The organism is Halomonas sp. A29 (assembly GCF_046723295.1).
In the GTDB taxonomy this organism is placed as follows: domain Bacteria; phylum Pseudomonadota; class Gammaproteobacteria; order Pseudomonadales; family Halomonadaceae; genus Halomonas.
Map to the genome: position 1 here is coordinate 57,247 of NZ_JAXQPR010000008.1, position 54,629 is coordinate 111,875.

54 protein-coding genes and 2 pseudogenes (1 of these 56 running past the window's edge) are annotated in these 54,629 nt (G+C 62.7%); 40 read left to right on the forward strand and 16 right to left on the reverse strand.

Annotation, left to right across the window (positions count from 1 at the left end; all coding sequences use genetic code 11):
* Positions 1–5,000, forward strand: the 3' portion of a protein-coding gene (locus SPH52_RS16350; protein ID WP_411796111.1) for a GH36-type glycosyl hydrolase domain-containing protein. The gene continues 3,511 nt to the left of window position 1, outside the view; only the last 5,000 of its 8,511 coding nucleotides appear in the window; the start codon falls outside the window, past its left edge; the stop codon is at positions 4,998–5,000.
* A 417-nt stretch (positions 5,001–5,417) separates the two neighbouring features.
* A pseudogene (locus SPH52_RS16355) lies at positions 5,418–5,812 on the forward strand (putative zinc-binding metallopeptidase); the annotation flags it as partial.
* A gap of 126 nt (positions 5,813–5,938) precedes the next feature.
* Here the strand turns inward: SPH52_RS16355 and SPH52_RS16360 are convergent.
* Positions 5,939–6,430: a ferritin-like domain-containing protein gene (locus tag SPH52_RS16360; protein WP_411796112.1), complete on the reverse strand. Its 492-nt coding sequence runs from the start codon at positions 6,428–6,430 to the stop codon at positions 5,939–5,941.
* 262 nt (positions 6,431–6,692) lie between these two features.
* Here SPH52_RS16360 and SPH52_RS16365 point away from each other — a divergent pair, with 262 nt between their 5' ends.
* A complete protein-coding gene (locus SPH52_RS16365) occupies positions 6,693–8,183 on the forward strand; it encodes an FAD-dependent oxidoreductase (RefSeq protein ID WP_411796113.1) in 1,491 nt (496 codons plus the stop codon).
* A 15-nt stretch (positions 8,184–8,198) separates the two neighbouring features.
* On the opposite strand, the gene SPH52_RS16370 is transcribed toward SPH52_RS16365, so the two are convergent.
* Positions 8,199–10,124 carry an alkaline phosphatase family protein gene (locus SPH52_RS16370; protein WP_411796114.1) on the reverse strand — a complete coding sequence of 642 codons (1,926 nt, stop codon included), beginning with the start codon at positions 10,122–10,124 and terminating at the stop codon, positions 8,199–8,201.
* A 117-nt stretch (positions 10,125–10,241) separates the two neighbouring features.
* On the opposite strand from SPH52_RS16370, the gene SPH52_RS16375 reads away from it, so the two are divergent.
* Positions 10,242–10,799: an NnrU family protein gene (locus SPH52_RS16375; protein ID WP_411796328.1), complete on the forward strand. Its 558-nt coding sequence runs from the start codon at positions 10,242–10,244 to the stop codon at positions 10,797–10,799.
* 25 nt (positions 10,800–10,824) lie between these two features.
* Here the strand turns inward: SPH52_RS16375 and SPH52_RS16380 are convergent, their stop codons facing one another.
* Positions 10,825–11,268 carry a YybH family protein gene (locus SPH52_RS16380; RefSeq protein WP_411796115.1) on the reverse strand — a complete coding sequence of 148 codons (444 nt, stop codon included), beginning with the start codon at positions 11,266–11,268 and terminating at the stop codon, positions 10,825–10,827.
* 252 nt (positions 11,269–11,520) lie between these two features.
* Here SPH52_RS16380 and SPH52_RS16385 point away from each other — a divergent pair, with 252 nt between their 5' ends.
* The 5 genes from SPH52_RS16385 (at position 11,521) to SPH52_RS16405 (ending at position 16,831) form a co-directional block, all read left to right on the forward strand.
* The gene (locus tag SPH52_RS16385; RefSeq protein ID WP_411796116.1) at positions 11,521–12,600 is read left to right on the forward strand and encodes an NAD(P)-dependent alcohol dehydrogenase; all 1,080 of its coding nucleotides are present in this window, start codon (positions 11,521–11,523) and stop codon (positions 12,598–12,600) included.
* Positions 12,601–12,816: 216 nt separating this feature from the next.
* Positions 12,817–13,932, forward strand: a complete 1,116-nt coding sequence (locus tag SPH52_RS16390) for an extracellular solute-binding protein (RefSeq protein ID WP_411796117.1) — start codon at positions 12,817–12,819, stop codon at positions 13,930–13,932.
* A gap of 67 nt (positions 13,933–13,999) precedes the next feature.
* Positions 14,000–15,148: an ABC transporter ATP-binding protein gene (locus SPH52_RS16395; RefSeq protein WP_411796118.1), complete on the forward strand. Its 1,149-nt coding sequence runs from the start codon at positions 14,000–14,002 to the stop codon at positions 15,146–15,148.
* Complete coding sequence (locus SPH52_RS16400) at positions 15,141–16,028, forward strand: ABC transporter permease (protein ID WP_411796119.1); 888 nt, start codon at positions 15,141–15,143, stop codon at positions 16,026–16,028. Before SPH52_RS16395 ends, SPH52_RS16400 begins: the two co-directional genes overlap by 8 nt.
* Positions 16,025–16,831 (forward strand): ABC transporter permease, encoded by an 807-nt coding sequence (locus SPH52_RS16405; protein WP_411796120.1) that lies wholly within the window; start codon positions 16,025–16,027, stop codon positions 16,829–16,831. The genes SPH52_RS16400 and SPH52_RS16405 overlap by 4 nt, the downstream gene beginning before the upstream one ends.
* Here the strand turns inward: SPH52_RS16405 and SPH52_RS16410 are convergent.
* From SPH52_RS16410 to SPH52_RS16420, 3 genes are read right to left on the reverse strand one after another with little or no spacing between them, the layout of a single operon-like run.
* The gene (locus SPH52_RS16410; RefSeq protein ID WP_411796121.1) at positions 16,828–18,192 is read right to left on the reverse strand and encodes a sensor histidine kinase; all 1,365 of its coding nucleotides are present in this window, start codon (positions 18,190–18,192) and stop codon (positions 16,828–16,830) included. The genes SPH52_RS16405 and SPH52_RS16410 overlap by 4 nt on opposite strands.
* Positions 18,189–18,860, reverse strand: a complete 672-nt coding sequence (locus SPH52_RS16415; protein WP_411796122.1) for a response regulator transcription factor — start codon at positions 18,858–18,860, stop codon at positions 18,189–18,191. Before SPH52_RS16415 ends, SPH52_RS16410 begins: the two co-directional genes overlap by 4 nt.
* Complete coding sequence (locus tag SPH52_RS16420) at positions 18,857–19,246, reverse strand: PepSY domain-containing protein (protein WP_411796123.1); 390 nt, start codon at positions 19,244–19,246, stop codon at positions 18,857–18,859. Before SPH52_RS16420 ends, SPH52_RS16415 begins: the two co-directional genes overlap by 4 nt.
* A gap of 137 nt (positions 19,247–19,383) precedes the next feature.
* Between SPH52_RS16420 and SPH52_RS16425 the strand changes: the two genes are divergently transcribed.
* Positions 19,384–19,857 carry a PepSY domain-containing protein gene (locus tag SPH52_RS16425; protein ID WP_411796124.1) on the forward strand — a complete coding sequence of 158 codons (474 nt, stop codon included), beginning with the start codon at positions 19,384–19,386 and terminating at the stop codon, positions 19,855–19,857.
* Between the two features lie 99 nt (positions 19,858–19,956).
* On the opposite strand, the gene SPH52_RS16430 is transcribed toward SPH52_RS16425, so the two are convergent.
* Positions 19,957–20,862: a LysR family transcriptional regulator gene (locus SPH52_RS16430; protein WP_411796125.1), complete on the reverse strand. Its 906-nt coding sequence runs from the start codon at positions 20,860–20,862 to the stop codon at positions 19,957–19,959.
* 163 nt (positions 20,863–21,025) lie between these two features.
* Here SPH52_RS16430 and SPH52_RS16435 point away from each other — a divergent pair, with 163 nt between their 5' ends.
* The 10 genes from SPH52_RS16435 (at position 21,026) to SPH52_RS16480 (ending at position 32,737) form a co-directional block, all read left to right on the forward strand.
* Positions 21,026–22,678: a GMC family oxidoreductase gene (locus SPH52_RS16435; RefSeq protein ID WP_411796126.1), complete on the forward strand. Its 1,653-nt coding sequence runs from the start codon at positions 21,026–21,028 to the stop codon at positions 22,676–22,678.
* A gap of 200 nt (positions 22,679–22,878) precedes the next feature.
* Positions 22,879–23,085, forward strand: a complete 207-nt coding sequence (locus tag SPH52_RS16440) for a cold-shock protein (RefSeq protein ID WP_010629501.1) — start codon at positions 22,879–22,881, stop codon at positions 23,083–23,085.
* Between the two features lie 203 nt (positions 23,086–23,288).
* Entirely contained in the window at positions 23,289–25,058 is a 1,770-nt protein-coding gene (locus tag SPH52_RS16445; protein WP_411796127.1) for an SLC13 family permease, read from the forward strand.
* A gap of 216 nt (positions 25,059–25,274) precedes the next feature.
* Positions 25,275–25,940, forward strand: coding sequence for an alpha/beta hydrolase (locus tag SPH52_RS16450; protein ID WP_411796128.1), 666 nt, complete (start codon positions 25,275–25,277; stop codon positions 25,938–25,940).
* Positions 25,941–25,945: 5 nt separating this feature from the next.
* Positions 25,946–26,878, forward strand: coding sequence for a prenyltransferase (locus SPH52_RS16455; RefSeq protein WP_411796129.1), 933 nt, complete (start codon positions 25,946–25,948; stop codon positions 26,876–26,878).
* A gap of 159 nt (positions 26,879–27,037) precedes the next feature.
* Positions 27,038–27,262: a hypothetical protein gene (locus SPH52_RS16460; protein WP_411796130.1), complete on the forward strand. Its 225-nt coding sequence runs from the start codon at positions 27,038–27,040 to the stop codon at positions 27,260–27,262.
* 9 nt (positions 27,263–27,271) lie between these two features.
* Entirely contained in the window at positions 27,272–27,952 is a 681-nt protein-coding gene (locus SPH52_RS16465) for a hypothetical protein (protein WP_411796131.1), read from the forward strand.
* Positions 27,949–29,442, forward strand: a complete 1,494-nt coding sequence (locus SPH52_RS16470) for a complex I subunit 5 family protein (RefSeq protein WP_411796132.1) — start codon at positions 27,949–27,951, stop codon at positions 29,440–29,442. Before SPH52_RS16465 ends, SPH52_RS16470 begins: the two co-directional genes overlap by 4 nt.
* Positions 29,439–30,944, forward strand: a complete 1,506-nt coding sequence (locus SPH52_RS16475) for a complex I subunit 5 family protein (RefSeq protein ID WP_411796133.1) — start codon at positions 29,439–29,441, stop codon at positions 30,942–30,944. The genes SPH52_RS16470 and SPH52_RS16475 overlap by 4 nt, the downstream gene beginning before the upstream one ends.
* Entirely contained in the window at positions 30,941–32,737 is a 1,797-nt protein-coding gene (locus SPH52_RS16480; RefSeq protein ID WP_411796134.1) for a complex I subunit 5 family protein, read from the forward strand. The genes SPH52_RS16475 and SPH52_RS16480 overlap by 4 nt, the downstream gene beginning before the upstream one ends.
* A gap of 36 nt (positions 32,738–32,773) precedes the next feature.
* On the opposite strand, the gene SPH52_RS16485 is transcribed toward SPH52_RS16480, so the two are convergent.
* The gene (locus SPH52_RS16485; protein ID WP_411796135.1) at positions 32,774–34,186 is read right to left on the reverse strand and encodes a PhoH family protein; all 1,413 of its coding nucleotides are present in this window, start codon (positions 34,184–34,186) and stop codon (positions 32,774–32,776) included.
* Positions 34,187–34,581: 395 nt separating this feature from the next.
* On the opposite strand from SPH52_RS16485, the gene SPH52_RS16490 reads away from it, so the two are divergent.
* The 6 genes from SPH52_RS16490 to SPH52_RS16515 all read left to right on the forward strand — a co-directional run bounded on the left by SPH52_RS16490 (position 34,582) and on the right by SPH52_RS16515 (position 39,734).
* Positions 34,582–35,247, forward strand: coding sequence for a cell division protein ZipA C-terminal FtsZ-binding domain-containing protein (locus SPH52_RS16490; RefSeq protein ID WP_411796136.1), 666 nt, complete (start codon positions 34,582–34,584; stop codon positions 35,245–35,247).
* Positions 35,248–35,607: 360 nt separating this feature from the next.
* Positions 35,608–37,302 (forward strand): methyl-accepting chemotaxis protein, encoded by a 1,695-nt coding sequence (locus SPH52_RS16495; RefSeq protein WP_411796138.1) that lies wholly within the window; start codon positions 35,608–35,610, stop codon positions 37,300–37,302.
* Positions 37,303–37,527: 225 nt separating this feature from the next.
* Positions 37,528–37,992 carry an AAC(3)-I family aminoglycoside N-acetyltransferase gene (locus tag SPH52_RS16500; protein WP_411796139.1) on the forward strand — a complete coding sequence of 155 codons (465 nt, stop codon included), beginning with the start codon at positions 37,528–37,530 and terminating at the stop codon, positions 37,990–37,992.
* A gap of 53 nt (positions 37,993–38,045) precedes the next feature.
* On the forward strand, positions 38,046–38,585 hold the full coding sequence (locus SPH52_RS16505; protein ID WP_411796140.1) for a GNAT family N-acetyltransferase: 540 nt from the start codon (positions 38,046–38,048) through the stop codon (positions 38,583–38,585).
* 74 nt (positions 38,586–38,659) lie between these two features.
* Positions 38,660–39,277, forward strand: coding sequence for a LysE family translocator (locus tag SPH52_RS16510; protein WP_411796141.1), 618 nt, complete (start codon positions 38,660–38,662; stop codon positions 39,275–39,277).
* A gap of 46 nt (positions 39,278–39,323) precedes the next feature.
* Positions 39,324–39,734, forward strand: coding sequence for a VOC family protein (locus SPH52_RS16515; protein WP_411796142.1), 411 nt, complete (start codon positions 39,324–39,326; stop codon positions 39,732–39,734).
* A 22-nt stretch (positions 39,735–39,756) separates the two neighbouring features.
* Here SPH52_RS16515 and SPH52_RS16520 read toward each other — a convergent pair whose 3' ends face one another.
* Positions 39,757–40,215, reverse strand: a complete 459-nt coding sequence (locus SPH52_RS16520; protein WP_411796143.1) for an Lrp/AsnC family transcriptional regulator — start codon at positions 40,213–40,215, stop codon at positions 39,757–39,759.
* A gap of 126 nt (positions 40,216–40,341) precedes the next feature.
* Here SPH52_RS16520 and SPH52_RS16525 point away from each other — a divergent pair, with 126 nt between their 5' ends.
* Positions 40,342–41,340 (forward strand): nucleoside recognition domain-containing protein, encoded by a 999-nt coding sequence (locus SPH52_RS16525; RefSeq protein ID WP_411796144.1) that lies wholly within the window; start codon positions 40,342–40,344, stop codon positions 41,338–41,340.
* A 14-nt stretch (positions 41,341–41,354) separates the two neighbouring features.
* Here SPH52_RS16525 and SPH52_RS16530 read toward each other — a convergent pair whose 3' ends face one another.
* Positions 41,355–42,311, reverse strand: coding sequence for a LysR substrate-binding domain-containing protein (locus tag SPH52_RS16530; protein ID WP_411796145.1), 957 nt, complete (start codon positions 42,309–42,311; stop codon positions 41,355–41,357).
* A gap of 101 nt (positions 42,312–42,412) precedes the next feature.
* On the opposite strand from SPH52_RS16530, the gene SPH52_RS16535 reads away from it, so the two are divergent.
* Complete coding sequence (locus SPH52_RS16535; RefSeq protein WP_411796146.1) at positions 42,413–43,228, forward strand: aminotransferase class IV family protein; 816 nt, start codon at positions 42,413–42,415, stop codon at positions 43,226–43,228.
* 145 nt (positions 43,229–43,373) lie between these two features.
* On the opposite strand, the gene SPH52_RS16540 is transcribed toward SPH52_RS16535, so the two are convergent.
* Together SPH52_RS16540 and SPH52_RS16545 are read right to left on the reverse strand one after the other, a co-directional pair.
* The gene (locus SPH52_RS16540) at positions 43,374–43,799 is read right to left on the reverse strand and encodes an organic hydroperoxide resistance protein (protein ID WP_411796147.1); all 426 of its coding nucleotides are present in this window, start codon (positions 43,797–43,799) and stop codon (positions 43,374–43,376) included.
* Between the two features lie 91 nt (positions 43,800–43,890).
* Positions 43,891–44,364 (reverse strand): MarR family winged helix-turn-helix transcriptional regulator, encoded by a 474-nt coding sequence (locus SPH52_RS16545; protein ID WP_411796148.1) that lies wholly within the window; start codon positions 44,362–44,364, stop codon positions 43,891–43,893.
* 187 nt (positions 44,365–44,551) lie between these two features.
* On the opposite strand from SPH52_RS16545, the gene SPH52_RS16550 reads away from it, so the two are divergent.
* Positions 44,552–44,929: a CidA/LrgA family protein gene (locus tag SPH52_RS16550; RefSeq protein ID WP_411796149.1), complete on the forward strand. Its 378-nt coding sequence runs from the start codon at positions 44,552–44,554 to the stop codon at positions 44,927–44,929.
* The gene (locus SPH52_RS16555; RefSeq protein ID WP_411796150.1) at positions 44,926–45,636 is read left to right on the forward strand and encodes an LrgB family protein; all 711 of its coding nucleotides are present in this window, start codon (positions 44,926–44,928) and stop codon (positions 45,634–45,636) included. The genes SPH52_RS16550 and SPH52_RS16555 overlap by 4 nt, the downstream gene beginning before the upstream one ends.
* Positions 45,637–45,708: 72 nt before the next feature.
* On the opposite strand, the gene SPH52_RS16560 is transcribed toward SPH52_RS16555, so the two are convergent.
* On the reverse strand, positions 45,709–46,335 hold the full coding sequence (locus tag SPH52_RS16560) for a LysE family translocator (RefSeq protein ID WP_411796151.1): 627 nt from the start codon (positions 46,333–46,335) through the stop codon (positions 45,709–45,711).
* Positions 46,336–46,470: 135 nt separating this feature from the next.
* Between SPH52_RS16560 and SPH52_RS16565 the strand changes: the two genes are divergently transcribed.
* The 6 genes and pseudogenes from SPH52_RS16565 (at position 46,471) to SPH52_RS16590 (ending at position 49,854) form a co-directional block, all read left to right on the forward strand.
* The gene (locus tag SPH52_RS16565) at positions 46,471–46,959 is read left to right on the forward strand and encodes an Lrp/AsnC family transcriptional regulator (protein ID WP_411796152.1); all 489 of its coding nucleotides are present in this window, start codon (positions 46,471–46,473) and stop codon (positions 46,957–46,959) included.
* Between the two features lie 24 nt (positions 46,960–46,983).
* Entirely contained in the window at positions 46,984–47,574 is a 591-nt protein-coding gene (locus SPH52_RS16570; RefSeq protein ID WP_411796153.1) for a sugar O-acetyltransferase, read from the forward strand.
* Positions 47,558–47,668 (forward strand): annotated as a pseudogene (locus SPH52_RS16575) (glutathione transferase); the annotation flags it as partial. The gene SPH52_RS16570 and the pseudogene SPH52_RS16575, both read left to right, overlap by 17 nt.
* An 86-nt stretch (positions 47,669–47,754) precedes the next feature.
* Positions 47,755–48,342 carry a YdeI/OmpD-associated family protein gene (locus SPH52_RS16580; protein WP_411796154.1) on the forward strand — a complete coding sequence of 196 codons (588 nt, stop codon included), beginning with the start codon at positions 47,755–47,757 and terminating at the stop codon, positions 48,340–48,342.
* Between the two features lie 41 nt (positions 48,343–48,383).
* Positions 48,384–48,932 carry a dihydrofolate reductase family protein gene (locus tag SPH52_RS16585; RefSeq protein ID WP_411796155.1) on the forward strand — a complete coding sequence of 183 codons (549 nt, stop codon included), beginning with the start codon at positions 48,384–48,386 and terminating at the stop codon, positions 48,930–48,932.
* 61 nt (positions 48,933–48,993) lie between these two features.
* Positions 48,994–49,854 carry an isocitrate lyase/phosphoenolpyruvate mutase family protein gene (locus tag SPH52_RS16590; protein WP_411796156.1) on the forward strand — a complete coding sequence of 287 codons (861 nt, stop codon included), beginning with the start codon at positions 48,994–48,996 and terminating at the stop codon, positions 49,852–49,854.
* A 103-nt stretch (positions 49,855–49,957) separates the two neighbouring features.
* On the opposite strand, the gene SPH52_RS16595 is transcribed toward SPH52_RS16590, so the two are convergent.
* Positions 49,958–50,164 carry a hypothetical protein gene (locus tag SPH52_RS16595; protein WP_411796157.1) on the reverse strand — a complete coding sequence of 69 codons (207 nt, stop codon included), beginning with the start codon at positions 50,162–50,164 and terminating at the stop codon, positions 49,958–49,960.
* Positions 50,165–50,481: 317 nt separating this feature from the next.
* Entirely contained in the window at positions 50,482–50,919 is a 438-nt protein-coding gene (locus SPH52_RS16600; RefSeq protein WP_411796159.1) for a nuclear transport factor 2 family protein, read from the reverse strand.
* A gap of 281 nt (positions 50,920–51,200) precedes the next feature.
* Between SPH52_RS16600 and SPH52_RS16605 the strand changes: the two genes are divergently transcribed.
* The 4 genes from SPH52_RS16605 (at position 51,201) to SPH52_RS16620 (ending at position 53,562) form a co-directional block, all read left to right on the forward strand.
* On the forward strand, positions 51,201–51,362 hold the full coding sequence (locus SPH52_RS16605; RefSeq protein WP_411796160.1) for a hypothetical protein: 162 nt from the start codon (positions 51,201–51,203) through the stop codon (positions 51,360–51,362).
* A 93-nt stretch (positions 51,363–51,455) separates the two neighbouring features.
* Complete coding sequence (locus SPH52_RS16610) at positions 51,456–51,923, forward strand: hypothetical protein (protein ID WP_411796161.1); 468 nt, start codon at positions 51,456–51,458, stop codon at positions 51,921–51,923.
* A gap of 377 nt (positions 51,924–52,300) precedes the next feature.
* The gene (locus SPH52_RS16615) at positions 52,301–52,918 is read left to right on the forward strand and encodes a class I SAM-dependent methyltransferase (RefSeq protein ID WP_411796162.1); all 618 of its coding nucleotides are present in this window, start codon (positions 52,301–52,303) and stop codon (positions 52,916–52,918) included.
* Between the two features lie 158 nt (positions 52,919–53,076).
* Positions 53,077–53,562, forward strand: a complete 486-nt coding sequence (locus tag SPH52_RS16620) for a VOC family protein (protein WP_411796163.1) — start codon at positions 53,077–53,079, stop codon at positions 53,560–53,562.
* A 156-nt stretch (positions 53,563–53,718) separates the two neighbouring features.
* On the opposite strand, the gene SPH52_RS16625 is transcribed toward SPH52_RS16620, so the two are convergent.
* The gene (locus tag SPH52_RS16625; RefSeq protein WP_411796164.1) at positions 53,719–54,621 is read right to left on the reverse strand and encodes an alpha/beta hydrolase family esterase; all 903 of its coding nucleotides are present in this window, start codon (positions 54,619–54,621) and stop codon (positions 53,719–53,721) included.
* Positions 54,622–54,629 lie beyond the last annotated feature (8 nt).

Genomic DNA, 54,629 nt, shown 5'->3' on the forward strand with positions numbered 1-54,629 from the left:
GTGACCGCACCGCGGGCATGGCCCAAGGGGCCCTGAAAAACCTCGAGGGTCCCTGGGTCGAAGAGGTGCTGTTCTGGGTGGGGGCCTTGCACACGTCGGTCGACGAGCATTGCCGCGACCGCAAGCAGCTCGCCAAGAGCGATCCTCGAGACCGGCTCCGGGCCCGCTTCAGGCAGGTCGCCGACACGGCGCGACGCATGGCACTGGAGATGGAGTTCGGCTTCCTGTTCGTTGCCGAGCGTCAGTTGCTGTCGATAGGTTATTCCATGGACGACAACACCCTCGACAGCAGTTGCTACGACCTGCTTGCCTCCGAGGCGCGGCTGGCCAGCCTGCTGGCGATTGCCAAGGGTGATGTCCCCACGCGGCACTGGTTCCGCCTCGGGCGTACGGCCACGCCGCTGGAGCATGGTTCGGCGCTGATTTCCTGGTCGGGCTCGATGTTCGAGTACCTGATGCCATCGCTGGTGATGCGCGCCCCTGAGGGGAGCCTCCTCGAGAGAAGCAATCGCTTGGTGGTCAAGCGCCAGATGGCGTATGGCGCTTCGCTGGGCGTCCCCTGGGGGCTCTCCGAATCCGCTTACAACGCCCGCGACCTGGAATTCACCTACCAGTATTCCAATTTCGGCGTGCCCGGCCTGGGCTTGAAGCGTGGCCTCTCTGCCGACCTGGTGGTGGCCCCCTATGCCACTGGCCTGGCGACGATGGTCGATCCTCTCGGGGCGCATCGCAACTTCGCGCGGCTCGCCGACATGGGGGCACTGGGCTGCCATGGCTTCTACGAGGCGCTCGACTTCACTCGCTCGCGCGTTCCGGCGGGGGAGGAAGTCGCTATCGTGCGTAGCTTCATGGCCCACCATCAGGGCATGACCATCGTGGGCATCGCCAATACGCTGCATGACGGCCGCATGCGCGAACGCTTCCATCGTGAGCCGATCATTCAGGCCAGCGAACTCTTGCTGCAGGAACGCCTCCCGCGTGACGCAGCCATCGCCCACCCTCGTGCCGAGGAAGTCAAGTCGGCGCCGAGCGAGACGCTCAACGAGAGCCATGCGGTTCGGCGAATCACGGCAACGGCTGAAGGCGCGCCAATGACCCATCTGCTATCGAACGGACGCTACTCGGTCATGTTGACGGCGAGGGGAGCGGGCTACAGCCGTTGGCGGCATATCGCCATCAGCCGCTGGCAAGAGGACGCGACCCGCGATCACTGGGGCAGCTTCATCTTCTTGCGCGACAGGCGCATGACCGAGGTCTGGTCGGCCAGCGGCCCCATGCCCGGTGAAGGCAGGGTGATCGAGAAGGGCCGCCACGACGTGCTCTTTGCTGAGGATTATGCTCGCTTCACGCATTGCCATGGCGATCTGGTCACCCACCTTGATGTCCTTGTCTCGGGCGAAGACGACAGCGAGGTGCGGCGCGTGTCGCTGACCAACAGCGGACGGCGGGTGCGGGATGTCGACGTGACCTCCTACTCGGAACTGGTGCTGACCGCGCCGGCTACCGACAATGCCCACCCCGCCTTTGCGAAGCTGTTCGTGGTCACCGAATACCTCGAGGAGTTCGGTGCGCTGATCGCCACCCGACGCCGGCGTGGGCCGGACGAGGCAGAGACCTGGGCCGCCCATTTCGCCGTCGTGGAAGGCGAGACCCAGGGCGAAGTGCAATACGAGACCGATCGCGCCCGCTTCATCGGTCGGGGGCGCACGGTGACGACAGCCGCTGCCCTGAGCGGAGAACAGCCGCTGACGAATACCACCGGCACGGTGCTCGATCCGATCTTTTCGCTACGCCATCGCCTCCAGGTCGCCCCCGGCAAAGTGGCCCGTATCGCCTTCTGGACCGTTGTGGCAGGCTCGCGCGAGGAGCTGCTGGACCTGATCGACAAGCATCACGATCGCAGCGCCTTCGAGCGGGCCAAGACACTGGCCTGGACCCAGGCACAAGTCCAGCTCCGGCACTTGGCCGTCACGCCCGATGAAGCGGCGGACTTCCAGCGCCTGGCCGCCCCCATCCTGTATGCCGACGCCCGCTTCAGGGCCTCGCGTGAGGCCATTGCGCGCGGTGCGGGCCCGCAGTCGGCACTGTGGCCGCATGCCATATCCGGCGATCTGCCGATCGTCCTGCTGCGCATCGATTCGACCGATGACCTGGCTCAGGTTCGTCAGCTGCTGCGCGCTCATGAGTACTGGCGCATGAAACGTCTCGGTGTCGACCTGGTGATCGTCAACGAGCGTGCCTCCTCCTATGTGCAGGACCTTCAACAGGCCATCGAGACGGCGGTGCACAGCAGCCAGCCGCGGCCACGCCTCCACGAGGGCCATGCCCAGGGTTCGGTCATCACCTTGCGTGCCGATCTGATGAGTCTCGATGCACGTGTTCTGCTGCAGTCCGTGGCGCGGGTAGCGCTGCTGGCACACCGCGGGCCGATTGCCGACCAACTTGCGCTGATCCCCCCCGCGCTTCACCACCCGCCACCCCCGCCGGCCTCAAGGGAGGTGGTTCCACGCGACACGGTAGATGAGGCGCCGGGCGCTGAGACTCCGCCGGCTCTCGAATTCTTCAATGGCCTGGGGGGCTTCGACAAGCAGGGGAGGGAGTATGTGACCCTACTCGAGGCCGGGCGCTCCACGCCGGCTCCCTGGCTCAACGTGATTGCCAACTCAGGGTTCGGTTTCCAGGTCTCGGCGGAAGGCTCGGGCTACCTATGGGCCGACAACAGCCGCGAAAACCCGCTCACCCCCTGGTCGAACGACGCCGTCATGGACCCCAGCGGTGAGGCGATCTACGTGCGTGACGAAGAGACCCTGGCGGTGTGGACGGCCACGGCACTACCGGTGCGTGACGAGGGGCGTTATGTCGCCCGGCACGGCTTCGGCTATAGCCGCTTCGAGCACGAGGCACAGGGTATCGCACTCGGCCTCGTGCACTTCGTGCCGCTCGACGATCCTATCCGCATTTCGCGTTTGACCCTCGAGAACCGCTCGGGGCGGCCCCGTCGTCTGTCCGTTACCGCTTACGTGGAATGGTCGCTTGGCCTGTCTCGAGGTTCGTCAGGCCCATTTCTGATAACGCACCGGGATGAGGGTAGCGGGGCAATGCTGGTACACAATCCCTGGAACATGGCGTTTCCCGGACGCGTAGCCTTCGCCGACCTGGGCGGCCTGCAAACGGCCTGGACAGCGGATCGCGCTGAATTTCTCGGCCATGGCGGCAACCTGGCGTCTCCTGCGGGTCTTGCCGGTCGCACACCTTTTTCCGGTACCACGGGGGCGGGCCTGGATCCCTGCACGGCCCTGCAATGCACCGTCGAGCTGGCGGTGGGTGAGACGATAGACGTTGTCGCGTTCATCGGGCAGGGCCGCTCCGACGACGAAGCCAGGGATCTCATCATCCGTTATCGCGAGGCCGATCTTGACGCCGAGCTCGCCAAGGTCACGGCCTACTGGCAGAAGCAGCTTGGTGCCGTACAGGTATCCACTCCCGACCGCGCCATGGACGTCATGCTCAACGGCTGGCTGCTCTACCAGACCATTGCCTGTCGCATCACGGCCCGTTCCGCCTTCTACCAGGCCAGTGGCGCCTACGGTTTCCGCGATCAACTGCAGGATGGCATGGCCCTGACCTTTGCCAGTCCCGAGACGACCCGACACCACCTGCTACGCGCTGCTTCGCGACAGTTCGTCGAAGGGGATGTGCAGCACTGGTGGCTGCCTCATTCCGGCCAGGGCGTGCGGACCCGTATTTCCGACGACCGGGTCTGGCTGGCCTATGCCAGCGCCCTCTACATCGCCACGTCGGGAGATGCCGCCGTGCTGGACGAGCCGGTGAGCTTCCTGGAAGGCGCCTTGCTCGGTGACGGCGAGCACGATGCTTTTTTCCAGCCCATGATCGCTGACGAAATCGCCTCCCTCTACGAGCATTGCGCCCGCGGCCTGGACCAGTGCCTGGCGCTGACGGGCGAGCATGGCCTGCCGCTGATCGGCGGCGGCGACTGGAACGATGGCATGAACCGGGTCGGAGAAGCGGGCAAGGGGGAGAGCGTTTGGCTGGGCTGGCTGCTGGCACGCACCCTGGACATGTTCATTCCGCTTGCCGAACAGCGCAGCGCGGAAGATGCCCGTGCCAGCCGCTGGCGGGCGCATGCAGCCTCGCTGCGTGAGTCGCTCGAACAGTACGCCTGGGACGGCCAATGGTATCGGCGGGCGACCTACGACGACGGCAGTTGGCTCGGCACCCAGGAGAGCGAGGACTGCCGTATCGACTCGATTGCGCAATCCTGGGCGGTGCTGTCCGGTGCGGCAAACCCTCAACGGGCCGCAACCGCCATGCGCTCGCTGGAGCGTGAATTGCTCCGGGCGGATCCTGGGCTTGCCCTGTTGTTCTGGCCCCCCTTCGACCAGCCCGCGCGCGATCCGGGCTATATCAGCGGCTACCCTCCGGGGCTTCGGGAAAATGGCGGCCAGTACAGTCATGCCGCGATGTGGGCCATCCTGGCATTTACCCAACTGGGAGAAGGGGATAAAGCCACCGACTTGTTCTCAATGCTCAACCCCATCAATCATGCCCGCACGCTCCAAGAGGCATCGCGCTATAAAGTCGAGCCCTATGTGGTCGCTGCCGATGTCTATTCCGTTGCCCCGCATGTCGGGAGGGGCGGTTGGACCTGGTACACGGGGGCTGCCGGCTGGATGTATCGGGCGGGGCTCGAAGGCATCCTGGGTATTCGCCGCGAAGGTGCTTTTCTGACCATTGCCCCCTGTCTACCCGCTGCCTGGCCGGGTTTCGAGGCAACCATTGAAGTGGCCTCATCCCATTACACCATTCATGTGAAGAAGGCGTCGGAACGTCACCCTGCCACCCCGCAAATTCACTTGGATGGTGAAATGTTGGCGTGCGAAGCGGGAATAGTCCGTGTACCGCTTGATGGCGCTCGGCACCACTTGGTATTGACTCTGCCAAATACCCAGCCCACGACAGTGAAGCAGGTGTATCAGTAAATATCGGTGTCTTGCTCAGAGTTTTTATCTTAAATGTGTCATGGCTTTTAAAAAAACTCTGGGTTAGGTAAATTAATTGTATTTGAGGGGTAAATTGGACTTATAAAAGTTGAATAAAGGTGTCCATATCGAAAGATATGTGCCACTATGAATAACGTAGAGCAAGGACGCTTTTCGCAAGGAAGAACGAGCAAGGAAAGCTCTAGTTCGCCAAGGATGCACGAGTAGGATGCTTGTGATAGAAAGTAGGGATACACAGCGATAGAGAGAGCCCGGTTCCAAGTGTTATTGGAGCCGGGTTCTTTTTTCTTTTCAGTGGCTTGGGGAGGAAGGTGGGGCGTTTTATGCGCGCCTTAAAATGAAGGGTGTTTATTACTATCCTTCGTCCTAGTGGCTTCTGTTACGGAGATCTTTAATATGCGCGTATTTGCCAATCCGGTGGGTTCCGGTTCGCTTTGGTTCGACAACCTTGCCACCGCCGACGGAACTCCCGTTGCCTACGATCCGCAGGCGCGAGCCTTCCTGCCCATGCCTCCCTTCTGCGCCAACCGCGAGGTCATCGGCTGCAACTGGATTGCTCCTGAACAGGGGGCTTTCTGTCGCTCCTGTGCCATGACGGAGCTGGCCCCCGATCCCTCGATTCCCGGCGCCAGGCCCTGGACGAACCCTACCGCACCATGATCGGCCACATGCGCCACGAAATCTCACATATGCTCTGGTGGCGGCTCAGTCTTCGCGACGATTTCCTCGATGCCTTCCGTGCCGAGTTCGGCGATGAACGTACGGATTATCCTGCCGCGCTCCAGCAGCATTGACTGACAACGCCGACCTGGCCACGCCCTCGCTACCAGAGCCTTCGCAGATCGGCCGGTGGGAGAGGACTGTCACGGTAGAAGAGGGCAGGCCGAGAGCCGGCCTGCCGCGGGGCACGCAGGTGTTTAGCCTGCCTGCTTGTTGACGTTCTGCTTGGCCATCTTGCTCAGCTTGTCGTCGGTGGCCTTTTCCTCCTTCAAGGTCTCTGCGAGGATCTCCTTGGCCTTGGTGTAGCCCAACTGTTCTGCCAGCTCACACAGGGTGCCGTAGGCGGCAATCTCAAAGTGCTCCACTTTCTGGGCCGCGGCGATCAGGCCGGCATCGCGCACCGGACCCTTCTCGGTGGAGTCGATCAACTCCTCGCCTTCCTGGATCAGGCTTTCCATCGCATGGCTCTTGAGACGCTTGACTCGGATGTCGGGAATGGAGTCGGCAGCCTGCTCAATGCGCTCCAACTGGCCTTGCGTCTCTTCGAGATGATGCTGGAAGGCCTCGACCAGCTTCTCGTTGTCGGCCGCGCGAGCCATCTTGGGCAGCGCACGGGTAATCTGCTTCTCGGCGCTGTTGGTTTCGGATAGCAGGCGTACGAAAAGATCTTGAGCGTTCTTTATGACCATGATGAGGGTCCTCCTCTAGTTCGATCCCAGGTCCATCTTCCTTCACGGCTTCTCTAACGTAGCAGTCCATTGCCCAAGCGTTCTTTACAGGTTGGCGACGATATGTGTAGGAGTGAAAGTGAAATTGGTCGTTTGCCATGCTCCATGGAGCGCTTAAGCCCATACCCGCGGGCCCGTTCCGCTGTAATGAGCGATAGCGCAGCCTTACCTTGGCTTCTATAACTGTGGGCAGACGGATGTCTTGTTGACGGAAGGAGTCGTTATGAAATCGATATGGATGCTGGGTAGTCGCGGTGTGGCCGTGCATGCTCCTCTCGCCGAAGACGTCGAGGTGGACGTAGCCATCGTCGGGGCGGGCATCACTGGGCTCACCGCAGCGTTGGCCCTGGCCGAGGCGGGGCTGCGGGTAATGGTGCTGGAGGCCGCCACGGTAGGAGCCGGGGTAACGGGTGGCTCTACCGGCAACCTCTACGCCACGCTGGCCTCGGGACAGGCCCCGCTGCGTCGGAAGTGGGGCGATCAAGTGTCGGCCGATGTGGTGCGCGCCAGGGTCGAGGCCATCGATCATATCGAGACGCTGATTTCGCGGTACGCCATCGATTGCCAGTTCCAGCGTCAGCCGGCCTACCGGTTGCTCAGCGAGGATCGCCAACAGGCCAGGCACGACCTGAACGACGAACTCGATGCCCTGATCAGCGCCGGGCTCGGCGCCGAGATGTCGGATGGCCCCGGGCTACCCTTCGACAGCTGGGGCATACGTATCGCCAACCAGGCCCAGTTCAACCCACTGCAATACGTCCAGGGGCTGGCCGATCGTCTGCTCGGTGAAGGCGTGGTGATCCATCAGCACTGTCCGGTGCGCGAGATCGACGCGGTCAAGGGAGTGGTCAGAACCGATGAGGCCAGCATCGCTGCGAAGCACATCGTGCAGGCCACCCATACGCCTAAGGGCATCAGTCTGGTGCAGGCGGGCATGCTGGTATCGCGGGAATATGCCGTCAGCGCCAAGCTGCGCAGCGGCGAATATCCTGAAGGCATCATCTGGATTCTCGACCCCTTTCACTCGCTGCGTAGTTATCGGCATGGCGATGAGCAATACCTGATGGTGATCGGCGAGAAGCACAAGACCGGGGAGCATCACGGCGATCACTACCAGAAGCTGCGTGAATACTTCGAGAGCCGTTTCGATATCGAGGCGTTCACGCATCAGTGGTCTGCCCAGCAGTACGGTTCGCCGGACGGGCTGCCCTATATCGGCCGAATGCACGGCCACGGCAACCTCTACATGGCCACCGGCTTCGCTGCCGATGGCCTGGTATGGGGTACGTTGGCCGGTAGGATCATCGCCGACCAGGTCCTCGAGCGCGACAATCCCTGGCAGGCACGCTTCGGCGCACGGCGTATCACTCCCGGCAAGTCGGTGCTGCAGTACGCAAAGGAGAACGCCACCGTTACCAAGCACATGGTCAAGGATTACTTTGGCACCGAGAAGCTCAAGAGCTTCGATATCATCGGGCCGGGGCAGGCTCGGGTCGCTACCGTGGATGGCGAGAAGCTCGCCATTCATCGTACCGAGGCCGGAGAACTCAAGGTGCTTTCTGCCGTGTGTCCGCACATGAAGTGCATCGTGCACTGGAACGCCAGCGAGTCGACCTGGGACTGCCCCTGCCACGGCAGCCGCTTCGATACCGAAGGCGAGGTGATCGAGGGGCCGGCCTACCATCCGTTGGCCAGGGTCGAAGGTCACGGCTAGGCTAGACAATCTGCGCTACTGCTCTGCAACCGGCGGAAAGCCTACTTCGTAGCCGCGGGCATCAAGATGGCGGATCGCCTGGGGGCGTCCCACGTCATCGAAGTCGACCAGGCCAAGGCCGCAGCCGTTCCAGAGCCGTTCACCGGCCTTGGCACGGTCGGGGTCGCGTGGACGTATCGCTAGCCGGCGGCGCTTGGTGAACCAGTTGAGCGGCGAAAGTGGAGCATAGAGCCAGCGATTGAGTCGGTCGAACCAATCGAGCAGGGTGATGGGAAAGGCGTTCTTGATGCCGCTGGAAGTGATCTGCCAGAGCTGCGGCCCTTCCTGGCGATGGCGTAGTTGTATGTCGTAGGCGAAGGAGTAATGTACGTCGCCCGAGAGAATCACGTAGTTACCCGGCGTGCGCGAATGGCGAAAGATGTTGAGCATGACATTCGCGGCACCGCGATGGGCCATCCAGTTCTCGGCGTCGACCATCAGCGGCTTGCCGGCCAGGACGAAGAGGCGCTGCACCGCCTCGATGAGCTTGACCCCGAACATGGGCGCGGGCGAGACGATGATGGCCGAGGGAGCATCGAGCATGGCCTCCTGCAGCTCGATCAGCGCCTCCCAGTCCATCAGGCCCGAAGGGCGAGTCGGGTGGCGCTCGCTGCGCCAGCGTCGCGTACGGGTATCCAGCACCAGCAGGGGAGGCGAGCCCGGAATGCGATACTCCCAACCCTGGAAGCGCAGCAGCCGCTGCAGCAGGGCATCCTGCTCCTGTGCCGGCAGTCGCCCCTCATGCTGCCGCGCCTGTTTCAGCAACTCCTCGCTTAGCGTGGTGAGTTCGGCCAGGCGGTCGGGGTCGTTGCCCCAGCCTTGGCAGAGCAGGTAGGCCAGCAGGGCATTGCCGATGATGCGCCGCGAAAAGGGATGCCCATAGGCGACCTGCTCCCAATCGGCGGTCAGGTTCCAGTCGTCGGTCACGTCGTGATCGTCGAAGATCATCAGCGTGGGCAGGTGAGCGAGCAGGCGAGCGCAGGCGGGCAAGCCTCCCACGAAGCGTTCGATGATGGCCCGCTCGGCCAGGAAGCGCTGGTGGTTCTCGCTGTCAAGCGTAGGAGGGCTCGCCTCGATCAGTCGCCACGGCACTGGCGACCACGCCAGCAGGTACATGGCCATGACTTCGGCGAAGGTAATCAGGTGATTGTGCGCGTTGGCGGTGGTGAACACCGGCTTGCGCACCCCGCCGAAGAAGCGCTCACGCAGTGCGCTGTTGCTCTCGGTGTCCGGCAGCAGCTCTTGGCGCCGGTAGTAGGTGGCCTCGTCGCGATAGAGCGCCTGGCTGTCGGGTACCGTGGCACCCTCCAGCGTTTCGTCGAACAGGCCCAGCCGTGCGATCAGGGCATGGATGGCGACCAGCATGGGGCCGGCCACGTCATCGGCATAGACCTGGTCGCCGGTCAGCAAGAGCCAGGCCGGCCACTCCTGCGGCTCTCGGCGTCGCTCGGCGAGCCATGCATCGGCGTGCGCCAGGCCATCGGGGCCGTCATGGTGCGGCTTGCGGCAGGAGCCGTGCAGCAGGCGGTGGTGGCGTTCGCCCAATACGAAACTCGGATAGCTCGCGCCCTCGTGCAGCAGGTGTGGCGCCCAGTCGGCAATGCCGCGTTCATCGGATTCGTCGAGTACCTTCAGGTCGTAGTCGATGAGCGTGCCGGTGGGTAGCGGCGTGGCCAGGGAAACGTCGATCAGGTGCAGCCAGGCATGCTGGCCAACGGGAATGCGGTGCAGTCGTTCGTCTCCCAGTCCCAGGCGGCGTGGCGGATAACCCTCGGGGTGCAGCATGAGGGAAAGCTCAAGGGCACGCGAGGCCACCAGCCACATGACCAGGCGCTCGGCCGTCAGGCGACGCAACAGCGGGCCGGCCAGTACGTCCGGCAGGGACGAGGCATCGTCTGTCATCGAGATCTCCAGATGAGTGGCTTGGTTGGTGCCATCGCTGGCGCTGAACACACCAAGTGAGTAGGCTGGGCTGCGATTCGTTCAATTCCTGCTGCTGGAGGCGGTGCCGTGCTCGTGATGATTGTAGGTCTCGTGGTATTTCTTGGCGTCCACTCCATACGCATCGTTGCCGATGACTGGCGCAGCGAGCAAATCCGCAAGATGGGCGAGATGCGCTGGAAGGCGCTGTTCTCTGTCGTTTCCATCGTCGGGCTGGTGCTGGCGATCTGGGGCTATGGGCTAATGCGGCTCGATCCCACCTGGGTATGGTTCCCGCCGGTAGGACTGCGTCATGGTGTGGCGCTGCTGATGATCCCGGCCTTCATTCTGCTCGTGGCGGCGTATGTGCCCAGCAACCATATCAAAGCCAAGCTCGGCCACCCCATGGTGCTGGCGGTCAAGGTGTGGGCCTTTGCCCACCTGCTAGCCAACGGTCGCCTCGGCGACATCGTCTTCTTCGGCGCCTTCCTGCTGTGGGCCGTGCTCGACTTCCGTTCCGCCCGGCGTCGCCAGCCCGCACCACCGGTGGCTCCACGTCCTGCGGGAACCGCCATCACCATCGTGGGCGGGCTGATCGCCTACTACCTGTTCGCCTTCCATCTGCACGTATGGGTCACTGGCGTGCCGGTGATGTAGGCAGATGCTCTCGTTCGGCGCGGGTTCAGGGGTCGAGGTCGAACAATGCCTTGCCACTTTGCATCTCGAATGGAGCGGAAAAGTGCTCGTGCACGATCTTCCATTCTCCTTCGATACGCCGATAGCCGCTGGTCATGCGTAGCCAGCCCACCTGAGTCTCGCCCTTGTCGTTGGTGCCGCCGCAGCGATGAAGGGCGTGGCAGAAGGCCACCTGGCCATCGGCGTGAATCGTCACTTCATGCAGCTCGAAGACCATTGGCCCCGGGCACATCTCCATGCACGTTTGCCAGTGGTCGCGGTAGGTCTCGACACCCTTGAATTGCAGCTTCGTTACCGCATCGAAGGCGACGATATCCGCGGCATAGTGGGCGACAATGGCATTGATATCCTGAGCTCGCACCGCGTCTGTCCAGCTTTCCAGCTGTTCCAGCACCGCGGCCTCGGCGGACAGGCCGGTATGGGTCGTCATGGGTGTCTCCTCGGTTCGCCTGGTCAATCGTCAGTCTGGCACTTTCCTGTCGTTAGAGCGTTGATGAAATCAACCTGCGGCTGGCTGGCAATGGTCATCCGCCGGTAGGCGTGCGTTGGTGTAAGTGGCCGGCATATAGTGACGACCTTGGCTATCTTGATGTGTGTCAAGGTGATTGGGCTGCTCGTGGCCGATAGTCTCTGTACGGAAACCCTCTTCGCTAACGACCAGACGACAACAGGAAGCCACGCCATGCCTGCCATGATGAAAGCCGCGATCTTCGTCGAGCCGGGGCGCATCGAGATCGACGACAAGCCCATTCCGGACATCGGCCCCAACGATGCCCTGGTGCGAGTCACGACCACTACCATCTGCGGTACCGACGTGCACATTCTCAAAGGGGAATACCCGGTCGAGAAGGGGCTGACGATCGGCCACGAGCCAGTGGGTGTGATCGAAAAACTGGGCGCCAATGTGCGTGGTTACCATGAAGGGCAGCGGGTCATCGCCGGTGCCATCTGTCCCAGCTTTACCTCCTATGCCTGCCAGGATGGCTGCAGCGCTCAGGACGGCGGTCACCATGCCCACGGCTACAAGCCCATGGGCGGCTGGCGCTTCGGCAATACCATCGACGGCGCCCAGGCCGAGTACCTGCTGGTACCCGACGCCCAGGCCAATCTGGCCCCGGTGCCCGATGGGCTCAGCGACGAGCAGGTGCTGATGTGCCCCGACATCATGTCGACCGGTTTTGCCGGCGCCGAATCGGCGGGCATCAAGATCGGCGACAGCGTGGCGGTGTTCGCCCAGGGACCGATAGGCCTGTGCGCCACGGCCGGGGCCAGGCTGCGTGGCGCCGGGCTGATCATCGCCGTGGACGGCGTAGACGAGCGCCTGGCCATGGCGCGGCAGATGGGTGCGGACATCACCCTCGATTTTCGCAAGGTCGACGTGGTCGAGGAGATCCTGCGCTTGACCGGCGGGCGTGGCGTGGACGCCTCGATCGAGGCGCTGGGGCTGCAATCTACCTTCGAGGCAGCGCTGCGGGTGGTCAAACCGGGCGGCACCCTGTCGAGCCTGGGCGTCTACTCCGGCGACCTGACCATACCGCTCGGTGCGTTCTGCGCCGGGCTCGGCGACCACAAGATCGTCACGTCGCTGTGCCCAGGTGGCAAGGAGCGCATGCGTCGCCTGATGCAGGTGATCGAGACCGGACGGTTGGATCTCGGCCCCCTGGTGACCCATCGCTATGCGCTGGAGGACATCGTCGAGGCGTACGATCTCTTCTCGCACCAGCGCGATGGCGTGCTGAAGGTGGCAATTCAGGCAAGTTAAGCATTGTTAGCAAGCCGGCTCGGCGGCGCCGGTATGGGCGAAATAGCGTTGAAAGCGCTTACGCTCTTTTCCTGAGGGGCTGCTACTCTTTGTTACATGAGGATTGAACGGTCATTCAATGTTCATCCCATCGTCATGGAGTCGCGCGATAAGGGTCGGGGGCCAGGTCCCGCTGACCCCTGTCACCCTGTGCAAGACCCTCATGGAGAACCCGTCATGTCGTTCACACGTCGCCGTTTCCTCAAAGGCACCCTGGCCGCTGGCGCTGCTGCCACCGTGCCGTCGTTCTATATCAACAAGGTATTGGCCCAGGAGCAGACCCTGCGCATCTATGCCTGGGCGGGCTACTTCACCGACGAGATGCTGGCCGACTTCACCGAGAAGACCGGCATCCGAGCGACCTTTACCCCCTATGGTACCAACGACGAACTGATGAACTCGCTGCGGGCCACCGACGGGACCGGTTTCGACGTGATCATGCCCACCGTGGACCGGGTGCCGGGCTATCTCGACTATGACCTGGTGCAGCCGCTGGACGAGTCGCGCATCAACTGGGCCGGAGCGCTGGACAGTGCCATCGAGGGCTCCGAGGTGGGTGGCGTGGTCGACGGCAAGCGTTTCTTCGCGCCCAGCGATTGGGGCACCGAGGCGATCACCTGGCACCGCCGCGATGCCAAGATCGATCGCGCCAACCTCAGCTATGCCGACCTGTGGAACCCCGAGCATGGGCAGGGCGTGACGGTGCGTGGCCACTCGGCGTTGGTTGGCATCGGCCTGTGGCTGGAGCGCGAGGGCCGGCTGCCGCATCCGCTGCTCGACTCCTACAAGAGCGAGGAGGCCATGCGCGCCAACTTCGATGTCATCCTCGAAGAGGCGGTCAAGCACAAGCAGATGCTGGTGCAGTTCTGGGATACCGAGAACGATGCCCAGGCGGCCTTCCGTACCAATGGCGCCATCATCGGCCAGACCTGGGACTCCACCGCCTTCCGCCTGCAGCAAGAGGGCGAGGACATCGCCTACGGTGCGCCGAAGGAGGGTGCCCTGGCGTGGATGGAGGGCTTCGTGATTCCCAAGAACGCTCAGAACCCGGACGCCGTCTACGAGTTGATCAACTGGTACTACACGCCGGAGGCGGGCGCCATGTTCGTCAAGGCGACCGGCTACAACTCCACTTCGAAGGGCGCTACCGAGCTGCTGCCCGACGAGACGCGCCAGTTCTTCACCGACTCCTACTCCGAGCAGGACCTGGCCAACCTGTGGTGGTGGCCGATCCAGGAGCCGTGGTACGTGGCGCTGCGCAATGAGTATCAGGATCGCTATTTGAGCTCTTGAGTCGCGATTCTTAGTAGCCGGGGCGGCAGTCGCCGTGCCCGGCCTTTTTTCGAATGCTGAGGTTTGAATGGACGGTAGCGTCAGACTGGACGAGGTGGTGATGCGCTTCGGCGACTTCACCGCCATCGAGAAGACTTCGCTTGCAATAGGCTCGGGCGAATTCTTCAGCTTTCTCGGCCCCTCGGGCTGCGGCAAGACCACCCTGCTCAACATCATTAGCGGCTTTCTGGTCCCGAGCGAAGGGCAGGTGTATATCGGCGGCGAACCCATGGCCGGGGTACCGGTGAATCGCCGGCCCACGGCGATGATCTTTCAGAACCTGGCGCTGTTTCCGCTGATGACCGTATTCGAGAACATCGAGTTCGGCCTCGAGGTGCGTGGCGTCGACAAGCGCAAGCGGCGCGAGGTTTCCGAGCGCTTGCTGGCGCTGGTGGCGCTGGAGGGCAGCGGGCCGAAGATGGTGACCGAACTCTCGGGCGGGCAGAAACAGCGCGTGGCGATCGCCCGAGCGCTGGCGGTGGAGCCACGGGTGCTGCTACTCGACGAACCGCTCTCGGCGCTGGACCTGAAGCTGCGCCAGCACATGCGCACCGAACTCAAGGCGATCCAGCGCAAGACCGGTATCACCTTCATCTATATCACCCATGACCAGGGCGAGGCGCTGAACATGTCCGACCGGGTGGCGGTGATGTCGGCCGGGCGTATTCAGCAGGTCGCCGACCCTATGACGCTCTACCGCGAGCCGGCGACCGGCTTCGTCGCTGCCTTCGTCGGCGAGAACAACCGCATCCAGGCACGCGTGATCGACCGCGAAGGCGAGCGGGTACGCCTCGATGGAGGTCTCCTGGGCGAACTGGCTGGTCGTACGAGCAGCGAGACACGTCTGGCCAACGGTGAAGCGGCGGCACTGTTCGTGCGCCCCGAGCACCTGCGGCCAGTGGCTGAAGATGCGCCGGGCCCGAAATTCGCGACTGATATCGAGGCGGTGCACTTCGAGGGCGCCTGGGTGATGCTCGAGACGCGCCTGGTCGCCTCGGGCGAGAAGCTGCGCGTACAGCTCGGCCACGAAGTGTCGCGCAGCCAGGCCGATGCGCTCGCCGTGGGCCAGTGCATGACCTTCGGCTTCGATCCGGCGGACGCCGTGGTGCTGCCCGACGACGGCAGCCCAGTACTCGATGACGAAACCGGCGAGGTGGTGGAGAGTGCCCATGTTTAGGCAGCTCCGAGCGCGCTTCGGTGGGCCGCTGGCGATGGCCATCGTCACCCTGCTGGGGATCTGGTTGATCGTGATGGTCACTCTGCCGCAGCTGCAGATGATCGAATATTCGCTGCGGCCCAACCTGCTGCCGGCCCAGTTGGGCGGGCCCGACGACCGGCTCACGCTGGCCAACTACGCCACCCTGTTCAACAACGACATTCACCGCACCATCTTCTTCAAGACCATCTGGTCGAGCGTGCTGGTCACGCTGCTGACGCTTGCGGTGAGCTACCCGCTGGCCTGGTACCTGGCCAAGGTGGCCACCCCGCGCCAGGCGGCGCTGTGCATCCTGCTGCTGATCGTACCGTTCTGGATCAACGAGATACTGCGCACCTACTCCTGGTTCATCATCCTGGCGTTTCGCGGTCCGCTCAACGAGGTGCTGATGATGCTGGGGTTGATCGAGCGGCCCATCCGCTTTCTCAGCGGCAACGGCGGGGTCATGGTGGGCATGGTCTACGCCTACATCCTGTTCATGGTGTTCCCGGTCTATAACGCCATCGAGAGCCTCGACGACAATCAGGTGCGGGCGGCGCGCGACCTGGGGGCAGGCACCGTACGTACCCACCGGCGCATCGTCATTCCCCACGCCAAGCCGGGCATTGCCACCGGCTGCATCATGACCTTCATGCTGGCGGCGGGCAGCTACGCGGTGCCGGCGCTGCTCGGCTCGCCGGGCAGCCGCTGGTTTACCCAGATCATTTACAACTGGTTCTTCGAGGGCGGCAACTGGAACCAGGGCGCGGCCTACGCCTTCCTGCTGCTGGTGCTGTGCATTGGCTTCATGTCGCTGGTAATGAAAATCTTCAAGGTGGGCCTGGGGGACATTGGTAGATGAGTTCGCAACGCTTCCTTGCCTTCGGCCTGCGCTTCTACGTGGTGGTCTTCTTCGCCTACCTATTCCTGCCGCTGATCATCATGGCGGCGGCTACCTTCAACGACAGTCGCTTCCCGACGGTAACGCCGTGGGACGGCACCACCCTGCGCTGGTTCGGTGAGCTCGCCGCCGACCGTGGCATGTGGCATGCGCTGGGCAACAGCCTGATCGTGGCCACCGGCGTGCTGATTGTGGCGGTACCCATTGGCATCGCCACGGCGCTGTTCCTCAACACGGTGTCGAGCCGAGCCAAGCCGTTCCTCTATGCCCTGATCCTCTCGCCGCTGCTCACGCCTGGGGTCATCATCGGAATCTCGACGTTGATCTTCTGGCGCCAGTTCGGCATCAGCGGCGGTATCTTCCTCACTGTGCTGGGACAGGCCACCTTCATCGCCGCCTACGTGATGCTGATGGTCACTGCGCGCCTGCAGCGCTTCGACCGCACCATGGAGCGTGCGGCGCTGGACCTCGGCGCCAGCCAGTGGCAGATGTTCCGGCGCATCCTGCTGCCGTACCTCAAGCCGGCGCTCTACTCGGCGGCTGTGATCGCCTTTTTGCAGTCGTTCGAGAACTACAACACCACCCTGTTCGTGGTGGGCTACGACACCACGCTGACGGTCTACATCGCTTCCAAGGTGCGCACCGGGCTCACGCCCGCAGTGAACGCCCTGGGGCTGATTTTGATCCTGATCACCGTGGTGTTTGCCGCCGTCTACGAACTCAAGCGCAGGCGTGAGGCAGTGCGCCTGGTGAAGGGCGTCTAGTTCGTTGCCGCCGGCGCTTCGGCGAGAGGCCGGGCCGGCAGCCAGACTCGGGCAGACAGGCCGCCCAGGGGCGAGGTATCCAGGGCCAGTCGGCCGCCATGCAGTGTAACCAGATCGGCGACGATGGCCAGCCCCAAGCCGCTGCCGGAGCGCTGCTCGTCCAGGCGGGCGCCGCGGCCCATGGCGGCTTGTCGCTGGGCCTCGTTCATGCCGGGGCCGTCATCTTCCACGCAGAGCCAGAGCCCTTCGCTCTCTTCCTGGCCGCACAGTCGAACCCGGCCGTTCGCCCAGCGCAGGGCATTGTCCAACAGGTTGCCGACGAGTTCCTGCAGGTCCTGGGGCGCCATTCGTACGCGTAGGTCATCGCTCAGGTCGTGTTCGAGGTTCACACCGCGGCGCATGGCGAGCCGCTTGAGCCCGTCGAGGATCGGCGCAAGTACTTCTGCGACGGCGACTCGGGGCGCCAGGCCGATGTCGCCGGCTGTAGTGGCGCGGGCCAGATGGTGGCGTACGGCGGCGTCGATACGAGAGAGCTCGTCGCGAATGCGTGTGCGGCGTGGCTCTTCGATACCATCGGCCAGGGTGGTCAGTACACTTACCGGCGTCTTCAGCGCATGGGCCAGGTTGCCTGCGGCGTGGCGGGCATGCTCCATCAGGCGCCGATCGCGTGCCAGTACGCCATTCATGGCGCCGGCCAGGCGAGCCAGCTCGGTGGGCAGGCGAGTGTCGAGCCTCTCGGCATCGCCATTCTCCACGCGTGCCAGGTCGACCTGCATGCGCCGTAGCGGTGCCAGCCCCCAACGAACCTGCAATGCGAGGGCGGCCAGTACCAGCAGGCCGAGGCCGGCAAGCGACAGCACCACCAGTCGGGTGAAGCGGTCCAGTTCGAGCTCCAGCGATTGGCGTGGTGCCGCCACGCTGATGTGTAGCGGAGTCTCGAGCGGAGCCAGGTGGATGTCGCGTTCGACGGCTCGCAGCGGCATATCGCGTGGTCCCACGAGATCGTGTCGAATCACTTCGGAGGTATCCTCGACCGGCAGGCGTTGATCCCATAGCGAACGCGAAGTCAGCGCCCGCTCGGCGCCGTCGCTGACCTGCCAATACCAGCCGGAAAAAATCTGCTCGAAGCGCGGGTCGCCAAGGTCTCGCTCCTGAACCAGGCGTTGCTGTACGTCATCCCAGGCCAGGCCGGCGATGACCACGTTGAGCAGTGCCTCCAACTGGCGATCGAAGGAGTTAGTGGCGTTGGTGCGGAAGTGCTGAGCGAGGCCGAGACCGGCCAGCGGCAAGGCAAATACCAGCACCACTAGCGTGGCCAGAATCAGGCGGCTGCCCAGTGACAATCGCCGAAACCGGCTCATGAGGCCTCGGCGCTGTCGATGAGCCGGTAGCCCTGGCCGCGGCGGGTCTCGATGCACTCTGCCCCGAGCTTGCGTCGCAGGCGGCTGATCTGTACGTCGATGACATTGGAGTCAGGCTCGTGGTCGCGGTCGTAGACGTGCTCGGCCAGCTCGCTGCGGCTGACGACTCGTGGTGCAGCGTGGGCCAGGTAGGCGAGCAGGCGAGACTCCTGGGCCGTCAGGCTCACCGGGCGGCCGGCCAGGGTGACGCTGCCGGTGTGGGTATCGAACGCTAGGTCGCCGATGCGCAGCACCGGATGGGCGTGCCCGTGGCTGCGGCGCACCAGGGCGCGCAGGCGGAACAACACTTCGGCGGTCTCGAACGGCTTGGTGACGTAGTCGTCGGCGCCGGCGGAGAAACCGGCGGCCTTGTCGGCCCAGCGGGTGCGCGCGGTCAGGACCAGTACCGGCAGGTCGATGGCATCCTCTCGCCACTGGGCAAGCCAGCGGCTACCGTCGCCGTCGGGCAGCCCCAGATCGAGGATCACGGCATCGTAGGCTTCGGTGCGCACCAGGAAATCGGCCTCAGCGCCACTGTCGGTCCGCTCGACCAGCACCCCCGCCTCTTGGAGCGCCTCCGCCAGTGCCACGGCCAGTGCATCGTCGTCCTCCACCAGCAACGCCTTCATTGCGCCTCCTTGTTGCGCCGCATGCCGTCGATGTTGACCCCCTCCATGCCGATCAGCTCGCCGCTCTCGGCGTCGAACTCGAACTCCACCACCTGACCCTGCGGGCCGAGCATCTCTATCTCGTAGATCAGCCGGCCGTCGTCACGTTCGAGCTCCACTTCGAGCACCCGTCCCTCGTAGCGAGCTTCCAGCCAGTCGAGGATCTCGGGCAGTGCGACCAGGCGTCCGCTACGCACCGCGTCATGGAGGTCGCGCCAGTGGTCGTCGGCCAGGACATGGATCGCCATCAGGCCGAGGAGCGCCGACAGCAACAGGATGGGCAGCGCTCGACGGTCGGTTGCCGCGCGCCAGCGGGGAGGCAGTGATCGAAGGAAGCGTGTCGTCATGTCGTCAAGGATGCCGGGCCTGACATGAACACAGCATGAACGTCGCCGTCAGCTTCGGGCAAGGTGGCCACTGGTAAAACTTGCCCTGTTCCCGGAACGGGACGTCAAGAACGTGACCATGAAAGGAGGCACTATCCATGAAACGCAAGATGATCCTGATCGGCTCCCTGGCTACCCTGATGCTGGCTGGCACTGCGGCGCAGGCCAGCGATGACCGCCTGGCAGCGGATCGCATCGATGAAGTACTGGAGCAGGGCGCCGCCTTCGGTTTCCAGCACTATCAGGAGATCGAGGCCAAGCACCAGGGCAGCGTCGAGATCGAAGGCTGGCTCGATGATGAGTGGCAGGCCGACGTGCGCCTGTCGCTGGAAAACGGCGAATCCCTGGAAGAGCAGCGCAACCGTCGTGAGGGCGGCGCCTGGGGCATGAGCGAGGATGACGTCCGCATGGCCATGGAGGCGGCGGTGGCGGAAGGCCTGGCCGAATTCGAGGAGATTCAGGTCGACCGCGATGGTCGTATCGAGATCGAGGGTCGCGATGCCGATGGCCGCGAGATCGAGGTGCGCAGCCAGCAGGGCGAGAGCGGTGTGGTCGATGTCGAGCGCGACTGATCCTGTTCACTAGGAAGTCGTCCCGGCGGCGCTCCCGCTAACGGAAGCATACAAGCGTAACGACCAGAGCCCGTCGCGTATTCCGCGGCGGGCTCTTGCTCAGGGCAGGCTGCCCCATACGCTCTCCAGCACTTCCAGCACCGCGGCGATGGCGGGCTCCTCGCTGCGTTCGTGCTGCCATACGAAGCACAGCGAGCAGGGCAGGCGCACGCCCTCGACCACCACCAGGCCGCGCTCCTGGCGCTCGGCCATGGCCAGGGCGTCACGGGCGAGGCTGAGCCCCACTCCGGCGCGAACCAGATCGAGCATGCAGGCTTCCTGATCCACCTGGGCCACGCCCTTGGGGGTTACTCCCAGTGGGTCGAGCACACCGTGCAACAGCCGATGATGTGCCGAAAGCGCCGGGGTGACGATCCACGGCAGAGCGGCCAGGTTCGCCCAGTCGCCGTTGGCCACCCGGCTGCCCCAGCCGGGTGGAGCCACGACGTGATAGTGGAAGTGGGTCAGCTCACGATGAGCGATTCCCACCGCTTCCGGCCCCGGCCCTTCGCCGGGCGGGGCAAGGAAGAAGCCCACGTCGAGTTCGCCGCGGCGTATCCACTCCAGCACGCTTCCGCTCATGCCGTGTTGCAGCTCGGTCTCGAGCATGGGCGCGCGCTCCACCAGACGATGCAGGAAGGCGCCCAGGCGGATGAACTCGGGGTCGACGATGGTGCCGATTCGAAGTCTGCCGCGTAGCGTGCTGTGCAGGGCGCGGGCGCTCTGCTCGAAGGCGGCCATGGCGGTCAGTGCGCGCTCGGCCGCAGGCAGCAGGGCATGGCCGTCGGGCGTCAATGCCAGGCCCTGGGGGCGACGGCGGAACAGCATCAGGCCCAGCTCCTCCTGGAAATGCTTGAGCTTGAGACTGACGGCGGGCTGGGTCAGGTGCAGCCGCTCGGCGGCCCGGGAGACGCTGCCTTCACGCGCCACGGTAACGAAGGCGCGCAGGGCGGGGAGATCGTGCATGGTGCGAGTCGCTTTGGGATATAAAGATAGCTTATATCTGGCTTTGGGATTTCTCAATTGATCCTGAGAACTGGCGCGGTAGGCTGAATTCTGCGGCACGCTATAACAACGACGCAATGGCCCGGGCCGGCTTGCCGATCGGAGCCATCAGAGAGAAGACGCCATGGCAGAGCAGGAATTCGACTATATCGTGGTGGGGGCCGGCACCGCCGGCTGCCTGCTGGCCAACCGCCTCAGCGCCGATCCGGCCAACCGGGTGCTGCTGATCGAGGCGGGTGGGCGCGACAACTACCACTGGGTTCACATCCCGGTGGGCTACCTCTACTGCATCAACAACCCGCGTACCGACTGGTGCTTTCGCACCGAACCCGATCCCGGTCTCAACGGGCGCTCGCTGATCTATCCCCGCGGCAAGACACTGGGCGGCTGCTCCAGCATCAACGGCATGATCTACATGCGTGGCCAGGCTCGTGACTACGACGGCTGGGCCGAGGCGGTGGGCGACGATGCCTGGCGCTGGGAGAACTGCTTGCCCGACTTCATCAAGCATGAAGATCACTATCGCCTGGATGCAGGCGGTAACGCCGACGCTGCCCACCGCGACTACCACGGCCACGGCGGCGAGTGGCGGGTGGAGAAGCAGCGGCTCAAGTGGGAAGTGCTCGATGACTTCGCCGAGGCGGCGGTACAGGCAGGCATACCGCGTACCCGGGACTTCAACCGCGGCGACAACGAAGGCGTCGATTACTTCGAGGTCAACCAGCGCGACGGCTGGCGCTGGAACGCGGCCAAGGCCTTCCTGCGCCCGGCATGCGCGAAGCGCAGCAACTTCACCCTGTGGCACTCCTCCCAGGTGCACCGGCTACTGTTCGAGAACGAAGAGGGCGGGCGGCCTCGTGCCACCGGCGTCGAGCTCGAGCGCGACGGTGCCATCGTCCGGGTGAAGGCCACCCGGGAAGTGATCCTCGCCGCGGGTGCCATCGGCTCGCCGCAGTTGCTGCAGCTTTCCGGCATCGGCCCGGCGGGGCTGCTTGCCGAGCATGGCATTCCGCTGGTGCACGAATTGCCCGGCGTGGGCGAGAACCTGCAGGATCATCTGCAGATCCGCTCGGTCTATCGCGTCTCGGGAAGCAAAACGCTCAACACCCTGGCGGCCTCCTGGCTGGGCAAGGCGAAGATCGGCATGGAATACCTGCTGCGCCGCACCGGCCCCATGAGCATGGCACCGTCGCAGCTAGGGGCCTTCACTCGCAGCAGCGACGAGTACCGCTATCCCAACCTCGAATACCACGTGCAGCCGCTGAGCCTGGAGGCCTTCGGCCAGCCACTGCACGACTTCCCGGCGATCACCGCCAGCGTGTGCAATCTCAACCCGACCAGCCGCGGCAGCGTGCGCATCAAGAGCCGCGACCCGCGCCAGGCGCCGGCCATCGCGCCCAACTACCTGAATACCGAGGAGGACCGCAAGGTGGCGGCGGATTCGCTGCGGGTCACGCGGCGCATCGCCGAGCAGCCGGCCTTCGCCAAGTACCATCCCGAGGAGGTCAAGCCCGGGGTGCAGTACCAGAGCGACGAGGACCTGGCCAGGCTGGCCGGCGATATAGGCACGACCATTTTCCATCCTGTGGGTACGGCGAAGATGGGTCACGTCGACGACCCCACCGCGGTGGTGGACTCACGCCTGCGGGTGCACGGCGTGGCGGGGCTGCGTGTCGTGGATGCCAGCATCATGCCCACCATCACCAGCGGCAACACCAATTCGCCGACACTGATGATCGCTGAAAAGGCGGCTGGCTGGATTCTCGAGTCGTGGTAACATTAACGTCATCCACACAAAATAGTATTTGACGTGGATGCATGAAGAGCGCAAGATGCGTGCAGTTGGTTGGCAAGTCGAACATCGCAAGTGGTCATCGTAACGCTCCGGCGTCGATTTCCCGGTGAAAAGTTTCTTGTTTTGCCCACTGCAACTCGGGTATTTCCCGGAAAATCAATGCTGTTAGAGGAATTGCGATAATGGCTACCGGTACTGTCAAGTGGTTCAATGACACCAAGGGCTTCGGCTTCATCTCTCCGGACGACAACGGCGACGACCTGTTCGCTCACTTCTCCGAGATCCAAGCTGACGGCTTCAAGACTCTGCAAGACGGCCAGAAGGTTTCCTTCGACGTCACCCAGGGCAAGAAAGGCCTCCAGGCTTCCAACATCAAGGTCATCGGCTAAGCTTCGGCTTACCATGAACTGATGTGCCACTCAGGTGGCAGAGAGGGCCCGCGAAAGCGGGCCTTTTTCGTTTGCGTAGCAGGCGTTACTCTTCTGCGTTCTTATTCTTTTTGAGTATTTAAGAATTTCTAAAAATAACTTTTTAGAATAAGTGGCGGCAAGGCACAATAGCGGCACGTTCTCTCGTGCACGGACCTACTATCATGCCGCTGGATGCCTGGATCGCTTCTGCCGTCGTCCTCGCCGTTTTCCCGCTGATGGCCTTTTCCCGGCTCGGCCCTGACATCGTCCTGTTGGGGGCGGTCATCCTGCTGTTGACGCTTGGCGTGATCGACCCCGCCCAAGCCCTGGGAGGCTTCTCCAGCACCGGCCTTTTCACTGTGGCTTTCATGTACGTGCTGGTGGCGAGCATTCGCGAGACCGGTGGCATCGACCTGATAATTCGCTACGTACTGGGGCAGCCGCGAGGCGAGAGCGGCGCCCTGACGCGGCTGGTCGTGCCTGTGGCCGCCCTCAGTGCCTTTCTCAACAATACTCCGGTGGTCGCCACCTACATACCGGCAGTGCTGAGCTGGTCCCGGCGCTTGCAAATGCCGGCCAATCGGCTGCTGATGCCGCTCAGCTTCGCTTCGATACTCGGCGGCACCATTACGCTGTTCGGCACCAGTACCAACCTGGTGGTGCACGGCTTGCTGGTGGAGCGTTACCCGGCGCTGGCGATGGGGCTGTTCGATCTCGCCTGGGTGGGGCTGCCGGTGGCCGTGATCGGCGTGCTCTACCTGATTCTGGTGGCGCCGCGCCTGCTGCCGGCACGTCGTGGGACGGCGGCGGCATTCGACAATCCGCGCGAATACACCATCGAGATGGAAGTGGCGCCCACCGGGCCGCTCGTCGATCGGACCGTGGAAGAGGCCGGCTTGCGTCACCTGCGCGAGCTGTTCCTGGTGGAGATTGAGCGCGAAGGCAACGTGGTCAGCGTGGTGGGGCCGGGAGAGCGGCTCAAGGGAGGCGATCGGCTGGTATTCGCCGGCACCTCCGACGGGGCAGTGGAGCTGCAGCAGATTCGCGGTTTGGTGCCATCGCGCCACGGTGAGTCGAGCCTGGAGAAGGACTTCAAGGAGCGCCGCCTGGTGGAGGCAGTGGTCTCCGACCAGTGCCAGTTCGTCGGCAAGCGCATTCGCGACGGCCATTTCCGTACCCTGTATGGCGCCGCCGTGCTGGCGGTGTGCCGCGGCGGCGAGCGGGTGGCCGGCAACCTGGGGCAGGTACGCCTGCAGCCCGCCGACGTGCTGCTGTTGGAGGCACGCCCTCCGTTCATCGAGCGTCATCGTCAATCACGTGACTTCCTGTTGATCAGCCAGGTGAACGGAGCGGCACGGCCCAATCACGAGAAGGCCTGGTTGGCCTGGAGCATCCTGGCGGGCGTCGTGGCGCTGGCTTCCTTTGGCGTGATGAGCATGATGAATGCCGCCATGTTGGGGGCGGTGATGGTGCTGGCCACCGGCTGCTGCTCGGTGGGCGCGGCCAAGCGCGGCCTCGACACCCAGGTTTTGCTGACCATCGCCGCCTCCTTTGGCCTGGGGGCTGCCCTGGAAACCTCGGGTGCGGCAGCAACCCTGGCTGGCTTTGCGCTGGGCCTGGCCGACGGCAACCCCATGCTGCTGTTGATCGGCACCTACCTGCTGGTGGCGCTGCTTACCGAGCTGGTCACCAACAACGCCGCGGCGGTGATTACCTTCCCGGTGGTCATGGCCAGCGCCGAGAGCCTCGGCGTGAATCCCATGCCGTTCGTGGTGGCGGTGATGTTCGCCGCCTCGGCGAGTTTCCTCACGCCCATCGGCTACCAGACCAATCTCATGGTGCATGGACCCGGCGGTTATCGCTTCTCCGATTTCCTGCGCGTGGGCGGGCTGATCAACGTGCTGACGGCAATCGTCGCGCTGACGCTGATTCCGCTGGTGTGGCCGTTCTGAGCGAGACTTTTGCACCGTTCGAAGCGCAGGGGATAGGTTGTAGAGGAGGTCCTTTGCCATGGATGGCAAAGGTAGCGCCCAGGGATGGGTTTACAGCGCCTCCTCGGAAGCCTATCCCCTGCGCTTCCTCTGGCGAAGCCATCGTGATGCACTCGCCGCGAACATGGGTTTGCGGTAGGGTGTCGGCTTTGCAGATTGCAACGAAGGAAGCCAGCCATGAGCCATCCCGGTGAACTGATCATCGAGCCCAAGAGCGGCCGACAGGCCGATGCCTGCGTCTTCATCCTGCACGGCCTGGGTGCCGACGGCCATGACTTCGAACCACTGGTGCCCGCGCTGCCCTTGAAGGCGGGGCTCGAGGTGCGCTTCATCTTGCCCCATGCGTCGCGCCTGCCGGTCACCATCAATGGCGGCATGGTGATGCCGGCATGGTACGACATCTACGAAATGAGCCTCGACCGTCGCGTCGACACGGCACAGCTGGTGGCCTCCGCGGAGCGCATCCAGGAGCTGGTGCAGGAGCAGATCGACCACGGCATCGACAGTCGGCGCATCATTCTCGCCGGCTTCTCCCAGGGTGGCGCCGTGGCTTATCAGGCCGCACTCTCATTCGCTGCCCCGCTGGGCGGACTACTGGCCATGTCGACCTACTTCGCCACGGCCGAGACCATTGCGCTTGCCGAAGCCAACCGCGCACTGCCGATCGAGATCCACCACGGCTCCTTCGACCCGGTGGTACCCGAGGCGCTGGGCAAGGCCGCTCATCAGCGGCTGCAAGGGCTCGGCTATCCGGTTCACTACCAGAGTTACCCCATGGCCCATGCCGTATGTCCCCAGCAGGTGGGTGACATCGCTACCTGGTTGAATGACCGACTGAGTTGAGGCACATGAGCGCAGCTGTCGGTACCGCAACCCGGCTACGTACCTGCTTTCGCAGCAGTAGGCCGAACTTCCTGGTGCTGGCACCGCTGTGCGCCGGGCTGGCGATCACCGCGGCCCGGGCCGGTGGCTACTCGGTTGCCATGCTCGATGCACTGCTGGTGCTCCTCGGTGCGCTGCTGGCACATGCCGCGGTCAATCTGTTCAACGAGCATCACGACTTTCGCTCCGGCCTTGACGAGCTGACCGAGCGCACGCCGTTTTCCGGCGGTAGCGGCGCCTTGCCCGAGCGTCCCGAAGCCATCCAGGACGTGCTGGCCGCAGCGCTGGCGTGCCTGGCGGGCGTCGTGCTGATCGGCGTTTGGTTCCTGTGGCGGGCGGGGCCGGTGATGCTCGTCTATGGCCTGGTGGGCCTCGGCCTGGTGCTGGCCTATACCGCCTGGCTGACTCGCCGCCCTTGGCTCTGCCTGCTCGCACCCGGGGCAGGCTTCGGCCTGTTGATGGTGCTGGGCGCCCACCAGGCATTGACCGGCACGCTTTCGGCTACGGTGGTGGCCGCCGCGCTGATTCCCACACTCATGGTCAGTGCCTTGCTGCTGATCAACCAGATACCCGATATCGATGCCGACCGGCGGGTGGGGCGCGACCACCTGGCGATCCGCCTGGGGCCGCATCAGGCTGCCCGGCTGGTAGCGGTGCTGCTGGCGGTGGCCTTTGCCGTGGTGCCTGTGGCTTGGCTGGGAGGGGCCCTGCCGGCCGAGGCCTGGCTGATGTGGCTGGCAGTGCCTGCGTTGGCATGGCTGATTCGCGGTCTCTGGCGACTGCCGCCGGAGGTGGATCGGGGCGAGCTTACGCTCCTGCTGCCGCTGATGGGGCTCAACGTTGCGGTACTGCTGGCGAGCTTGACCCTGCTCAACGTCGGGCTCTTTCTGGCCATCTGACTCGGCGACAGGTGTGGCTAAGTGGCAGACGCGCTCGGACTCTGACAGGCTTAGGGTATGTATACCTGCCTGGTTCGGCACTCTGGGGTTGAGTCAGGCAGGATCCATCCCAAGGTATTCAAGTGATACCTGGCAAGTCAGCACAAGGAGACTGTGATGATGTCCGATACTTCCGAGGATCTTCGCCTGCCGGTGGCCTGCCCTTCGTGTGGCAGTCATCTCTACCGTGTCAATCAGGTGCGCAACCCCACCGATGAGGTTCACTGCGCTTCCTGCAAGCACTATCTGTGCGACTATCACGAAGCCGTCGACATGCTCGAGAAAGGCACCGGCGATGAAGCCGAGGCCTTGATCGAGAAGGTGGTGAACCGGCGGCATCACTGAGCGTCGGCCATGCCGCCACTCCTGGAAGCGCTGCTTGCACTGGCCATGGTGGCATTGGCCACATTGGCACTGCTAGATCGCCAACTGGTGCGTGCCTGTACATGGTTCGTGCTCTTTGCGTTGGTGGTGGCGCTGGCCTGGGCCCGGCTGGGGCTGATGTGGCTGGCGCTGCTCGAGGCCGTGCTGGGCGCCACCTTTACTGGCGCCTTCCTGTTTCATGCCTTGGGTGTAACGCGCTACTTCAGATACCTCCGTAGACACCCCCTCGGCTGCCTGATCCACCGACATGACCCCGAGCTGCTGATCCGGCGACTTGCCTTGGTGAGCCTGCTACCGGCGCTGGCGGTTCTCGCCATGCTTGGCGTGGCGCTCGTTGCCCAAGGGGCGAGTCCTTTGGGATCGCTGCGGCCCGCCGGCCTTGGCCTGCTAGGCTTGGGGCTGTGGGCCTTTGCCCTGCATCGCCACCTGCTACGGCGGCTGCTGGCCTTCAACATCATCGGCACGGGCATTTTCCTGGTTCTCATGTCATTGGTGGGGGAGAACGCCATGACGGCTGCCCATGGGCTGGTCATTACCGGGCTGCTGGTAGCGCTGCTGGGAACGGTTCTTGGGGCGCTGCTGATCCGACGGCTCGAGCGCCTGGAACAAGCGGGCGAGATGAGGTCAGCGAAGGGTAATGGCGCGTCATGATCGAGCGCCTCGGCCTGACCAGCGACTTGTCCGGTGAGCCTAGCGGTCTGCTCGCGCTCTGTGCCGTGCTCGGCCTGCCGCTGTTGCTCGGGCTGCTGGGCGGGGCAGTGCGGCCTGTGCGCGGCTGGCCCATAGCCGTGGCGGGGCTGCTGCTGCTGTTGGCCTTGGGCTGGCTGGCTCAGGTGGTGGGGAGCGGGGTGGGGCAGGCGTGGACGCTCGACATTGGCCTGCTTGCCCTGCACTGGCGCGTCAATGGCCTGGCCCTCACGCTGCTGTTTCTCACCCACCTGATCGTGCTGGCCAGCGCCCTCTACGCGCCGACCTACCTGCGCGACGTGGTAAAGGCCACCCGTCGCAGCCAGGCTTGGTTTTGGCCGTTGCTGGGCGTATTGACGTCGAGCCTGTCGCTGATCTGGGTGGCCGCGGACCTGCTGCTGCTCTACATCGGCCTGGAGTTGATGGGGCTGACGGCAGTGGGGCTGCTGTTGCTGCCAGGCAAGGTCGATGCCCTAGTAGCAGGGATGCGCTACCTGCTGCTGGCGCTGGTGGGCTCGCTGGCCTTTCTGTTGGGTGTCTCGCTGTTGCTGGGCGCCTGGGGCCGGCTGGACCTGGCGGGGCTGGCTCAAGTGGCCGAGACTGGCGCCTTGCTGTGGATAGCCATGGCGCTGCTCAGCGCGGGCTTGCTGCTCAAGGCAGCTGCCTTTCCCCTGCACGCCTGGCTGGCACCGGTGCACGCTTCGGCCTGGATTCCCATCAGTGCGCTGCATGCAGGCCTGGTAATCAAGGCCTCCTTCTTCATTGCCTTGCAGCTGTGGCTGGTGCTGGTGCCGGCCGCATCGACGGCGGCGGCCTTGATTGGCGTAATGGCTGGCGGTGCAGTGATCTGGGGCGGCGTGAAGGCCTGGCGCGCGGTTAGGCTCAAGGATGTGGTGGCCTGGTCCACCGTTTCGCAACTGGGCTACCTGCTGTTGGCCTTCCCGCTGCTGGTGGGCACCGACCCGGCCGTGGCCGCGCTCGCCTGGGAAGGCACCTGGCTGCAGTTGGCCGCCCATGCCTTGGCCAAGGCCGCCATGTTCATGGCCGCCGGGAACCTGATCCTGGCCACCGGCGAGTCTCGGGTAGAGGGGCTTGCCGGTGCCAGCCGCCGCTTCCCGCTGGCGCTGCTCAGCTTTGGCATCGCTTCGATCAGCTTGATCGGCTTGCCGCCAAGCATGGGCTTTACCGCCAAGTGGCTGCTGCTGCATGCCGCCCTGACTGGCAATCATTGGACCTGGATGGCGGTGCTCGCCATCGGCACGCTGCTCAGCGCTGCCTACGTATTCCGTGTGTTTCGCTTCTCCTTTGCCGAAGACGCTCCTACCCTCGACTATCGCCCGGTTCCCTGGGGCATGGATACGATCGCCCTGTTGCTGGCACTCTCAGCGCTGCTGCTGGGCCTGGTGGCGGAGTGGCCCCTGGCGCTGCTGCGCGGGCCGGGAGGTGAGCCATGAGCCAGGCCTGGCTGCCGGTCGTCACCCTTGCCACTTCGCTGCTGGTGGCGCCGCTCATCTTCGCCCTGCCGGAGCGTGCCGGGCGGGCGCGGGCGATAGTCAATATCTCGGCTGCCGTGCTCAAGCTGCTGCTGGTGGCGCTGATGGTCGTGGGATTCTATCAGGGGCGCGATTTCTCCTTCGGCTTCACCGTGGTGACGGGCGTCAGCTTTCTGCTCCAGGTCGATGCCCTGGGGCTGATGTTCGCCGGGCTCTCGTCGGTGCTGTGGCTGGCCACCACGGTCTATGCCATCGGCTATCTGGAGGACTCACCCAACCGCAAGCGCTTCTTCGGCTTCTTCAGCCTCTGTGTGGCCAGTACCATCGGTATCGCCCTGGCTGGCAACTTGTTCACCTTCCTGCTGTTCTACGAGCTGCTCACCCTTTCCACCTACCCGCTGGTGGTGCATCGTGGCCACGACAAGGCGCTCGCAGCGGGCACGATCTATCTGCGCTATACGCTGACCGGCGGTTTGGTCCTGCTGCTCGGCGTGGTGGCGCTGCATGTACTGGTGGGCGATGTCGCCTTCGGCCAGCGTGAGGTGCTGGCCGACCTGGGGCCGCAGGCGCATCCCATGCTGGCGGCGCTGTTCGTGGTGCTGCTGGTGGGGCTCGGGGTCAAGGCAGCGCTGGTGCCGCTGCATGGCTGGTTGCCGCGGGCCATGGTGGCACCGGCACCGGTCAGCGCCCTGCTGCATGCGGTAGCGGTGGTCAAGGCGGGAGCCTTCGGCATCGTGCGCCTGGTCTACGACGTCTACGGCATCTCCCTCACCCATGAGCTGGGAATGCTATCGCTGCTTACCGGTATCGCCGTGGTTACCATCCTGTTCGGCTCGATGCGTGCCTTGTCGCAGCAGGAACTCAAGCCGCGGCTGGCCTACTCCACGGTCAGCCAGGTCTCCTATATCGTGCTCGGCATCAGCCTGTTCGGGCCCTTCGGCACCATCGCCGGCCTGGCGCACCTGATGCACCAGGGCTTGATGAAGGTGACCCTGTTCTACTGTGCCGGCAACTATGCCGAGGAGCTTGGCATCCACCGTATCGACGAGCTCGATGGCGCCGGGCGACGCATGCCATTGACCAGCCTGGCGTTCACCATCGGGGCGCTGGGAATGATCGGCCTGCCGCCGGTGGCCGGCTTCATCAGCAAGTGGTACCTGGGCCTGGGCGCGGTGCAGGCCGGCATGCCGTGGGTGATCGCAGTGCTGGTCACCAGCAGCCTGCTCAACGCCGCTTATTTCCTGCCTATCCTGCATCGGCTTTGGTTCCGCCAAGGTCCAGCACATGGCCGCGGCACATGGCCGGAAGAGCGCAACCTCGGCCGCTTCGAGACAAGCGCCTGGCTGCTGCTGCCCACAGCCGCCACGGCGATGTTCAGCTTGCTCGTGGGCCTACTGGCGGGCGTTCCCTTCAGCCCGCTGGATCTGGCGACCTTCATGGCGACTGAGGAGTACGCGCCATGAGCCTGTTGCTGCCCCTGGCACTGCTGTGGCCGTGGCTGATCATGCTGCGCAATGGTATGTGGCTGGCCATGGAGCAGGGCCGCCTGCGCCGTACCCGCTCACGCCCGGAGCTCATCGATGGCTGGTGGATTTCGGCGCCGTTGCCGGCGCTGCTCCTGGCGCTGTGGCCCGGCGAGCTGACGCTTGTGATGGATGGGTGGCTACTGGGCGGCCTGTGGCAGCTCGACGGGTCGCGCCGGCCGTGGCTGATGTTCAGCGCCTTGCTGTGGTTCCTGGCCGGCTACTATGCGCGCGGCTACCTGGCCGACGAGCAGCGCTGTGCCGAAGCTGGCGATACGAACGCTTTCCGTCGCCTGCTGGGCTTCACGCTGCTGTGGCCGCTGACGCTCATCGGCAACCTGCTGCTGATCATCGCCGAGGACATTCCCAGCTTCTATCTGGGTTTTGCCACCATGACCCTGGCCGCCTATGGCCTGGTGGTGCACGCCGGCCATCGCGATGCGCGGCTCGGTGGGCTTGCCTACCTGGTCATGGCGTTCCTCGGCGAGGCGCTGATCCTGGGTGGCTTGCTGTGGTCGGCGGGAAGTGCGGGTGTGGTGACCTTGACGGAGCTGCGTGCAGCCATCACCGAAGCCGAGCAGGGGCTGTGGATGGCGACGCTGCTGTGGCTGGGGTTCGGCGTCAAGGCGGGTGTGGTCGGGCTGCACGTGTGGCTGCCGCTGGCGCATCCGGTGGCGCCCACGCCGGCCAGCGCCGTGCTCAGTGGAGTGATGGTCAAAGCTGGCATGCTGGGCTGGTTGAGCACGCTGCCGTTGGGAAATCCCGAAGCGGGGCTGGTTCCCCTGGGGCAAGTCATCACGCTGATGGGGCTCATTGGCGCCTTCTCGGCGGCCTTGCTGGGCGTGGCCCAGCGCCACCCCAAGGCGGTGCTGGCCTATTCCAGCGTCAGTCAGTTGGGCATGCTCGCCAGTCTGGTAGGCATCGGGCTCTCTGCGCCGGCGCTGTGGCCGGCACTGCTGGCACCGGTGGTACTGTTTGCCGGACACCATGGCCTGACCAAGGGAGCGCTGTTCTTGGGCGTAGGAATCAGCGAGCATCCGCCACGCCTGCCTGCCTGGCTCATCTGGCTGATGCTGGCGCTACCGGCGTTCTCGCTGAGCGGTGCATTTGCCTCCGGGCTGGTTGCCAAGGGCTTCATGAAGGAAGCGCTCTATCAGGGCGGCCACTCGGCGCTGGTCACCTGGCTCAGCCTGGCGGCGGTAGGCAGTACCCTGTTGATGGCTCGGGCGCTGTGGCGCCAGTGGCGTGAGCGCGGTGCGCACTCGATTTCCTGGCGTTCACCCATGTCGCTGGCTTGGCTGTTTACGGTGCTGGCGTCGGCCAGTGTGCCGCTATGGCTGCCCATCGGTGAAGCCGGAGTACCTTGGCCACCCCTGAAGGAACTGCCTGGGCTACTGTGGCCGGTGGCCTTGGGGTTGGCTCTGGCTGGCTTGGTACTGATCGCGGCGAGGGCTGGGGTGGGGGAGTGGCGCATCACGGCTCGCCTGCGTCCGGGCGACCTGTGGTGGGGCTACGCGGCATTGGCTCGCCGCGCCGCAGTGAAGGTCGGCAAGCTGGGTGCCCAACTGGAAGTCCGCGGGCAGCGAATCCGAGCGCGCCTGACGGAAAAGGAGCGGCGCACGATTGCCTGGCTCGATGATCTGGCCCGATACGAACGTGGCTTCGCCCATCTTACCGTGCCGCTGATGGTGGGGATAGCAGTGCTGCTGGTGCTGGGGTTCTGGCTGGGCTAGCCCAGGCCTGGGGGAGTCCAGGCCTGGGCATTCAGCTTACAACAGTTCTTCGCCAGCCAGTGCCAGGCGCGAGCGCTCCACGCTGCGCAGGGTCACGTGGCCGGCATGGGGCCAGTTGCTGAAGCGTTGGACCACCGCCGCCATGCCGCAGGTATTGGCGGTGAGATAGGGCGTGTCGATCTGGCCGACGTTGCCCAGGCAGACGATCTTGGTGTTCCTCCCGGCGCGGGTGAGCAGGGTCTTGAGCTGCTTGGGGGTGAAGTTCTGTGCCTCGTCGATGATCAGGAAGGTGTCGTTCAGGGTGCGTCCGCGCATGAAGCCGGGCGCGCGGATCTGCACACGGGAGCCGATCAGGCTGCGCGTGGCGTCCTGGCTCCAACTGGTACTGCCGTCATGCTCGTCGCGTAGCAGGTTGTCCATGTTGTCGTGGAAGGCGCCCATCCACGGCGACATCTTCTCCTCCTCGGTGCCGGGCAGGAAGCCGATGTCTTCACTCATCGAAATCGGCGCCCGGGTGAACACGATACGCTCGAAACGCTTGGCATCCAGAGTCTGCTGGAAGGCCGCGGCCAGCGTCATGAAGGTCTTGCCGGTGCCGGCGCTTCCGGCAATGGTGACCAGGTCTATCTCGTCGTCCATCAGCAGGTTGAGGGCGAAGTTCTGGCGGCTGTCGTGGGCGTGGACGCCCCAGACGCCGTCCCTGTGGCGGTAGTTGGTCAACAGCTGTAAACGTGCCTGGTTGGGACCCAGCTCTCGCACGATGGCCTCGAAGCTGGCTCCGTTCTCGCTGTCGGAGACCAGCATGCCCAGGTGCCAGTCGCTCGGTATCCTCCCTTCCAGCCGATAGAAGGTGTGGTGATCGACTCGCTCCACCTCGACTTCGACCTCCATCTGGTCCCAGGGGCCGTTACCGCCTTCCGCATCGGGATAGATGCGCACACCCTCGAGCATGACGTCGCTGTCGCTGAAGGCGCGGTCGGTCAGGTAGTCTTCCACCGGCACGTGCAGGGCGGCGGCCTTGACCCGCAGGTTGATATCCTTGGTAACGAGAATCACCGAAGCTTCAGGGCGCTCGTCGCGCAGCCGGCAGGTCTCGGCCAGTAGTACGTTGTCGGGGCTTACCTCGAGGTGCTCCAGCGGCTTTAGCTTCGGATAGCAGAGGAACCTGAGCTTGCCGAGGGAAGTGCCACCGGCGCGAGGGATTGGAATGCCTTGCTGAATCTCGTCGAAGGTGACTTGGTTGGTGAGGTCGGAGAGGGTGCGGCTTACCTGGCGGGCGGTGCGAGCGATCTCGCGCAGGCCGTTCTTGAGCTTGTCGAGTTCTTCGAGAACGGTCATGGGGATGACCACCTCGTGTTCCTCGAACTGATACAGCGCAGCAGGGTCGTGGAGAAGAACGTTGGTGTCCAGCACATAAAGCCGCTTGGCTTTCTTGTCGAGTCGTACCATCGGGGCAGCGCTCCTGAGTTGACGGCACCTACAACACTGGCCTTCACATCATTCCATGGTATGACAGTTCCGGCTCACTGGTGGCCAGTGTCACTTGTGTTGGCGTGGCTCCTCTTTGGCTGTTGTTACCCCTAGCATGGGGTCTTCGTGCTCAGGCTGCCATACCTATCCTTCAACGCAAGCCCTGGGCATCTTGTCAACGTTGATTGCGCATATAGCGGGACGTAGCGTAACGGCGTAATCTACTGGGAAAATAACGATGGCCCGGCACGACATTGTCTGTGCGAACCTGGATGTATGCGGACGGACGTATGGGAACGTAGGCGTATGCTAGCGTAGAGTGTCGCGGCAGTAGGGAAATGCCTCGTGGGCCAGCAAAAGTAGAGGTGCGCAGGATGGATCCGGTCATAGCGGTGCTGATCGTGGCGGGAGTGGCATTGCTGCTCTCGCTGGTGTGCATGGTGGCGTTCGTGAAGAGCCGCAATGCGCGCAATGAAGCCGAAAAGGCGCCAACGGCAACGAACCAGGTGGCGGAAGCGGTTCCGGACTCCAGCTCGGAGGAAGCCGCTCGGTCGGAATCAGTCGCTGTGCCGCCCGACGCGCAGGAGCCGATGCACCGTTTCAAGGTGGCATCGGGCAAGGACATCAAGCAGTGCCTGTTCGTGATACTCGAGTGGCCGGGGCTGGATACCAACCGTCGCCTCGCTCGCCTGCTCAAGGAGCACAACGCCCAGTACGATGCCAAGCTGGGTGTTTACAAGATTCGCGACCCCCTCGCCGGCTACAAGCTCACCCTTGCCAATTCATCGCCGCCCGGCACCTTGCCGCCTATCCACGAGGGCGACGACCAGCCCACCGTCCCAGGCGTCTCCATCCTGATCCACTTCGTCAACAAGCGGAGTGTCGCCCGCAACCCAGAGACCCTGATTCAGATCACCCAGTCGATCGCTGCCCTCGGTGGCCATATCCTCGATGCCGAGCGTAATGCCGTGAGCAACGAGGAGTTCGAGCAGTTGCGCCAGCACGCGCAGAACCGAGAGGTCGCTTCCCGGCGGGCCTGATGGCTCCAGATGGAGTCATGGTTGCCATCGCCCCTCTCTAGTTCGCTTTCGTCCCGACGCTGCAGTGCAATCGCATTGCTTTCTCTATCTTTTATTACTTTATTCGATATGAAAATATTTAAATAAATTTATATACCTTTTTTGCTTCTTGTTTTTCCTCGTCTGTCAATATTTTGATGAAACTTTCTGCTGTTTATTTGATGCATGTCAAGTATTCGATCGCGTGCTCTTGCTCCATGTTAACTAATGTCGGTGAGGGTCGATATTGAGTTGTCTGTTGAGCGCTTAGGCCTGTGCCGGAGAAGGCAGCATGACATAACGCTACGAACATGAGATTTGGCAATCGAGGAAGGGAACTCAATGAAAAGGCTTTTAATGAAATTGTCGATCAAGGCCAGCTTGACCGGTGTGTTGATCATCTTTACCGTGCTTATTGCCGTGGTGGCTTTCCTGGGTTACAAGTCCAGTAGCTTGGGTAAGATTTCCATGGTTGAACTCAATACGTTCAATTCACAGCTGAACGAGCTGAATCGAGCGCAGATAAACGTCGTCGATACACAGCTGAGTCTCCTCAATCACCTGGATGCTCTAAGCGAAGACGAAAGAGCGCTCGCCACACGCTACCTGGAATCGGGAGAGAGATTCCTGGGTACCGCGCAGGAGAGGTTCGCCGCATATATTGCCATTCCCAAGTCGGCGCAGGGGCAGCCCTACGCCGATACGTTGGAAGATATTTTCCATCGTCTGGTGGAGCGTGGGCTCAAGCCACAGCTGATGGCCTTGCAGCGAGGCGATGAAGATGCTTATCGGAGTGCCAAGCGCGAGGGTGATCTCATCAACCAGGAGTTCATTGAGGCCAACCAGGCATTCGTCACTTACGTCAATGGCCGCGGCGCCAATCTGCTGGATAGCTTCGATTCCACCATGGAACTCTACGGTATCATCGATATCATCGCTCTGCTGCTGGTGGCTTTCTGCATCGTTGCGGTGCGCATGGGTATGATGCGCGTCCTTATCCGCCCCTTGGAAGAGGCGGTGCAGCACTTCGAACGCATGGCCAAGGGCGATCTTTCGCATTCCATTGCCGACCGTGGCCGCAATGAAATCGGCAAGCTCTTCGCCGCCATGCAGCACATGCAGACCGGCCTGTACCAGACGGTCTCCACCGTGCGTGACAGCAGCGGTTCGATCCATGTGGGCGCTCGCGAGATCGCCAGCGGCAATGCCGACCTCTCTTCGCGTACCGAAGAACAGGCGGCTTCCCTGCAGGAAACAGCCGCCAGCATGGAACAGCTGACCGCCACGGTACGGCAGAACGCCGAGAATGCACGGCAGGGCAGCAGCCTGGCCAAGGATGCCTCGTCCACTGCCGGCAAGGGAGGTGAGGTGGTCAAGCAGGTCATCGATACCATGCATGGCATTACTGACAGCTCACGCAAGGTAGCGGACATTATCGGCGTCATCGACTCGATTGCCTTCCAGACCAATATTCTCGCCTTGAATGCTTCCGTAGAGGCGGCTCGTGCAGGTGAGCAGGGGCGCGGCTTCGCCGTGGTGGCGAGCGAAGTACGCAACCTGGCGAGCCGTAGTGCAGAAGCCGCCGGCGAGATCAAGCGCTTGATCGAAGCTTCGGGCGAGCAGGTCACCAAGGGCGCCACGCTGGTCGAGAGTGCGGGTACCACGATGCAGGACATTCTTGCCTCGGTGCGCCGCGTCAGTGACATCATGGACGAGATTGCCGCCGCCTCGCAGGAGCAGAGCTCAGGTATCGAGCAGGTCAATACGGCTGTATCGCAGATGGACGAGGTGACCCAGCAGAACGCCGCGCTGGTGGAGCAGGCCTCGGCAGCGGCGGCATCGCTCGAGGCCCAGGCCGAGCAGCTCGAATCCGCTGTCTCGATCTTCCGTCTCTCCGACAACGAGCCGTCTCGCGTTAGCGCTGCCTCGTCGGTGCCAGCCCTGCCGGGGATGTCAGCGTCGCAGGAGGTTGCCAGGATTACCAAGCGACTGACTCAGCCTTCGCGTCAAGCCGAGCCGGAATGGGCAGAGTTCTGAGTTTTAATTGCTCGTCATTCGCTTAAGAGAGCCGGGACGCCATGAGCGCCCCGGCTTTTTAGGTCATGCCACACCCAGCTTGACATGGCCAATTCGCATCCCTGCGAGTGGAAAAACTTGAGCATAGCCCATCGAATAGCGCATAACGGAGCTGCTGCCACAGCCCAATCGATCAGCATAAGTGCGCCGGCAGGCAGGGCCTGGTAAGTAAGAACGAGGTGAACAATGGACACAGCCACAGGATTTGTCATCGAGACACTCTCCCCCCGCGACAGCATGCTGATGGATGAGCTGCTGACCGTGTTCGGTGAGGCATTCAATGAAGTAGATACCTACGGTGCCGCTCGACCCGGCCGGGCTTACATGGAACGCCTATTGGCAAGCGATACCTTCATTGCCTTGGTGGCCCGCAAGGGCGGCGAGGTGGTGGGCGGTATTGCCGCCTACGAGCTGCACAAGTTCGAGCAGGAGCGCAGCGAGATCTATATTTATGACTTGGCGGTGGCAGAAGCACACCGGCGCGAGGGCATTGCCACGGCAATGATAGAGAGCCTTAAGGCTATTGCGGCGCAGCGGGGTGCCTTTGTCGTCTACGTTCAGGCAGATTTGGTCGATACCCCCGCCATTGAGCTCTACTCGAAACTCGGTGTGCGCGAGGACGTGCTGCACTTCGATATCCCAATCCGCTGAGGTCGGAATGACCCATGCCAACGGCTAGGCGTAATGATTGCCAGGGAGGCACCATGTATGAGTTGGAAACGCCGCGCCTTCGGTTGCGTCCACTGGCCAACGGGGATGTGCCGGCGTTGGCCGAGATGCTTGCCGACCCAGAGGTAATGCGCCATTCCCTGCGCGGCGTCTGTGATGAGATGGCCACTCGCATCTTCCTCGACTGGTGTTTCGACTGTTACATCAAACACCGCACGGGGCCGCTGGCACTGGTGGACAGGAAGGACGGCAACTTCGTCGGCATCTGTGGCGTGTCTCCTGAAAAAATCAAAGGTACCACGGAGTTGAACCTGGGCTACCGGCTTGCCAGGCGCTACTGGGGCCAAGGGCTGGCTACCGAGGCCGCGCTTGCTGCGCTGGAGCATGCCTTCAGCGACAGGCGATTCGATTCGATCATTGCGATCATCGAGCCAACGCATGCCGCCTCGCTACGGGTGGTGGAGAAGGCGGGGTTCGGTCGATTTCGGACGCTGGAGCTCCATCAGCGGCCAGTGCGCCTGTATCGAATGCTTCGGGCGCAATGGCAGCAGCGATCGGCAGCGGAGCCGGGCTGAGCGGGCATGGCTTCATTCGGCATGGCGCGATCGGTCCAGGCAGGCCTCACCTTAAATACACTGGGAAAGCGATAATGGACCTGACCACGCTATTGCTGTTCATACCGGCCTGCTTCGCGCTCAACCTGGCGCCAGGCCCCAACAACCTGCTCTCCATGAGCAACGCCAAGCGCTACGGCGTCAATGTTGCCTGCCTGGCGGGAATCGGCCGCCTGGTCGCGTTCGTGGCGATGATTGCGCTGGCGGCCTCCGGGCTTGCCACGCTGCTGTATGCGTCGGAAAGGCTGTTCCTCGTTATCAAGCTGCTGGGGGCCGCGTACCTTTTCTGGCTGGCCTACCAGCTGTGGTTCGCCGAACCGGGTGAGGAGCGCGAATTGGAAGGGCGGCAGCGCAGCCTATTGGGGCTGGCACGCCAGGAGTTCCTGCTGGCGGCGGGCAACCCCAAGGCGATCCTGATCTTCACCGCCTTCCTGCCGCAGTTCGTCGACCCTGCCGGCCCCGTTGCGCTGCAGTTCACTGTCCTCGGTGCGCTCTTCCTGCTGCTCGAGTGGGTGGCCATCGCCGGCTACGCTTATGTCGGCGCTTTCCTGCGCCAGTGGTTCTCGCGCCCCGCCATGCGACGGCTGTTCAATCGTGGCTGTGCGGCGCTGCTTGGCAGTGCCGGGGTGGGCTTGCTGGTGGCTCGTCGGTAATGATGAGCGGTAGTGTATCGTTGGCCATTAATGGAGGAATCGCAGCATGAAGCCAAGGATCAGCATGATCACGCTCGGTGTCCGCGATCTTGCGGCGTCGATTCGCTTCTACGAGCAGGGGCTGGGTCTGCCCAGGATGGAGTCGCCGCCCGAAGTGGCCTTCTTCACCCTCAACGGTACCTGGCTGGGGCTCTACGGCCGTGAGGCGCTGGCCGAGGATGCGGGCGTTCCTGCCGAAGGCAGCGGCTTTGCCGGCATCGCCCTGGCCCACAACCTGGCCTCCGAGGCGGAGGTCGACGAACTCCTGGAGCAGGCGGTTGCCGCTGGCGCCAAGCTGGTCAAACCTGGCCAGAAGGTGTTCTGGGGTGGCTATTCTGGATACTTCTCCGACCCGGACGGCTATCTGTGGGAAGTGGCTCACAACCCCTTCGCCTGGGTCGGCCCCAAGGACGAGTAGGGTAGAGCACTTTGGCCAGCAATTAGATACCCAGCGGCAGCCGCGTCTCGAACTTGGTGCGCTTGCGCGATATCAGCGTGCGGAACTTGTGCACCCCGTCGCTGGCATCCAGCACGCGGTCGCAGAAGCGATCGTAGCACTGCATGTTGGGCACGCTGACGATCAGCACGAAATCCACCTCGCCGGTGACCTGGTAGCACTGGGTGACTTCGGGGGCCGCTTCCATCTGCTTGATGAAGCGGCCGTAAAGCGCCTTGTCGTCTCGCGTCATGGTCACTTCCACCACCATGTGGAGGTTGGCACCCAACGCTTCGGGCGCCAGGATCGCCACTTCGCGCTGGATCACGCCTTGCTCCTTAAGGCGGCGAACACGCTTCAGGCATGCCGAGGGTGAAAGCCCGACCCGCCCTGCCAGCGCCTGGTTGGTCAGGCTGGCATCGCTCTGCAATTGATCGAGGATCCTCAGGTCGAGTCTGTCCATGTGCAGGAAATTTCCTTCGCCACCTACAGAAAGCAATATTCTTCCCGTTTCAGGGTAATAACGCCATCGCCTTGTCCGGTACATGAGTAAATTAAGCAACTGGCTCCCTGACGGAACAACGCCCACATGACACAACGACTTCCTGCCCGCCTGCTCGGCACGATGGGCAAGCTGCTGCGCGAGGCCTGGACGGTCTATTGGACCCTGCTCAAGGTGATGGTGCCGGCACTGCTGATCGTGAAGGCACTCGAAATGCTGGGCATGACCGAGCTGCTCGGCCAATGGCTCGCGCCATTGATGGCGCCGCTGGGGCTGCCCGAACCGCTGAGCGTGGTGTGGGCCGCCACACTGCTGACCAACATCTACACTGGCTTGGTCATCTTCTTCGAAGTCACGCGGGATACGCCGCTGACCGTGGCGCAGGTGACGGTGCTGGGTGCGCTGATGGCCGTGGGGCACTCGCTGCCGATAGAGGGGGCCGTGGCGCGCATGGCCGGCGTGCCCTGGTGGCTGACCGTGCTGCTGCGAGTCGGCGGTGCCTGGCTGTTGGGTTGGCTGCTGCACCTGAGCTATTCGTGGGGAGGCTGGCTTCAGCACGCCAACCACGTGGTGTGGAAGCCTTCCGCCCAGGAGGCGACCCTGGCGGCCTGGCTGCAGGGGCAGGCCACGACGCTGGCGATCATCTTCGTGGTGATCTTCGCCCTGATGAGTCTACTCAGGCTGCTGCACTGGCTGGGCGTCGAACGGCTGATTCACAAGCTGCTCTACCCGCTGCTGCAGCTGCTGGGTATCGGCCCGGCAGCAGCCAACATCACCGTGATCGGTATCACCCTGGGGCTCACCTTTGGTGCCGGACTGCTTCTGCGTGAGGCGCATTCGGGCCGCCTGACGCCACGCGACATCGTGCTCACGCTCTGCTTCCTCGGCCTCTGCCACAGCCTGATCGAAGATACTCTGCTGATCATGCTGATGGGGGCGGACCTCTCCGGCCTGTTATGGGCACGGCTCGGTTTCGCGCTGGTGGTCATCGCCATACTGGCCAGGCTGCCGTGGCTGAAGCGGGCCCAGATGCCTGCCTGGATATATATCGAAAAAACGATGCCGGAACGGGAGCAGAATCCTTGAGGAGGGGCTTCCAGTCAGACAGTCGCCGGAGCGCCAACGCCGGCTGCTCCACAGCTTGAAGCGTGTACTTCGTCAAGGAGCCACTGCCTGAATGCCAATAAGCGCGGGTCGAACTGGCCGCTTTCGGGATAGACCAGGTAGTAGGCGAACGCCGGCATCACTGCGAGTTCTATGTTGAACAGCGTCACCAGGCGGCCCTGGCGGAGCTCGCTTTCTATCATGGCCGGTTCGGCAAGGCCTACGGCGCCGCCTTCGAGCACGGCTTGCACGACATGGCTCGCCTCGGAGAAGGCCACGCAGCGGCTGGGGTCGAAGTCTTCGATGCCAGCCGCCGCCATCCACATGGGCCAATTCGGCCAGGCCTGGCCGCCGACGTGGCAATCCACGTGGCACAGTGTGTGGTTCAGCAGATCCCTGGGCGCCTTCAGATCGGGGCCGGCCTCGAGCAGTGCCGGGCTGCAGACGGGCACCACCGTTGTCTCGAACAGCCGGTCCGAGCGGGCGTTGGCGTACAGGCCACCGCCGAAGCGAATGGCCGCGTCCACATCGTCGAGCTCGAAATCCCTGACGTCGTCGGTAATGTCGAACGTCAACTCCAGGGAGGGAACGGCCTCCCTGAAATGGGAGAGCCGGGGTAGCAGCCAGTTCGTGGCGAAACGGGCGCCGAGCGAAAGGCGCAGCGGTGATGAACCTCGGGCCATCTTTCGCGCACGCCCCACGGCACGCTGCAGGTTTTCCAGGGCTTCGCTGGCGGCCTCGAACACCACCGCCCCGGCAGGCGTAAGCCGAATACTGCGGCTGCTGCGCACGAACAGCTCGATCCCTAGCTGCTGTTCCATCTCCTTAATCTGATAGCTGACCGCGGCCGGCGTCAGTCCCACTTCCTCGGCGGCACGCGTGAAGTTCAAGTGCCTGCCCGCGGCCTCGAAAGTTCTCAATGCCCGCGTACCGGGCAGCAGTCGGTTGCTCATCGTTCTTCAAGCCAAACTTGATGGTTCATCGAGAAATACTCGTTTCCCAGGAAAGAGTCAACGCGACATTATCAAGCGAACCTTGAATACGGAGTTACCTCATGACAGCAAACCGGGAAACCTACGTAACACAGCGCAATGGACTCGACGCCACGGCAAGCGAGCTCTCATCGCTGGCCTTCGCGGGCTACGCCCACTTCACTGCCATGCAGGTACGTGGCGGCAAGATCCGTGGCCTCGACCTTCATCTGGAACGGCTGCGCTCTGCGTCGCGAGAGCTGTTTGGCCAGGCGCTTGCCGACGAAGAGATCCGACGCTATCTGCGAAAGGCCGTGGAGGCTGGCCCTTCTGACCTCTCGCTGTTGGCCACGCTCTATTCGCCGGCGGGGGAGTTCACCATGGCTGGGCCTGAAGCGACCCCGGAGGTGCTGGTACGCACGGCACCGCCTTCTTCCGGCCCACTAGGCCCGCTGACGCTGGCACCGGTCGAGTACGAGCGCGTACTACCGCAAGTGAAACATGTGGGGGAGGTGGCCAAGACCTCCTACCTGCGCCAGGCCGTCGAGCAGGGCTACGATGATGCGGCTTTCCTGGATAGGGCAGGGCGGCTCAGCGAAGGCACGATCTGGAACCTCGCCTTCTGGGATGGTGCCGCCGTGGTATGGCCGCAGGCGGAGATTCTGTTGGGCACCACCATGGGCATTGTGCGACGGCAATTGCAGCGTCTTGGCATTGCCCAGCGCACCCAGGCGGTAACCCTGGCGGATCTATCCTCGCTGAAGGGGGCCGTGGTGATGAACTCATGGACGCCTGGCATCGCCGTTAGCCGGATCGGCCCGGTATCGTTGCTGGAAGCGCCGGAGTTTCTCTCACTGCTGCACGAGGCCTATCAAGCCGAGCCGCTCGAGTCGGTTTGAAGCCCCCATGCCGGGTGCTCTCAGGTAGGTAAACGCTTACTGGGGCGCGTGGAACTTTCCGGTCATATATAGGCAGAGCCGCAGACGGCATGCGTCTGCGGCTCTCGCGTTTTACTGTCTTGCCCCGTTCGAGACTGCGCGAGCCTCAGACGATGCTCAAGCGAACGTCGATGTTGTTGCGCGTGGCATTGGAGTAGGGGCAAACGACATGGGCGCGTTCGACGAGTGCTTCGGCGTCTTCGCGATCCACACCCGGCAGGCTGATCTTGAGTTCGACCTCGATACCGAAGCCGTTGGGGATCTGCCCGATGCCGACGCTACCGGTAACGCTGACATCCTTCGGCATCGGCAGCTTGTCGCGGGCGGCCACGAACTTCATGGCACCGAGGAAGCACGCGCTATAGCCCACGGCGAACAGCTGTTCCGGGTTGGTGCCCTGGCCGCCGGCGCCGCCCAGTTCCTTGGGTGTGGTGAGTGCGACGTCGAGTTGGCCATCGTCGCTGATGCCGCGTCCGTCACGTCCGCCTGTGGCTGTTGCGGTGGCGCGGTAAAGTACTTGTTCCAGTGACATGTTGCTTCTCCTTCGTGGTATTTATCGTGTGTGTTTATATCGCGCACGATATTTATAGGTCTAAAAATCCCGTGGCTTCCCCACAGGTGCTTCATTCCGCGAGCTTGAACAAGCTCGCCCGAATTTGGTTCAACCTCTGGCGCAGGTCGGCGACTTCCTTCGCCGAGCATCCCATGGCCTCGGCCATGCACTTCGGCAACTCTCCGGCCTTCTGTCGCAGCGCCCTTCCTTCCTCGCTCAGGGTGACGATGACCTGCCGCTCGTCCTGAGCCGAACGACGGCGATGCAGAAGACCGCGGCTCTCCAGGCGCTTGAGCAGGGGAGTCAGCGTGGTCGTCTCCAGATAGAGCCGCTCGCAGATATCGGTCACCTTGAGACCATCCTGTTCCCACAGCACCAGCATCACCAGATACTGGGGATAGGTGAGATCGAGCTCACGCAGCAACCCGCGATAGACCTTGTTGACGCCGAGTAGCGTCGAGTACAGCGCGAAGCAGAGCTGCTGGTCGAGGTGTAGCAGATCTTCGCTGTCGTCATGGTCGAGGTGTGGTGTCTCTTTGCTCATGCAGTGAAATTTATATCGTGCACGATGTTTCGTCAAGCGTCTTTATCTTGCGCATCAAAAATGTTGCAGATGCAGGCCGCACCGCATGCAGCGGCAACATGGTAAGCTTGGTAACGTTTCCCGTTCTGGCTACCTTCCGCCTTCCCGCGGCAGGCGGCGCAATGTTCACCCTTCGTGCGGAGATGGCATGAAGCTTCTGCGTGGGTTCCTGTGGCTGCTCGGTTTCCAACTGCTCGGCCACGCCGTCGTCGAGCTGCTGTCGCTACCCGTCTCCCATGCCATGGCCGGGTTGCTGTTGCTGCTGGCCTGGCTGCTCGTGAAGCGACGCCTGAACGAGAGCGTGGCCACGGCGAGCCAGGCGCTGATTCCGCTGCTTGCCATGCTGATCATGCCCGGCGTGGTGGGGGTGTTCTTCGTAATCGATGAGTTCGCCGGCCACTGGACGGCGATCATGGCCGCCCTGGGCATAGGCACTTTTCTCAGCGTGCTCACCACGCTATGGCTGATGCGGCGCTTCATGCCCCGGGAAGCCGCGAACGCCGATGAGCGGGAGCGTCAGCCATGAGCGAGCTGCACGCCTCCCTGCTGAGCACACCGATACTCGCCGTTGCGCTGACCCTGGCCGCCTATCTTGGCGGCATCCACCTATTCGAACGGATGGGTCGGCCGAGCTGGTGCCCGGCGGTGCTGATCGGCGCCGTGCTCACGGCGGCAAGCCTGTGGCTGCTGCGCTACGAGTACGTCGATTATCAGCGCAACGTCACCTGGCTGACACTGCTGCTGGGCCCTGCCACCGTGGCATTGGCGGTGCCGCTCTACCAGCAGCGACAGCATATCTTCGCGCTGTGGAAACCGATCCTCTGCTGCGTGCCGCTCGCCGCCGTACTGGCCGCATTCTATGCCGTGCTGATTGCCTGGCTGCTAGGGGCGCCGCCTGACGTGCTGGCCTCGCTGGCGCCGAAGTCCGTCACCGCACCCCTGGCCATGGGTATCATCGAGCAGATCGGCGGCTCGCTCTCGCTGATGCTGGGCGGGCTGCTGATCACCGGCGTGCTGACCACCATCTTCGTCTCGCTGCTGGCCCGCCTGCTCAAGATCACCGACAAGCGCATCCTCGGCTTCGCCCTCGGCGTGAATGGCCACGCCATCGGTATCGTGCGCGCCTTCGAACTCGGCCCCACCGCGGGCGCCTTCGCCTCGCTCGGCATGAGCCTGACGGGGGTATTCACCGCGGCGTTCCTGCCGCTGGTGTGGCGTCTGTTTGGCGTGTGACGTCCCGACCACGAGCAGTAACTGGACTGGGTGTGGGGAGGACTTATCAGTGCACCGTCGCGCCAACCGAAGTCAGCCGCTCAACGCCAGTTTTGTACCGAAGCCCATCAGCAAGGTGGCGAATAGCCAGCGTTGGAAGCGCTGTGCAAGCGGGTGACTTGCCATCCAGCGGCCTAGAGCCATACCAACTGCCGTATAGAACAGGTCGAAGATAAACCCGACGCCTACTAGCACGATACCGAGCAGCGTGAATTGCAGCGCCACCATGCCGGAATCGGCGCGCATGAACTGCGGCAGCAGTACCGAGCAGAACAGCAGGGCCTTGGGATTGGCAATGTTGGTCAACAAGCCGCGCTGGAATGCCAGGCGGTAGGAGCGCGGAAGAAGCGTCTGCGGTGCAGCGCTTGCGGTATCCGACCACATGTCGGCACGGGCCAGCCGGATACCCAGCCAGACCAGGTACGCGGCGCCAATTCCTCGTGTGATATCGAACAGCAGCGGTGAGGCCTTCAGCAAAGCCGCCAAGCCCAGGGCTGCCAGGGCGACATGGGCGCCGCGTGCCAACCCCAGCCCGCATGCCGTGGCCAAGGCAAGGCCACGGCCCTGCCGGCTGGCAGTCTGCAGGATCAGCACCATGTCCGGCCCAGGAATCATGTAGGCAATGGCCAGCGCAGCCACGAACAGACCCAAGTGTTCCATGCCACGACCTCCCCTGACCGGTTCAATATGGCTTCAGCATAAGGAAAGTCAGGTCAAAGCGTGTTGCGTAGTTGGGCTGCATAGCGGCTATTATTGGCATATTAAAAACGATAGTGCGCGATAGGCTTGTCAATCATGCCAAAAATGAAGCTCGATAATCTTGACCGCCGCATCCTCTCCGCCCTGCAGCGCGATGCGCGGCTTACCAACGTTCAGCTCGCCGAGGAGGTGGGGCTCTCGCCATCGCCTTGTCTACGCCGAGTGCGGTTGCTCGAGGAAAGGGGCATCATCCAGGGCTATCACGCTGCGCTGGAGCGAGGCGGGGTGGGGTTGGGACTCACCGTATTCGTTGGGATCAAGGTCAAGCAGCACCATGACGAGATGGCCCGGGCGTTTCGAGAGGACGTCGTCAAGCTACCGGAAGTGGTTTCCTGCCATCTGGTCTCGGGAGAGGCGGATTTCCTGCTGCAGGTGGTGGTGCCGGATCTGGCCGCCTACGAGGCGCTGTTGCTCGACAAGCTGTTGAAACTGCCGGGTGTCGGCGACATCCGCAGCAACTTCGCGATTTCGACGGTAAAGGCGCAATCGGCCTTGCCCCTCGGGCACCTGCCGCACCCAGATTGAAGCGGCTACGACAAGGGAGATGCAATGAATAGTGAAAAGGAAAAAATGCTGGCCGGTGAGCTCTACGACCCGCGCGATACCGAGCTGCAAAGTGAACGCCGCCGCGCCCGTCTGCTGACCAAGGCCTTTAACGATACGAGCGACGACCAGGGGAGTGAGCGCAAGCGGCTGCTGCTCGAACTGTTCGGCACCATGGGCAAGGGCACCTTCATCGAGCCGCCGTTCTACTGCGACTACGGCGGCAATATCACGCTGGGCGAGCGGGTCTTCTTCAACTTCAATTGCGTGATCCTCGACGTGGCGCAGGTCACCATCGGCAATCACGTGATGTTCGGCCCCAATGTGCAGGTCTACACCGCCACCCACCCGCTCGATGCCGAGCAGCGCCGTGGCGGCCTGGAAGCTGCCAAGCCCATCACCATCGGCGACGACGTCTGGATCGGCGGCGGGGCGATTCTCTCCCCCGGCGTCACCATCGGTGCCCGCTCGGTCATCGGCGCCGGCAGCGTGGTGACCAAAGACATCCCAGAGGATGTGTTTGCCGGCGGCAACCCCTGCCGGGTGATACGCTCTCTCGAGAATGATGAATCGCAGCTCCCTCTTCCTCGATCCTGACGACCACAAGCTCGAAATCCATTCGGGCAACCTCGAAAGCCGGCTGGCAGAACTACGCAAGAGCCCCTATGAAGGGTTGGAGTGGTACGTTTGAGAGGGTTAGAGGGTGAGAGGCTTAGTGAGTAAGTAAGCGCTGACTGGGGTGAGGCGCACATTCCATTGACCAAGAGAAGAGAGGCAATGAAAACAACAAATCCAAAAGTCGAAGCGCTCTTGAACAAGACCGAATGGCAGGATGAGAGAAATAAGCTTCGAGCCATACTGCTTGACTGCGAGTTGAGTGAAGACGTGAAGTGGGGAAAGCTGTGCTACTCGTTCCAGGGCAGCAACGTGGCAGTTATCTTTGCAATGAAATCATACTGCGCCCTCGGCTTCTTCAAGGGCAGCTTGTTGAAGGACCCCGAAGGCATTCTCGTTGCACCGGGTGAGCATTCCCAGGCGATGCGCCAGGTTCGTTTTACCCAGGCGCAAGAGATCGAAGCGCTGGGGCCAGTATTGAGAGCCTACCTTCATGAAGCCATCGCGCTGGAGAAGGTCGGGGCTAAGGTGGACTTCAGCGAGAAGAATGAGCTGGAATATCCCGAGGAGTTCCAGATGGTGCTGGATGGTAATGCGGCTCTGAAGGCTGCCTTCGAATCGCTCACACCGGGGCGGCAGCGGGGTTATATCCTCCATTTCACCGGTGCCAAGCAGTCCAGCACGCGGACATCGAGAATCGAGAAGTGCGTGCCGACTATTCTCGCAGGTAAGGGGCTGAACGACCGCTGAGTTCGCCGGAAGAGTGCCTGAACAATTGGAGCCGAAATGCCATGAAAACGCAGTACTATACGGCAACGAGTCTCGACGGCTTCATCGCCACCGAGGACGATTCCCTGGACTGGCTCTTTCCGCTGGCAGATATCAACGACACGAGCTATTCCGCCTTCTTTGCGGAGGTCGGGGCGCTGGCCATGGGCTCCACCACCTATGAGTGGATCCTGCGCCATTCGGAAAAAGTCGCCGAGGAAACCGGCTCGGCATGGCCCTACACGCCGCCAACCTGGGTCTTCTCGAGCCGCAAGCTGCCGAGCATCGAGGGGGCGGATATCCGCTTCGTGCAGGGCAGCGTCGCTCCCGTTCATGCCGAGATGCTACAAGCGGCAGGCGGGAAGAACCTCTGGGTCGTGGGCGGTGGCGATCTGGCCGGCCAATTCCACGACGCCGGCTTGCTGGACGAACTTCTCGTGCAGGTGGGCTCGGTCACACTGGGCAACGGCAAGCCGCTGTTTCCACGCCGCATCACCAACCCGCCGCTGGAGCTGGTCTCCGTCCGCCAGGTGGGCACGGGCTTCGCAGAGCTGTGCTACCGAGTGCCGTGAGGTGGAGCAATACCGATAGCGCGATGGAGTTTTCACAGAGCTGTTTCTTACAGGAGGCGTTATGGTAAGTCTCGAGCAACGACGCGAAGATTTCGCCAAGCTTCATGAGTCGGGCTGCTTCGTCATCCCCAACCCTTGGGATATCGGTACCGCGCGTTTCCTCCACCACTGCGGGTTTCGTGCATTGGCAACCACCAGTGCGGGTTTCCAATTCAGCCAGGGCCAGGCCGACACCGTATTGGGGCTATCCTGCGAAGCCGCTCTCGCTCATATCGCCGAGATGGCGAACGCCACCGAGCTGCCGGTAAGCGCGGATTTCCAGTCTGGTTATGCGCACGAGCCCGAAGCCGTAGCGGCCAATGTGGCGCGCTGTGTCGATACCGGCGTTGCCGGGCTTTCCATCGAAGATGCCACCGGGGAGCCGGGCCAGCTGTACGATCTCGATCTCGCCGTGGAGCGCATTCGCGCGGCCCGGGCTGCCATCGAGGCAACGGGCGCGCAGGTGCTGCTGACCGCGCGGGCGGAAAGCTACCTGGTGGGCCACCCCGAACCGCTGAAGGACGTGCTGCAGCGCTTGACGGCATACGCCGAGGCCGGCGCAGACGTGCTCTTCGCACCCGGGCCACGAACGCGGGAGGAACTTGGCGCCATCGTCAGTGCCGTCGCCCCGAAGCCGGTCAATGCCATCGTGATGGGCAACATGGGGCTGACGGTGGCGGACCTGGCAGGGCTCGGTGTGCGGCGAATCAGCGTCGGCTCGGCGCTCGCGCGCACCGCCTGGAGCGCGTTCATGCGAGCCGCCAGGTTGATGGCCGAGGAGGGGAGTTTCGAAGGCCTGGGTAACGCGGCAAGCTTCGGTGAGCTGAATACGATTTTTGAAGCTTATGATGAATCCAGTGTACGGCCTGGCAAGGCGGATTAGTAAGCGCTGACTGGAGGGCTCAACGTACGACGAAACAGCGTCAGCTTGGCGCTCGCGTACGCGGCTTGGGTGCGTTGCATGCGAGACGCCTGTATGAAGGCCCTCAGGTCATTGACGCCCGGCAGTGCTCCAACTGACGCTGGGCTTCGGCCAGCGTGTGAGTCTTGCCACTCCAGGGCAGGCGCTCGCCTGCTTGGTGGAGGTGGTATTCGATCTGGCATTGGTCCTCGTCGTCCAGGATCTCGTAGCCGTGGATCTGGTCGCCGAACTCGTTGCACCACCAGTTGTCAGGGAGTTTGGTCCAGTTCATGGCGTCACCTCCACTGGCGCATCAACGCCAGGATTCTCCAGTTCACCACAGCGCGCTTGCGCTCGGCTGTTATCGCATCGGCTCGGCGGGCTTCACGGCGCCAAAGCGCCTCTTCATCTATTAGGCACTGCCGGTGCCGCTTCCGTTCAGATACACTAATAGCATACTTTGTAACATTGGATTTCATTTAGCCTAGTATAAGGTTTATCGGCTTGCCCACCCCAATCTTGAGCATTTTTTGCGAGGCCTTGGAAGGGCACAGCGGCGCTGGCGTGGGGCCACGCCGTGGCCTCCGCGCAGAGCACCCAGCTCCACTCTCAGGTACTTAGATTCAGAATGGCGTTGATTTCCGCTGTATCGAAATAGAAGGGCGTACCTTCAACCAATAAGCCATTCTCAAACCTCAATATTTCTGAAAATGGCTGTGTGACTGATATTCCGGTCGCTCGGGCTGTCAGATGTAAGATGCACGACACATACAGCTTGGTTGGGGAACCGGCGTAGTTCAGGTCTTCCACTGCCACCTTGCTGAATGCTTTGCTCATTTTCTGCATCAACCCGGCGATACCTTCCAAGCCTATCCAGTCGCATGAGTACGGGAGTGATGTAGGCTCGTGGACGACAACATTGGGGTGGAAAGCATCCGCTAGTAGGCAAATGTCTTTTGGCTCCGATTCCATAAAAGCCATCTCCGCTTGAAACATTCTTTCGAGCATCTGCATAGTAGAAAGCGATTCTTCTTGGCTGGTTTTCATTGCGCCCTCGGCCGTATATGAATGACGATAAGAAGATACTGGCCCTGCCGAGGGGACGACTATCCGTTTATTGCCCCCAATTTCTGAGTATCTGAAGCGGACAGTACGGCTGGTAATATTGGCTTGCTTTGAGCTGCGGTCCTGATGCTCAGGTAACCTCTAGGGTGACGAGCTTGAGCCAAGCGGCGCTACCGTAACCCACGGCAGGTTAGTAAGCACTGACTGGTGGGGTTGGCTTCCCCTCGCTATGCTGAGGCGAAATCGACGCCAGGGAATCGGCCATGCTGATCGAGATAATAAGAAACACACCGCGCTGGGTATTCCTGCTCTTCATCGTGCTGCTCGTGATGGGCTACCAGCAGAGCAGAGACCGCACAGCCAGCCGACGCCCGTTCCGCCATTGGCGTTGGCTCATTGCCCAAAGGATTCGCTGTGGAAATTGAGGCCATCGTGGTGTTTTCATAGCGCTGGCGCGCCGGGAAGAACCCGCTCCCGGGTACCGCTCATGCCAAGCGTTGAAGGCGTAGGGACAAGGTATGCATGAAGTAGCAGCCAAGTGGATTTTAGAGCTATTGAGGGATCGGGGTATTCCCTGTCTGTTCTGCGGGGGGCTTGCAGCGAAGGGATACGGTTCTGAACGAGACCTGAACGATATCGATCTGTTCGTTCCCGGCACGTATTTTCCAGAAGTGGTGCAGGCCGGCCAGGAATTCATATCCAAGCCTGCAGCTCACTATCGGGAGGAGGGTTGGGATCTTACTTACGTCCAGTTCAAGTATGAAGGCGTCAAAGTGGAGGTGGGGAATGCAGACGGAGTACGGATTTTTGATGTGGCCAGTCAGGTATGGATCACGCTCAATATCGATTTCTCCCGCTATGAAACGGTGGGCCTGCTAGGACAAGCGCTGCCGCTGATGCTGCGGGAGGATCTGGTTCGATATAAGGCAGCCCTGTCGAGACCTGTGGATATTGCCGATATCCGCGCGATCCGTGAGGGTGCGTAATTAAAGCACTATCTACAATCGAAGGCTGAATTCTAAGGAGCAGTGCATGACAGTCGTTACCACCATCGAAGTCCCCGGCGTCACCGAAACGTCATATGAGTCGCTAGGAGCGAATCTTACCCCGAAAGGAGCGCCAGAGAGCATTCTCTATCATGCTTGCGGTCCTGTTTCCGGCAGTTGGCGCATCGCGGATGTGTGGCGCTCTGCAGAAGACTTCGACAGGTTTGTGAATGGAACGCTTCTACCTGCGGCGCGTGAACTCGGGCTCCCCGAGCCGGTCCGGCGAGAGTGCTTCCCAGCGCATCATGCCGGACAGGTTGCCTCATGATGAACCAACGCGCTCCATTTTCCGGGTTCGCTGACCTGGGGTTGAAGCGATGAAAAACGCCAGAGCGTTCTGGAACAAAAGTGCTGCGCGCTACGCCAAGAGCCCCATTCGCAACGTGAGCGCGTACGAGAAGAAGCTGGCCATCACCCAGGAGTACCTGCACCCGGATAGCAGCGTGCTGGAGTTCGGCTGCGGGACGGGGAGTACGGCGATACTCCATGCCCCTCATGTCAGGGATATGGTCGCTATCGATATTTCCGACAAAATGCTGGAGATCGCCGAGCAGAAGGCACGTGATGCCGGTATCGAGAACATCACCTTCCGACGAGGCACCTTGGAAGAGGTGGAGCAGGCGGAGGCAAGCTTCGATGCCGTGCTGGGGCTCAATATCCTTCACCTGCTCGAAGATCTGGACGCGACGCTGGCCAGGGTGCATGGCTTGCTCAAGCCAGGTGGCGTATTCGTTTCCAGCACCGTCCTGATCGGCGATATCAACTTCCTGCTGCGCCTGGTGATTCCACCCATGCAGATGCTGGGGCTCGCTCCCTATGTGAACCGCTTCGGCAAGCAGGCGCTGGTCGATAAGCTGACCGGCGCGGGCTTCTCCATCGAGCGGGAGTGGCAGCCCGGGAAGGCGACGGTCTTCATCGTTGCCAGAAAGGGCTAGTAGACGGTTCAGCAGGCCGAGCGAGCTGAAGGACCCTGGCGCGGTCAGCGGTTCGGCCAATCCGGCCCCATGGCGGCTTCTTTCCGGCTGGCCTATCTTTTCCTGGCCAAGGAAAGCATCAATCAGGCAGGGAAGCGCCATGCCGCTGGAGGATCATAATGACGAAGATCGCAAAGAACACAGTTTGCCTTTGGTACGAACGCGATGCTGAGGAAGCGGCATTGTTCTACGCCAAGACCTTTCCCGACTCGTCGGTTGACGCGGTGCATCGCGCACCGGGCGACTACCCTTCGGGCAAGCAAGGGGATGTACTGACAGTCGAGTTCACCGTGATGGGTATTCCCTGCTTGGGGCTGAACGGTGGGCCCGCGTTCAAGCACAACGAAGCGTTCTCTTTCCAAGTCGCCACGGAAGACCAGGCCGAGACCGATCGATATTGGAATGCGATCGTCGGCAACGGCGGCCAGGAGAGCGAGTGCGGTTGGTGCAAGGACAAGTGGGGCATCTCTTGGCAAATCACGCCAATCGCGTTGACCAAGGCGTATACCAGCTCCGACCGCTCCGCCGCCAAGCGGGCATTCGATGCAATGATGACGATGAATAAAATAGACGTTGCCGCGATCGAAGCGGCGGTTCGTGGTTAGAAGCCGGCGATCCAGCAACAGCATGCGGCGACGGCACTGCGTCCGCCTTCATTCCACCTCTGGCCTGGCATAAGACGGTCAATACCGGGCCCGCGCCGTTGGCCGGGAGCGGATCCGTCAAAGGGCGGCATGAAACGCCCGGCCACAGTTCCCCTACTACGTAAGGCCCCAGAAATGCGCTATATGGCGGGTCGAGGAAATTCCGACTTCCAGCATATACTTGTCTTCCTCCCCGAGGCCCTCGTCTCCTCCGGCCATGATTGGGGTGCCGTGCCCCATTCCACCGATGATGTATTCCTCGATCACCTCCCGCCCGTCCGCATTGCACCATACCTGCCGGGGAAAACCGTCGACCTGCTCCACTCGTGTCGGTGGCCCTTCGACCTTGTGGATTTTCTGCCACTGCCGGACGATAGAATCGGCGTTGGCATTGTTGACGGTCGAATCGCTGCCGCCATGCCAGACCGAGATCGTTGGCCAGGGGCCGTCGAATGTCGAGGCTCTTCGTACTAGCGCGTCGAGCCCGCTATCCGATGGGCCGCCAAACCCCTTCATGCGTACCAGCGCCTGCATCAGGGAGTCCGCGCTACGGTAGGGTAGCCCGGCGATGATCGCGCCCCCCGCAAACACCTCCGGATAGGTCGCCAACATCACAGATGTCATGGCGCCACCCGAGGACATCCCCGTGATGAAGACGCGCGCCGGGTCGATGGCATGATCATCAACGACCTGCTCAATCATATGACGAATAGAGAGAGGTTCGCCGCCGCCGCGGTGGGTATCGCCAGATTTGAACCAGTTGAAGCTGCTAAGAGGGTTGTTGGTTTTTCTTTGCTCAGGATATAGGAGCGCTATCCCGCACTCGTCGGCGAGAGTAGACCAGCCTGATCCGTGATCATAGCTCTCGGCAGACTGGGTGCTGCCGTGTAGCACGACGACCAGCGGCCCGTTCGTCGGGAAGTTCTTCGGGATATAGGTGGCTGCATGTAGCGACCCGGGGTCAGTTCCGAATTTTTTCAAATCCGTCAGGCGATCGTCGTTATCTGAAGCTGTCGACATATATGGCC

Excerpts from the sequence above, each read along its gene's own strand:
- SPH52_RS16605 (WP_411796160.1), top strand. The coding sequence starts at position 51,201 with ATGCTGATCGAGATAATAAGAAACACACCGCGCTGGGTATTCCTGCTC.
- SPH52_RS16515 (WP_411796142.1), top strand. The coding sequence starts at position 39,324 with ATGAAGCCAAGGATCAGCATGATCACGCTCGGTGTCCGCGATCTTGCG.
- SPH52_RS16405 (WP_411796120.1), top strand. The coding sequence starts at position 16,025 with ATGAGTTCGCAACGCTTCCTTGCCTTCGGCCTGCGCTTCTACGTGGTG.
- SPH52_RS16610 (WP_411796161.1), top strand. The coding sequence starts at position 51,456 with ATGCATGAAGTAGCAGCCAAGTGGATTTTAGAGCTATTGAGGGATCGG.
- SPH52_RS16370 (WP_411796114.1), bottom strand. The coding sequence starts at position 10,124 with ATGACAGACGATGCCTCGTCCCTGCCGGACGTACTGGCCGGCCCGCTG.
- SPH52_RS16415 (WP_411796122.1), bottom strand. The coding sequence starts at position 18,860 with ATGAAGGCGTTGCTGGTGGAGGACGACGATGCACTGGCCGTGGCACTG.
- SPH52_RS16625 (WP_411796164.1), bottom strand. The coding sequence starts at position 54,621 with ATGTCGACAGCTTCAGATAACGACGATCGCCTGACGGATTTGAAAAAA.
- SPH52_RS16510 (WP_411796141.1), top strand. The coding sequence starts at position 38,660 with ATGGACCTGACCACGCTATTGCTGTTCATACCGGCCTGCTTCGCGCTC.
- SPH52_RS16470 (WP_411796132.1), top strand. The coding sequence starts at position 27,949 with ATGATCGAGCGCCTCGGCCTGACCAGCGACTTGTCCGGTGAGCCTAGC.
- SPH52_RS16570 (WP_411796153.1), top strand. The coding sequence starts at position 46,984 with ATGAATAGTGAAAAGGAAAAAATGCTGGCCGGTGAGCTCTACGACCCG.
- SPH52_RS16440 (WP_010629501.1), top strand. The coding sequence starts at position 22,879 with ATGGCTACCGGTACTGTCAAGTGGTTCAATGACACCAAGGGCTTCGGC.
- SPH52_RS16425 (WP_411796124.1), top strand. The coding sequence starts at position 19,384 with ATGAAACGCAAGATGATCCTGATCGGCTCCCTGGCTACCCTGATGCTG.
- SPH52_RS16380 (WP_411796115.1), bottom strand. The coding sequence starts at position 11,268 with ATGACGACCCATACCGGCCTGTCCGCCGAGGCCGCGGTGCTGGAACAG.
- SPH52_RS16485 (WP_411796135.1), bottom strand. The coding sequence starts at position 34,186 with ATGGTACGACTCGACAAGAAAGCCAAGCGGCTTTATGTGCTGGACACC.
- SPH52_RS16620 (WP_411796163.1), top strand. The coding sequence starts at position 53,077 with ATGACGAAGATCGCAAAGAACACAGTTTGCCTTTGGTACGAACGCGAT.
- SPH52_RS16395 (WP_411796118.1), top strand. The coding sequence starts at position 14,000 with ATGGACGGTAGCGTCAGACTGGACGAGGTGGTGATGCGCTTCGGCGAC.
- SPH52_RS16490 (WP_411796136.1), top strand. The coding sequence starts at position 34,582 with ATGGATCCGGTCATAGCGGTGCTGATCGTGGCGGGAGTGGCATTGCTG.
- SPH52_RS16590 (WP_411796156.1), top strand. The coding sequence starts at position 48,994 with ATGGTAAGTCTCGAGCAACGACGCGAAGATTTCGCCAAGCTTCATGAG.
- SPH52_RS16500 (WP_411796139.1), top strand. The coding sequence starts at position 37,528 with ATGGACACAGCCACAGGATTTGTCATCGAGACACTCTCCCCCCGCGAC.
- SPH52_RS16365 (WP_411796113.1), top strand. The coding sequence starts at position 6,693 with ATGAAATCGATATGGATGCTGGGTAGTCGCGGTGTGGCCGTGCATGCT.
- SPH52_RS16505 (WP_411796140.1), top strand. The coding sequence starts at position 38,046 with ATGTATGAGTTGGAAACGCCGCGCCTTCGGTTGCGTCCACTGGCCAAC.
- SPH52_RS16520 (WP_411796143.1), bottom strand. The coding sequence starts at position 40,215 with ATGGACAGACTCGACCTGAGGATCCTCGATCAATTGCAGAGCGATGCC.
- SPH52_RS16560 (WP_411796151.1), bottom strand. The coding sequence starts at position 46,335 with ATGGAACACTTGGGTCTGTTCGTGGCTGCGCTGGCCATTGCCTACATG.
- SPH52_RS16545 (WP_411796148.1), bottom strand. The coding sequence starts at position 44,364 with ATGAGCAAAGAGACACCACACCTCGACCATGACGACAGCGAAGATCTG.
- SPH52_RS16455 (WP_411796129.1), top strand. The coding sequence starts at position 25,946 with ATGAGCGCAGCTGTCGGTACCGCAACCCGGCTACGTACCTGCTTTCGC.
- SPH52_RS16450 (WP_411796128.1), top strand. The coding sequence starts at position 25,275 with ATGAGCCATCCCGGTGAACTGATCATCGAGCCCAAGAGCGGCCGACAG.
- SPH52_RS16540 (WP_411796147.1), bottom strand. The coding sequence starts at position 43,799 with ATGTCACTGGAACAAGTACTTTACCGCGCCACCGCAACAGCCACAGGC.
- SPH52_RS16600 (WP_411796159.1), bottom strand. The coding sequence starts at position 50,919 with ATGAAAACCAGCCAAGAAGAATCGCTTTCTACTATGCAGATGCTCGAA.
- SPH52_RS16595 (WP_411796157.1), bottom strand. The coding sequence starts at position 50,164 with ATGAACTGGACCAAACTCCCTGACAACTGGTGGTGCAACGAGTTCGGC.
- SPH52_RS16585 (WP_411796155.1), top strand. The coding sequence starts at position 48,384 with ATGAAAACGCAGTACTATACGGCAACGAGTCTCGACGGCTTCATCGCC.
- SPH52_RS16580 (WP_411796154.1), top strand. The coding sequence starts at position 47,755 with ATGAAAACAACAAATCCAAAAGTCGAAGCGCTCTTGAACAAGACCGAA.
- SPH52_RS16410 (WP_411796121.1), bottom strand. The coding sequence starts at position 18,192 with ATGAGCCGGTTTCGGCGATTGTCACTGGGCAGCCGCCTGATTCTGGCC.
- SPH52_RS16430 (WP_411796125.1), bottom strand. The coding sequence starts at position 20,862 with ATGCACGATCTCCCCGCCCTGCGCGCCTTCGTTACCGTGGCGCGTGAA.
- SPH52_RS16465 (WP_411796131.1), top strand. The coding sequence starts at position 27,272 with ATGCCGCCACTCCTGGAAGCGCTGCTTGCACTGGCCATGGTGGCATTG.
- SPH52_RS16535 (WP_411796146.1), top strand. The coding sequence starts at position 42,413 with ATGACAGCAAACCGGGAAACCTACGTAACACAGCGCAATGGACTCGAC.
- SPH52_RS16550 (WP_411796149.1), top strand. The coding sequence starts at position 44,552 with ATGAAGCTTCTGCGTGGGTTCCTGTGGCTGCTCGGTTTCCAACTGCTC.
- SPH52_RS16615 (WP_411796162.1), top strand. The coding sequence starts at position 52,301 with ATGAAAAACGCCAGAGCGTTCTGGAACAAAAGTGCTGCGCGCTACGCC.
- SPH52_RS16385 (WP_411796116.1), top strand. The coding sequence starts at position 11,521 with ATGCCTGCCATGATGAAAGCCGCGATCTTCGTCGAGCCGGGGCGCATC.
- SPH52_RS16495 (WP_411796138.1), top strand. The coding sequence starts at position 35,608 with ATGAAAAGGCTTTTAATGAAATTGTCGATCAAGGCCAGCTTGACCGGT.
- SPH52_RS16375 (WP_411796328.1), top strand. The coding sequence starts at position 10,242 with ATGATTGTAGGTCTCGTGGTATTTCTTGGCGTCCACTCCATACGCATC.
- SPH52_RS16435 (WP_411796126.1), top strand. The coding sequence starts at position 21,026 with ATGGCAGAGCAGGAATTCGACTATATCGTGGTGGGGGCCGGCACCGCC.
- SPH52_RS16390 (WP_411796117.1), top strand. The coding sequence starts at position 12,817 with ATGTCGTTCACACGTCGCCGTTTCCTCAAAGGCACCCTGGCCGCTGGC.
- SPH52_RS16420 (WP_411796123.1), bottom strand. The coding sequence starts at position 19,246 with ATGACGACACGCTTCCTTCGATCACTGCCTCCCCGCTGGCGCGCGGCA.
- SPH52_RS16360 (WP_411796112.1), bottom strand. The coding sequence starts at position 6,430 with ATGGTCATAAAGAACGCTCAAGATCTTTTCGTACGCCTGCTATCCGAA.
- SPH52_RS16475 (WP_411796133.1), top strand. The coding sequence starts at position 29,439 with ATGAGCCAGGCCTGGCTGCCGGTCGTCACCCTTGCCACTTCGCTGCTG.
- SPH52_RS16525 (WP_411796144.1), top strand. The coding sequence starts at position 40,342 with ATGACACAACGACTTCCTGCCCGCCTGCTCGGCACGATGGGCAAGCTG.
- SPH52_RS16565 (WP_411796152.1), top strand. The coding sequence starts at position 46,471 with ATGCCAAAAATGAAGCTCGATAATCTTGACCGCCGCATCCTCTCCGCC.
- SPH52_RS16480 (WP_411796134.1), top strand. The coding sequence starts at position 30,941 with ATGAGCCTGTTGCTGCCCCTGGCACTGCTGTGGCCGTGGCTGATCATG.
- SPH52_RS16530 (WP_411796145.1), bottom strand. The coding sequence starts at position 42,311 with ATGAGCAACCGACTGCTGCCCGGTACGCGGGCATTGAGAACTTTCGAG.
- SPH52_RS16400 (WP_411796119.1), top strand. The coding sequence starts at position 15,141 with ATGTTTAGGCAGCTCCGAGCGCGCTTCGGTGGGCCGCTGGCGATGGCC.
- SPH52_RS16460 (WP_411796130.1), top strand. The coding sequence starts at position 27,038 with ATGTCCGATACTTCCGAGGATCTTCGCCTGCCGGTGGCCTGCCCTTCG.
- SPH52_RS16445 (WP_411796127.1), top strand. The coding sequence starts at position 23,289 with ATGCCGCTGGATGCCTGGATCGCTTCTGCCGTCGTCCTCGCCGTTTTC.
- SPH52_RS16555 (WP_411796150.1), top strand. The coding sequence starts at position 44,926 with ATGAGCGAGCTGCACGCCTCCCTGCTGAGCACACCGATACTCGCCGTT.